Origin of the sequence: Aureimonas populi (genome assembly GCF_017815515.1) — a bacterium.
Lineage (GTDB): Bacteria > Pseudomonadota > Alphaproteobacteria > Rhizobiales > Rhizobiaceae > Aureimonas > Aureimonas populi.
Genome location: NZ_CP072611.1, coordinates 1,016,374 through 1,071,521, shown reverse-complemented (window position 1 = coordinate 1,071,521; position 55,148 = coordinate 1,016,374). Strand labels below are relative to the sequence as shown.

The window sequence follows — 55,148 nt, the reverse complement described above, 5'->3', positions numbered from 1 at the left end:
GGCGATGCCGTGAACCGGCATCTGCGCAATGCCGGCCATTCGGTGGAATGGGTGCGCACGGGGGAGCTGGCGCTGGAAAGCGCGGCCTGCGAACGCTTCGACGCCATGATCCTCGACCTCACCCTGCCGGGGCGCGACGGGCTCTCCGTCATCTCGCAGCTTCGGCGCGAGAAATCGGCCATCCCCATCCTCGTCGTCACCGCGCGCTCGGAGATCGACGACAAGATCAGCCTTCTCGACCAGGGCGCCGACGACTACCTCGTCAAGCCCTTCGACCTGCGCGAGCTGGATGCGCGCCTGCGTGCGCTGCTGCGCCGCCCCGCCGGCCAGACCACCAGCGTCACGGTGGCGGGCGGTCTCACGCTCGACCTTGCCGGCCACACGGTGAGCGTGGAGGGCAGCCCGGTGGAGCTCGGCCGGCGCGAGTTCCGCCTCCTGGAGATCTTCCTCGCCCGCAAGGGCACGGTTGTGCCCAAGGAACGGCTGATGGCGCAGCTCTTCTCCTTCGACGAGGCGGTTTCCACCAACGCGCTGGAGCTCTACGTCTCGCGCCTGCGCCGCAAGCTGGAGGGCTCGGGCGTGGAGATCGTCACGGTGCGCGGCATCGGCTATGTCGCGCGGGTGCGCGATGCGACGTGACGCCTTCTCGCTGCGCCGGCGCATCCTCATCTTCGCGACGGCCCTCCTCCTCCTCGCCGCCCTCGTGCTGGTGGCCTTCATCCGGGACTATGCCGACCGCGCGGCGGACCGCGCCTTCGACCGGCTGCTCGGCGCCTCCGCGCTGACCATCGCGGGGGCGGTGCAGGCGGAAGGGAGCACCGTCACGGTGGAGTTGCCGCTCGCCTCCTTCGCCATGTTCTCGGGCCAGGACCGCATCTTCTATTCCGTGCAGGGGCCGGACGGGGCCTTCGTCACCGGCTATCCCGACCTTTCGACCGAGTTGGCCCCGGCCGAGACGGGCGACCCCGCCTTCGCCGACATCGCCTATCGCGGCGAGACGGTGCGGGTGGCCAGCGCCGGGCGCCTCGTCTCCACCGCCAGCGGCACCGGCTGGGTGACGATCCGCGTCGCCGAGACGAGGGCCGAGCGCGAGGCGCTGGCGGCCGAGACCCTGGGCAACGCCATCGTGCCCGTGGTGGCGCTGACGCTCCTGTCCTTGGGCCTCGTCTGGTTCGGCGTGGGGCGCGTCTTCGCCCCGCTGCTCGTCCTGGAGCGGCACCTGCGCTCGCGCTCGCCGGAGAACCTCTCGCCGGTGGACGTGCCCGTGCCGCTGGAGGTCAGCCATCTCGTCGGGGCGCTGAACGACTTCATGGGCCGGCTGCGCACGGCGCGTGAGCGGCTGGAGGCGCTGGTGGCCGAGGCCGCGCACGAGGTGCGCACGCCGCTGGCCTCGCTGCGCGCGCAGGCCGAGGTGGCGCGGGGCGAGCGGGACGCGCAGGCCCTGCGCCGGCAGGTCGCGCGCATCCATGCCGGCGCCGTCCACGCCAGCCAGCTCGTCTCGCAGCTCCTGATGGACGCGACGATCTCGCACCGGCTGGAAGCGCGCGCCGCCGCGCCCACGCCCCTGACGGCGGTGGTGGAGGAGGTGCGCGGGCGCCTCGACCCCGATCTCGCCGACCGCCTCGTCATCCATATCGACGCGCCCGCCGCCGATGCGCATCTGGCGGGCGACCGCGTCGTCCTGCGCGAGATGCTGCGCAACCTCGTCGACAACGCGCTCACCTATTCGGACGGGATGGTGGAGATCGCCCTCGCCGCGCGCCCGGACGATGTCGTCGCCATCGAGATCAGCGACCGGGGGCCGGGCATCGCGGACGCCGAAAAGCCCCTCGTCCTCGGCCGCTTCAAGCGCGGCGCGGCGGGCGAGGGCAAGGCGGGGTCGGGGCTCGGCCTCTCCATCGTGGCGCGCGTCGTCAAGGCGCTGGACGGGCGCCTCAGCCTTCAGGACCGGCCGGGCGGGGGACTGACGGTGCGCCTCGAACTGCCCGTGGCGCCCGCCTGGGAGGAGGAGGAGGCGCCGGGCCGGGACGGTGGCCGGCGGGCGGGCGCCGTGCTCGTGCTCCTGGCCGCCGCGCTGGCCTTCGCCGGCTCGGCGGCGGAGGCCGCCTCGAGCTTCTATCCGCCGCCGGACGGGGGCGAGGGGCGGCGCCTCACCATCGTCGGCACCACCGACACGCCCCTCTTCGCGCCGCTGGTGGAAGCCTTCCAGGCCGTCCATCGCGACGTCGCGGTGGAGTATGTGGAGGGCGAGACCCTGCCGATCTACGAGCGCTACCGGGCCGGCGGGCGCCGGCCCGCGCCCGACATCCTCATGAGCTCGGCCTCCGACCTTCAGGTCAAGCTCGCCAATGACGGACACGCGCAGAGCCACGAGGCCCCGGCGCTGGACGCCCTGCCGCGCTGGGCGCAGTGGCGCTCGGAGGTGTTCGGTTTCTCCTTCGAGCCGGCGGTGATCGTCTTCAACCGCGATCTCGTGCGCGAGGACGAGGCGCCGCGCACGCATCTGGAGCTGGCCGAGCTTCTGGAACGGGAACCGGAGCGCTTTTCCGGGCGCATCGCCACCTACGACATCGCCCGCAGCGGCGTCGGCTATCTCCTCGCCGCGCAGGACGGGGCGATCTCCTCCTATTTCTGGCGGCTCGCCAGCGCCTTCGGCCGCGCGGGCGTGCAACTCAGCGGCTCCAGCCCGGACATGCTGACGCGCCTCGAGGCTGGCGAGTTGGCGCTCGGCTACAATGTCCTCGGTTCCTACGCCTTCGCGCGGCAGGCGGCGGGCGCGCCCATCGGCATCGTGGTGCCGGACGACTACGTGCTGGTGCTGACCCGCACCATGCTCATTCCCGTGGACGCGCCGAGGCCGGAGCTGGCGCGCGCCTTCGTGGACTTCACCCTCTCCCCCGCCGGACAGGCGATCCTGGCGGGCCCCTCCGCCCTCGGCGCGGTGATGCCCGGCTCGCCCGGCCTGTGGACCGCCGAGCGGATCGCCGCGCTCGGGCGCGGCGCGGTGCAGCCCATCGCGCTCGGCCCCTCCCTCCTCGTGGCGCTCGACCGGCAGCGCCGCGACCGCTTCCTCGACACCTGGCTGGAGATCGTCGCACCCGGACGATGAGGGATGGGGGCCGAATCTTCGCCACTGGCCGGCCGATGACAGGTTTTCGACAGACTTGCCGGCCTAGCCTTCCGATGGCTGGCCGCTGATCGGCGCCGGCACGCTCGGATGGGTAGGACGCAGCGGCGCTTCAGCGCCGCCGCGCGGGCGAAAAAAGCGGGTCTGGAGGGACTCGCGGCCAGACGAATCGTCCATCCCCCGCGTGCCCGTTCCGCTTGGCGAGCCTGCCTGCTTCGAAAAAGCTTGTCGGCGCGCATCGCGCCGCGTGGGAGGAATGAAGATGAAGACCCTGTTGCTCGCCGCCCTGCTGGCGGCCGGCCTTTCGCCGGCCGGCGCCCTTGCCCAGACCGCGTCCTACGAGATCCTCGCCCCCGCCTCGCCCGGCGGCGGCTGGGACCAGACGGCCCGCGCCATGCAGATCGCCATGCAGGAAGCGGGCGTGGCCAGCGACGTGCAGGTGGTCAACGTGCCGGGCGCCGGCGGCACGATCGGACTGGCCCAGTTCGCGCAGGGCAAGGCGGGCGATCCGTCCGCGCTGATCGTGGGCGGCTACGTCATGGTCGGGGCGATCCTGACCAACAATTCGCCCGTGACGCTGGACGACGTGACGCCCATCGCGCGCCTGACCGGCGAGGCCGAGGCCATCGTCGTTCCGGCCGCCTCGCCCTACCAGACCATCGACGACCTGGCCGCCGCCATGCGCGAGAATCCCGGCTCCGTCGCCATCGCGGGCGGCTCGGCGGGCGGCACGGACCATATCGCCGCCGGCCTCTTCGCGCAGGCCGCCGACGTCGATCCCACGCAGATCAACTACATCGCCTTCTCCGGCGGCGGCGAGGCGCTGGCGGCCATCCTCGGCAACCAGGTGGCGGCCGGCATCTCCGGCTATGGCGAGTTCGAGAGCCAGATCGAGGCGGGCACGATGCGGCTCTTGGCCGTGACCTCCGACGAGCGCATCGAGGGCGTGGACGCCCCGACGCTGCAGGAGGCGGGCTACGACGTGAGCCTGGAGAACTGGCGCATGGTCGCGGCCGCGCCGGGCCTGAGCGAGGAGCAGGTGGCGCAGATCACCGCCGATGTGGAGGCGATGGCGCAGTCGCCCCAGTGGCAGGAGACGCTGGCGCGCAACAACTGGGCCGACACCTTCCTGGCCGGCGAGGCGTTCCGCGCCGAGCTCGCCCAGGACATCGAGGATACGCGCGGCATCCTCACCACGATCGGCCTCGTCTCGCAGTGAGCGGACTCCCCGATCGCACGCCGCTGAAGCGCCGCCCCGACAGGGCGGCGCTGGTCATCGGCATCGCCCTTCTCGCGCTGGGGCTTCTCGTCGCCTACGACGCCAGCCGGCTGGCCGGGGGCGCCTATGCCCGGATCGGGCCGACGGCCTTTCCCTACGCGGTGGCGGCGGGCCTGCTGGCGCTCGCCGTCTGGACGCTGGTGGAGGCATGGCGGGGCCGCTTCCCCGAGCGGGAGGCGGACGAGATCGGCCCCATCGTGTGGATCGTGGGCGGGCTCGCGGCGCAGCTCCTGCTGCTGAACGTGGCGGGCTTCTCCATCGCCACCGGCCTCCTCTTCGCCGCCACCGCCAGGGCCTTCGGCCAGCGCCAGTTCTGGAAGACGATCCCCATCGGCATCCTCCTGTCGCTCGTCATCTGGTTCGTCTTCTCGCAAGCCCTGCGCCTTCGCCTTCCGGCCGGGCCGCTGGAACTGCTTCTGGTCTGACGCCCAAGGGAGGGCCATCCATTGGATACGCTCGCACTTCTCGGCCAGGGCCTGGTTCACGCCGCCCAGCCGATCTACCTCTTCTACGCGCTGATCGGGGTCACGCTCGGCACCGCCGTCGGCGTGCTTCCGGGCATCGGCCCGGCGCTGACGGTGGCGCTGCTCCTGCCCGTCACCTACCAGCTCGATGCCACCGGCTCGCTCATCATGTTCGCCGGCATCTATTACGGCGGCATGTATGGCGGCTCGACGACCTCCATCCTGCTCAACACGCCCGGCGAGAGCGCCTCCATCATCACCGCGCTGGAGGGCAACGCCATGGCGCGGCGCGGGCGCGGCGGCCCGGCGCTGGCCACGGCCGCCATCGGCTCCTTCGTGGCCGGGCTCATCGCCACGCTCGCGCTCGCCTTCCTCGCCCCCGTCATCGTCTCCTTCGCGCTCTCCTTCGGGCCGGCGGAGTATTTCGCGCTGATGGTGCTGGCCTTCGTCACCGTCTCGGCGGCCTTCGGCGATTCGGCCCTGCGCGGGCTCACCGCGCTCGCCATCGGCCTGACGCTCGGCCTCATCGGCATCGACCTGCAGACGGGCCAGGCGCGGCTGGCCTTCGGCGTGCCGAACCTTTTGGACGGCATCGAGGTGACGACGCTGGCCGTCGCGCTCTTCGCCATCGGCGAGGCGATGGTGGTGGCCGCCGGGGGGGCACGCGCGCCGGCCATGGTGCAGGCGGTGAAGGGCTCGGTCTGGATGAACCGGCAGGACTGGAGCCGCTCCTGGAAGCCGTGGCTGCGCGGCACCGCCATCGGCTTTCCCATCGGCGCCATGCCGGCGGGCGGGGCCGAGATCGGCACCTTCCTCTCCTACACCACCGAGAAGAGCCTGACGAAGCACCCCGAGGAGTTCGGCAAGGGCGCCATCGAGGGCGTGGCCGGGCCGGAGGCGGCCAACAACGCGTCCGCCGCCGGCACGCTGGTGCCGCTGCTGACGCTGGGCCTGCCGACCTCGGCGACGGCGGCGATCATGCTGGCGGCGTTCCAGCAGTTCGGCCTCCAGCCGGGGCCGCTGCTCTTCGTCACCTCGCCGCAGCTCGTCTGGGGCCTCATCGCCTCGCTGCTCATCGCCAACCTGATGCTGGTCGTGCTCAACCTGCCGCTGATCGGCCTGTGGGTGAAGCTCCTGACGATCCCGCGCCACTGGCTCTATGCGGGCATCCTCGTCTTCGCCACGCTCGGCTGCATCGGGGCGAACCCCTCCTCGGTCGAGCTCGGCTTCCTGCTCGCCTTCGGTCTTCTCGGCTATTTCATGCGCCGCTTCGGCTACCCCATCGCGCCAGTGGTGGTGGGGCTCATCCTCGGCCCCATGGCCGAGCAGCAGCTCCGGCGGGCGCTCGCCATCAGCCAGGGCGACGCCTCGGTGCTCGTCGGCTCGCCGCTCGCCGTCGCGCTGCTGTCGCTGGCGGTGCTGGCGCTGGTGGTGCCGATGATCCTGCGCGCGCGCGGCCGTGGCAAGATGCTGGCCCAGCTCGCCGCCGACGAGGACTGAGGCCGGCCCGCCGCAACGAAAAGGGCCCGGCGCTCGGCGCCGGGCCCTTTCCTCGTTCACGCGAAGGCGCTCACACAGCGTCGAGCGTTTCCACCACCACATTGTCGTTTGTGTAGATGCAGATCTCGCCGGCGATCTTCATCGCGCGGCGGGCGATCTCCTCGGCATCGAAATCGGTGTCGGCCAGCGCGCGCGCCGCCGCCAGCGCGTAATTGCCGCCCGAGCCGATGGCGATCACGCCGTTCTCCGGCTCCAGCACGTCGCCATTGCCGGTCAGCGTCAGCGTCACCTGCTTGTCGGCGACGATCATCATCGCCTCCAGCCGGCGCAGATAGCGGTCGGTGCGCCAGTCCTTGGCCAGTTCCACGCAGGCGCGCATAAGCTGGTCGGGATATTGCTCGAGCTTGGCCTCCAGCCGCTCCAGAAGCGTGAAGGCGTCGGCCGTGGCGCCGGCAAAGCCCGCGATGACATGGCCGCCCTTGCCGATGCGGCGCACCTTGCGCGCATTGCCCTTCATCACCGTGTTGCCGAGCGAGACCTGCCCGTCGCCGGCGATCACGACCTTGCCGCCCTTGCGCACGGTCACGATCGTGGTCGCATACATCTTCGCCGGGTCGTGCTGTTCCATGGTCGTCTTTTTTCCGTGTCTCGAACCTCAGCCCGCCATATGGGAGCGCCGGGGCCCGCTTGCAAAGAAGCAGCCGAGATTGGCGAAAGGCGCGCGAGCCTGTATGAACGCGCGACGGCTTCAAGCAGCGGACCATCCATCATGGCCATCACCGCCGGACGGCGCGACGCGCAGGTTCATCGCGCGACGAAGGAAACCTCGATTCGGGTCCGTGTCGATCTCGACGGCACGGGGCGTTCGACCATCTCCACGGGCGTGGGTTTCTTCGACCACATGCTCGACCAGCTCGCCCGCCATTCGCTGATCGACATGGAGGTGGAGACCAAGGGCGACCTGCATATCGACGACCACCACACGGTGGAGGATACGGGGATCGCGCTGGGGCAGGCGGTGCGGCAGGCGCTGGGCGAGCGACGCGGCATCCGCCGCTACGCCTCGCTCGACCTTGCCATGGACGAATGCCTGACGCGCGCGGCGGTGGACGTGTCGGGCCGGCCCTTCCTCGTCTTCAAGGCCGAGTTCCGCACGCAGAAGATCGGCACGTTCGACACCGAGCTGGTGCGCGAATTCTTCCAGGCCTTCGCGCAGAATGCCGGGCTGACCCTGCATATCCAGACCCTCTACGGCGAGAACTCGCATCATATCGCGGAGACCTGCTTCAAGGCGGTGGCGCGCGTTCTGGGCGAGGCCGTGTCGCTCGATCCGCGCCAGGCCGACCTCGTTCCCTCCACCAAGGGTATGCTGGCGTGAGGCGCTTCGTCGTCCTTGGCGGGGGCCGGCATGGCGGCGAGCGCGCGCTCCTCGTGCGCGATCATTTCTCGTGGGTCGCCTTCCTCGTCCCCGCCATCTGGCTTCTCGCCCATCGTCTCATCCTCTCGGGCCTCCTGGTGCTGGCGGCACAGGTCGCGGTTCTCGCCGCCGCCGCCCGTCTCGGCGCGGAGGGGGCGGGTCTCGCCGTGCTCGTCCTCCTGTCGCTCGCCGTCGCGCTGGAGGGGCCGCGCCTTCGGGTGTGGCGCGCGCGCCGGCACGGTGCCAGAGAGGTCGCGATCGTCCACGCCGCCTCGCATGAGGAGGCCGAACTGATCTATTTCGGCTCCGATCCAATTATAGAGGACGCGGGCGATCCGCCGTCCAAGCCCCCCGCCGCCCCTCCCCGCCGGCCTTTGCCGGTCCTGGCAGGCTGGCGCAGCGGCCATACCCTCCTCGCAACGGCAAGGGGGCGCTGATGCAGCGGCTGGCCCTGATCGACTACGGCTCCGGCAATCTGCGCTCGGCGCACAAGGCGCTGGAGCGGGCCGCGCGCGAAAGCGGCGTTTCCATCGCCGTCGATCTCACCGACGACGCCGAGGCGGTCCGCACCGCCGACCGCATCGTCCTGCCGGGGGTGGGCGCCTATGCGGACTGCCGCGCCGGGCTGGACGCGGTTCCCGGCATGGTGGAGGCGCTGCGCGAGGCGGTGGAGGAGAAGGCGCGGCCCTTCCTCGGCATCTGCGTGGGGATGCAGCTCATGTCCACGCGGGGGCTGGAGAAGACCGTGACGCCCGGGCTGGACTGGATCGCCGGCGACGTCGTGCCCATCGAGCCGTCCGACCCGTCGCTGAAGATTCCCCAGATCGGCTGGAACACGATTCACGTGAAACGCGACCACGCGCTCCTGTCCGGGATCGAGACGGGCGAGGCGGGGCTTCATGCCTATTTCGTCCATTCCTATCACTTGCGCGCGGCGCGCGAGGAGGATCTGGTCGCGGTCACGGAGTATGGGGGGCCCGTCACCGCGCTCGTGGCGCACGGCAACAAGGCCGGCACGCAGTTCCACCCCGAGAAGAGCCAGCGCCTCGGCCTTGCGCTGCTGGCCAATTTCCTTGCCTGGAAGCCCTGATGCCGATCCTCTTTCCCGCCATCGACCTCAAGGACGGGGCGTGCGTGCGCCTGAAGCTCGGCCTGATGGACGAGGCCACGGTCTATAACGAAGACCCCGCCGCGCAGGCGCTGAGCTTTGCCGAGACCGGCTTCTCCCATCTGCATGTCGTGGACCTGAACGGGGCCTTCGAGGGACGCGCCGTCAATGGCGCGGCGGTGGATGCGATCGTGGCTTCCGTGGGCGGGCGCATGGAGATCCAGCTCGGCGGCGGCATCCGCAGCCTCGAGGCCATCGAAGGCTGGCTGTCCAGGGGCCTTTCGCGCGTCATCCTCGGCACCGTCGCCGTGCGCGACCCCGCGCTGGTCCGGCAGGCGGCCCGGCGCTTTCCCGGCCGGATCGCCGTCGGCGTGGACGCCAAGGGCGGCAAGGTGGCGGTGGAGGGCTGGGCCGAGGCTTCCGAGCTGACGGTTCTCGACCTCGCCCGCCGCTTCGAGGACGCCGGCGTCTCGGCGATCATCTATACCGACATCGACCGCGACGGCATTCTCGCCGGGATCAACTGGGAGTCCACCATCGCCCTGGCGGAGGCCGTCTCCATTCCCGTCATCGCCTCCGGCGGCCTTGCCTCCATGGAGGACATCGAGCGGCTGGCCCGCAGCGACGCGGCCCGCCTCGAAGGCGCCATCACCGGCCGCGCGCTCTATGACGGGCGGATCGACCCGGCACAGGCGCTGCGGCGCCTGGCGGCCTGAGATGTTTCACGTGAGTCAAACCGGATCGCGCCCATGCTGAAAGCCCGCGTCATTCCCTGTCTCGACGTGAAGGACGGCCGCGTCGTCAAGGGCGTCAACTTCATCGACCTCGTGGATGCGGGCGATCCCGTCGAGGCCGCCAGGGCCTATGATGCGGCGGGGGCGGACGAGCTTTGCTTCCTCGACATCACCGCCTCCTCCGACGATCGCGAGACGATCTTCGACGTGGTGGCCCGCACCGCCGAGCAGTGCTTCATGCCGGTGACGGTGGGCGGGGGCGTGCGCGAGGTCGGCGATATCCGCAAGCTCCTGCTGGCGGGCGCGGACAAGGTGTCGATCAACACGGCGGCGGTGAAGCGGCCGGACTTCGTGGCGCAGGCTGCCGACAAGTTCGGCAACCAGTGCATCGTCGTGGCCATCGACGCACGTCGCATCCCCGGCGAGACGCCGCGCTGGGAGATCTTCACCCATGGCGGGCGCGAGGCGACGGGCATCGACGCGGTGGAGTTCGCCGTTCGCGTGGCCGAGCTCGGCGCGGGCGAAATCCTGCTCACCTCCATGGACCGCGACGGCACCAAGTCCGGCTTCGACATCGAGCTGACGCGCACGGTGGCGGACGCCGTGCCCGTGCCGGTCATCGCCTCCGGGGGCGTGGGCACGCTCGACCATCTCGTCGCCGGCATCCGGGAGGGCGGCGCCACGGCGGTGCTGGCGGCCTCCATCTTCCATTTCGGCACCTACAGCGTGGCCGAGGCCAAGGCGCACATGGCGGCCGCCGGCCTGCCCATGCGCCAGGACGCCATCTGAAACACTCCCCGGGAGGGCCCTTGCCGATGAGCGACTTCACCCTTGCCGCGCTCGATGCCATCGTCGCCGCGCGCGCCGGCTCCGCCGATCCCGCCTCCTACACGGCCAGGCTCGCGGCCGGCGGCGTCTCTCGCGCTTCCAAGAAGCTCGGCGAAGAGGCGGTGGAAACGGTGATCGCCGCCCTTTCGGAGGACGACAAGGCGCTGGCCGGCGAGGCGGCCGACCTTCTCTATCATCTCCTCGTGGTGCTGAGGATTCGCGGCGTCCCCCTTGCCTCCGTGATGGCCGAGCTGGAGGGGCGCACGGCCCAGACGGGGCTGGAGGAGAAGGCGGGCCGGCCCGCGAGCGGCGGCGCTTGAGCGGGATGGACCAGATCACGCCCTCGGGCCTTTCGCCCTACCGCTTCTTCTCGGCCGAGGAATGGGCGGCGCTGGGCGCCGACATGGAGCTGACGCTCAGCGAGGACGAGCTGCGGCGCCTGCGCTCGCTGGACGACCCGGTCGACCTGGAGGAGGTCTCGCGCATCTATGTCGCGATCTCGCGCCTGCTGTCGGCGCATGTGGAATCCTCGCAGCTCCTCTTCGCCAAGCGCCAGCGCTTCCTCAAGCGCTCGGAAACCGCCAAGACGCCCTTCATCATCGGCATCGCCGGCTCGGTCTCGGTCGGCAAGTCCACCACGGCGCGCATCCTGAAGGAGCTTCTGGCCCGCTGGCCGTCCAGCCCCAAGGTCGATCTCGTCACCACCGACGGCTTCCTCTATCCCAACGCCGTGCTGGAGGCCGCCGGCCTGATGCGGCGCAAGGGCTTTCCCGAAAGCTACGACGTGGCGTCCATCCTGCGCTTCCTCTCGCAGATCAAGGCGGGCGCGCGGGACGTTCGCGCGCCCGTCTACTCGCACTTCTCCTACGACGTGCAGGCCGGCGAGACGATCCTGGTGGACCGGCCCGACATCCTCATCTTCGAGGGGCTGAACGTCCTGCAGGTGCGCGAGATGCCGCGCGACGGAAAGGCGGTGCCCTTCGTCTCGGACTTCTTCGACCATTCCATCTATATCGACGCGCAGGAGCAGGATTTGCGCCGCTGGTACGTGTCCCGCTTCCTGCGGCTGCGCCAGACCGCCTTTCGCCAGGAAGGCTCCTATTTCCATCGCTATTCCAAGGTCTCGGAGGAGGAGGCCGTGCGCATCGCGGAAGGATTGTGGAGCGATATCAACGCCCGTAACCTTCGCGAGAACATCCTGCCCACGCGCCCGCGCGCCGACCTGATCCTGCGCAAGGGGCCCGACCATTTCATCGAGCAGGTTGCACTGCGAAAACTTTAGCCGGCTTGCCATCGGCCTGCCGCGTTTCATCCTTTAGCTGGTCATCACGCGTGAGTGATTGCGCGCACCAGTTCGGATAAGGGACGATCCGCCATGACCGATTTGAACCGCCGGCAGGTGCTGGCGAGCCTCGCCGCATTGGGACTCCTGCCTTCGACGGGCGCCGCCTTCGCGCAGCAGGATGGCGTCACGCTGGGCGATGCCCGCCCCTTCTCCTTCGAGGCGCTGGTGGAGGACGCCCGCCGCCGCGCCACTCTTGCCTATACGCCCGCCCCGCCCCGCGCATCCGAGACGCTGACGGCGATCGACTACGACAATCACTGGCGGATCGAGTACCGGCGGGAGAACACGCTGGACCTGCCGGGCGGCGAGGCGCCCATCCGCTTCTTCCATCTGGGCCGCTACTTCCAGGACCCGGTGGGCGTCCATGTGGTGGAGAACGGGGAGGCGCGGCCCGTTCTCTACGATCCCGCCCTGTTCCGCATGCCCGCCGACAGCCCGGCCCGCGCGCTGCCCGAGGATATCGGCTTTGCCGGCTTTCGCGTGCTGGAGCCGGGGCGCGACACGGACTGGCTCTCCTTCCTGGGCGCCTCCTATTTCCGCACCTCGGGCGAGGAGGGGCAGTTCGGCATGTCGGCCCGTGCGCTGGCCATCGACGTCGCCCTCCAGACGCCGGAGGAGTTCCCCCGTTTCACCGACTTCTATCTCTCCCCCTCGCCCACGGGCGGGCGCATCCTCGTCCATGCGAGCCTGGAAAGCGCGCGCATCACCGGCGCGCTGCGCATGGACATGGCCAAGGACGGGCCGGTGGTGATGGATATCGAGACGCGCTTCTTCGCGCGGGAGGACATCGAGCGGGTCGGCATCGCGCCGCTCGTCTCCATGTTCTGGTATTCGGAGACCGACCGGCGCCGGCGCGAGGACTGGCGGCCCGAGGTGCACGATTCGGACGGGCTCGCCATGTGGACCGGCACGGGCGAGCGCATCTGGCGGCCGCTGAACAACCCCGACGCGGTGATGACCTCCACCTTTGCCGACGAGAGCCCGAAGGGCTTCGGCCTGTTGCAGCGCGACCGCGACTTCGACAACTACCAGGATGACGGCGTGTTCTACGAGAAGCGGGCGGGTGTCTGGGTGGAGCCGAAGGGCGACTGGGGGCCCGGCGCGGTGCAGCTCGTGGAGATCCCGACCGACGACGAGATCCACGACAATATCGCCGCCTACTGGCTGTCCGACCGGCCGGTGCGGCGCGGCGACGAGATCGCGCTGGACTACCGGCTGACATGGTCCAGCCTGGAGCCCTACCCCGCCGAGGTCGGCCATGTGGTGGCCACGCGCCTCGGCCGGGGCGGCGTCACCGGCCAGACGCGGCCCGAGGGCGTCACCAAGATCGTGGTGGACTTCGACGGGGGCCTCGTCGCCGCGCTGGCGCGCGAGGTGGACGACGTGGAGACGATGGTCGAGGTCTCCTCGGGCGAGACGAGCCTGGTGGACAATTATTCGGTCAAGGTTGGCACCGCCTGGCGCGCCAGCTTCGACTTCCGCCCCGAAAACGACGGGCCGGTGGACATGCGCCTCTATCTGCGCCGCGGCGACACCATCCTCACCGAGACCTGGCTCTACCAGTTCCACCCCACGCGCGAGGACCAGGCGTCCTGACAGGACCGAAGCCATCGCGGCGCCCGCGCGCCGGCGCCCCTTCCATGATCCTCCGACCTGCATCATCCCGGCCTCGAGCCGGGATCCACGCCTCTCCTCGCCACGCCCCCCGCGCAGGAGAAGCGGCTTGTCTCTCCACCCAGATTCCGGCTCAGGACGAATGCGGGCGTGCGAGGGCCGCGGCAGGAATAGGGTGGTGAAGGCGCGCAGGGATGCCGCGCGGGGAGGGGCAGTGCGGGCCGGAGGGTCAGTCCGGGCGCGTTACGCGGCGCAGGGTCAGGTTGATGCGCCCGCCCTTCTTCAGAAGCGCCGAGGTGGCCGGGTAGATGCGGTCGACGCCGTGGAAGGCGAGCCGCCCCTCGCCGCCCAGCACCACCACGTCGCCGGACTCGAGCCGGATCGAGGTGGTGCGCCCGCCCCGCGCGGTCTCGCCGACGCGGAACAGGCAGGCGTCGCCCAGCGACACCGAGACGACCGGGGCGGAAAAATCCTCCTCGTCCCGGTCCTGGTGCAGGCCCATCTTCGCCTTGTCCTCGTAGAAGTTGACGAGGCAGGCCTGCGGCGGCGCGGCATGGCCCGCGACCTCGGCCCACAGGTCGAGAAGCGCCTGCGGGATGGGCGGCCAGGGCTCGCCCGTGACGGGATGCAGCTCCTGATAGCGGTAGCCCTGCCGGTCGGAGACCCAGCCCAGCGGGCCGCAATTGGTCATGCGCACGGAGAAGGGCTTGCCCGTTCGCGGCATTTCCGGGCGATAGAAGGGCGCGCGCGCCGCCACGGCGCGGATCTCCTCCACCAGCGCGCGCTGCGCGTCCGGCGCGAAGAAGCCGGGCAAATGCCGGATGCCGCGGGGAAGGACGTTCACGTCGTGGTCGACCGACACGGAGGGATCAGAAACGCTGGTTCGGCCCCGTGAAGAGGTAGACGCCGATCAGCGCCAGCGCGACTGCGCCCAAGGGCATGATCATGAAAGACAGGAAGAGTTCGGTGGTCATCGTCTAAACTCCCTGCGCGGAACATAGCGCGCCACGAGATGCGCAACAAGGCTGAGCGCGAAGGCAGCAAGGCTCAGGACGGCGATCCAGGGCGCTTCAAGGTCGATCGGCGACTGCGAGAAACCCGCGACGAGCGGCGCCAGGCCGCCCACCGCGAAAACGGAGACGGCAAGGCCGTTATAGTAAGTCGCCGTCAGCTTGGCGAGTTCGCGGCGTGTTTCGCCATCTCGTGGCTCAGGCGGCGGAAGGAGCGCGCGGCGCCGGGCCTCGTTGGTGGGAAGCATCACGACAGATAGCCGAGCTGCGCGGCCAGCGCCACCGCATGGGTGCGGTTGGAGGCGTTCACCTTGCGCGTGGCGGAGGCCAGGTGCTGCGAGATGGTGTATTCCGACAGCTTCAGGATGGTGCCGATCTCGGAGGAGGTCTTGCCGAGCATGGCCAGCTTCAGGCAGTCGCGCTCGCGCTGCGACAGGGGGTTGTTGCGCTTGTTCTCCTCGAAGCGCGCGGCGGCCAGGATGCCGAAGATGGCGAAGGCGGCCAGATGCAGCTCGTGCGCCTGCGCCTCGCAGAGCGGCGGGCGGGCGCCCGCCAGGAACAGCGCGCCGTTGAAATTGGTCAGCCCGTGCACGGGGAAGTAGGCGCCGGCCACGCAGCCGGCCGCGATGAGAAGGCGCGCCTGCGCGCTCGCCTCGCCCGGTTCGGCCGGATCGTAGCCGTGAAGCGTCTCGACGTCCCAGATGAACGGCGCGGGATCGGCCTTCAGGGCGCGCAGCACCGGCGAGAAGCGGCCCAGCCCCAGCCGCTCGAAGCCCTGGCGGAACTCCTCCGGCCAGTTCGTCATCAGGAGCTTCAGCTCCGACCCGGCCTCGTCGGAGGAGGGAATGGTGACGATGGCCACGTGGCTGAAGCCGTAGGCGCTCGCCAGCTCCTCCAGGCACGAGGCCAACGCCAGTTCGCTCCAGGGGCGTTCGATCTGGCCGAGAATATCGAAGGCGGCAGACATCGGCGGGGAAGCGATCCTTCTCCTGAACGGCGGCAGGGAGCGATTCGTGAGGGACGCGCCGACCATAACGCGGAAGTCGCCGTTCGGGGAACCGGTCTTTGCCGGCCGTTTCGTAGACGACTGGCGCATTCGGCTCGCGCCCCCCATCTAGGGGCGGAACTCTCCCGCCCCCTGCTTCGAAGACAGTGTTGATGACCGACTTCTCCCCCCGCGAAATCGTTTCCGAGCTCGACCGGCACATCATCGGCCAGAACGACGCCAAGCGCGCCGTGGCCGTGGCGCTGCGCAACCGCTGGCGCCGGCAGCAGCTCGAAGGCTCGCTGCGCGAAGAGGTGAGCCCGAAGAACATCCTGATGATCGGCCCCACGGGCGTGGGCAAGACGGAAATCTCCCGGCGCCTGGCCAAGCTCGCCGGCGCGCCCTTCATCAAGGTGGAGGCCACCAAGTTCACCGAGGTCGGCTATGTGGGCCGCGACGTGGAGCAGATCGTGCGCGACCTCGTGGAGGTGGGCATCGGCCTGACGCGCGAGAAGAAGCGCGCCGAGGTGCGCGCCAAGGCCCATCACGGCGCGGAGGAGCGCGTGCTGGACGCGCTGGTGGGCAAGAGCGCCTCGCCCGCCACGCGCGACAGCTTCCGCAAGCGCCTGCGCGCCGGGGAGCTGGACGACAAGGAGATCGAGGTGGAGGTCGCCGACACCGCCTCGCCCTTCGGCGGCATGGACATTCCGGGCATGCCCGGGGCCAATATCGGCGTCCTCAACCTGTCCGAGATGTTCGGCAAGGCCATGGGCGGGCGCACCAAGCAGCGCCGCACCAGCGTGAAGGAGAGCTACGACCTCCTGATCGGCGAGGAATCCGACAAGCTGCTCGACAACGAGGCGCTGGTGGCCGACGCCATCGCCTCGGTGGAGAACAACGGCATCGTCTTCATCGACGAGATCGACAAGGTGGCCAACCGCGAGGGCGGCACGGGCGCCGGCGTCTCGCGCGAGGGCGTGCAGCGCGACCTCCTGCCGCTGGTGGAGGGCACGACGGTGGCCACCAAGCACGGGCCGGTGAAGACCGACCACATCCTCTTCATCGCCTCGGGCGCCTTCCACGTCGCCAAGCCCTCCGACCTGTTGCCGGAGCTTCAGGGCCGCCTGCCGATCCGTGTCGAGCTTTCGGCGCTGACCAAGGAGGATTTCCGCCGCATCCTGACGGAGACGGAAGCCTCGCTCATCAAGCAGTACATCGCACTGATGAAGACCGAGAACGTGGACCTGGAGATCACCGAGGACGCCATCGACGCGCTCGCCGACATGGCCGTCTCGCTCAACGGCTCGGTGGAGAATATCGGCGCGCGCCGCCTCCAGACCGTGATGGAGCGCGTGCTCGACGAAATCTCCTTCGAGGCCCCGGACCGGGGCGGGCAGACCTTCCGCGTCGATGCCGCCTATGTCCACAACGCGCTGGACGGCATCGCCGGCAATACGGACCTGTCGCGCTTCATCCTGTGACGCGATAGAGTTTTGTTGAACGCCGGGTTCCGCCCCCGGCGGTTTCCTCCCGCGCCTCGTACTCCATGTCTGGACCGATCGAAGATCAGCGCCCGACATGGAGCTTCGCGTGACTAGATTCTCTCTCCTCCTGGCCGGCACCGTCCTGTCCGCCGGTGCCTGGCTCATGCCCGCCCACGCCCAGTCCACGGGCGACGACTCCCCGCTCGACCATGTCGACGGCCAGCCGCCCGCCGAGGGCACGGAGGGCGTGCCCGCCGGCGAGCCGGTGGAAACGGAGGCGCCCAACGCCCCGGACCAGCAGGCCGCCTTCCCCGACCAGAGCCGCGCGCCGCAGCCGGCCGAGCTGGCGGACGTCACCGTGGAGACGGTGGCCGACGCGCTGCCGCGCCTGTGGTCCATGGAGTTCCTGCCGGACGGCACGATGCTGGTGGCCGCCAAGGAAGGCGCGCTGCACATCGTTTCGGCGGAAGGCGAGGCCGGGCCGGCCATCTCCGGCGTGCCGGAGGTCGATTCGCGCGAGCAGGGCGGCCTGCTCGACCTGGCGCTCGCGCCCGATTTCGAGACATCGGGCCGCATCTACTACACCTTCTCCGAGCCGGGCGAGGAGGGCAATCACACCGCGCTCGGCACGGCCGTCCTCACTGCCGACGAGGCGGGCGGCGGCGCGCTGGAAGAGGCCCGCGTGATCTGGCGCCAGACGCCGAGCTACGAGGGCAACAAGCATTTCGGCTCGCGCATCGTCTTCTCGCCGGAGGGCAACATCTTCGTCGCGCTGGGCGAGCGCTCGGACGACCCGATCCGCGAGATGTCGCAGGATCTGGCCTCCACCCTCGGCAAGGTGGTCCACATCACGCCCGAAGGCGAGCCGGTGGAGGGCAACCCCTTCATCGACCAGGAGGGGGCCCTGCCCGAGATCTGGTCCTACGGGCACCGCAACATCCAGTCGGCCGCGCTGGACGGCGAGGGCCGCCTGTGGACCGTGGAGCACGGGCCGCGCGGCGGCGACGAGCTGAACCGCCCGGAAGCAGGCCTGAACTATGGCTGGCCGGTCATCACCTACGGGCTGGAATACAATGGCGGCGAGGTGGGAGAGGGCATCACCGAGCAGGACGGCATGGAGCAGCCCGTCTATTTCTGGGACCCGGTGATCGCACCCTCCGGCATGGCGCTCTACGAGGGCGAGGAGTTCCCGAGCTGGGACGGCGCCTTCCTGATCGGCGGCCTCGTGACCACCGGCCTCGTCGTGGTGCACATGGACGAGGCGGGCGAGCGCGTGGCCTTCGAGGAGCGTATTCCGCTGGACGCGCGCATCCGCGACGTGCGCGTGGGGCCGGACGGCGCGGTCTATGCCTTAACGGAGGACGCCGGCAGCGATTCCTCCACGATCCTGCGCCTCACCAGCGCCGACTGAGCCGACAAAGAAGGGGCGGGCGCCGTGCGGTGCCCGCCCCTTCGCTTGCCTCTCGGCCCGTCAGATGAAGAGGCCGACGAGTTCGTAGAGGCACAGCACCACGAAGAGCGCGGCGGCAATCCCCAGAAGGCCGTTGGACAGCCAGCCCGAGCGCCACTCGGCCGGAACGCGCGAGGAGTTCAGGAGCCAGATCAGCGTCAGCGCCAGGAAGGGCATGAAGAACGCGCCGAACGCCCCATAGGCGATGATCAGGCCGAAGGGCCGGCCCATGGTCAGGAGGATCATCGGCGGGAAGGTCAGCCACAGGACGTAGAAGCGGAAGGCCGGCGTGGTCTCCAGATCGCGCCGGTCCGCGTGGTCCTTGTCCGTGAGCTGGCGCACGAAATCGGCAAAGAGCAGCGAGACACCGTTCCACACGCCCAGGATCGAGGAGAAGGTGGTGGCCACGAAGCCGATCAGGAAGATCGTGGCCACGGTGGAGCCGAAGCGCTCGGCCAGCACGGCCTCCAGGTCGAGAAGGCCGCGATCGCCGCCCGCCAGCGTGATCTGCGCGGTATAGAGCAGTTCCGCGCCCACGATCAGCATGGCGATGACGAAGATGCCGGTGACGATGTAGGCGACGCGGTTGTCGAGCCGCATCATCCCCATCCAGGCCGGCGTGCGCCAGCCCTTGGCGTTCACCCAATAGCCGTAGGAGGCCATGGTGATCGTGCCGCCGACGCCGCCGATCAGGCCGAGCGTGTAGATCACCGACCCTTCCGGGACGGTGGGGACGAGGCCGGCCAGCGCCTGGCCCAGATTGGGCACGACGAGGATGGCAAGGCCCACCACCACGATGAACATGAGGCCGATGAAGAACTTCATCGCCGCCTCGAAGATCTCGTAGCGGTTCATCAGCACGAAGGCCGCGCCCAGGATGCCCGAGAGCGCGCCCCAGGCCCAGAAGGGAAGGACGCCGGGAAAGAGGGCGGAGAGCGGCAGCGCCGTCGCGCTCATCGCCGTGCCGCCGTAGACGAAGCCCCAGATGACGATGTAGATGCCGAAATACCAGCTCGTCCAACGGCCGAGCGAGCGCCAGCCCTCCAGCATGGTGGAGCCCGTCGCCAGATGGTAGCGCGCCGAGCCCTCGGCCAGCGCGATCTTCACGATGCAGCCCAGCACCGCCGCCCAAAGCAGCGCGTAGCCGAAGCGCGAGCCGGCGATGAGCGTGGCCACGAGGTCGCCCGCGCCCACGCCCGTCGCGGCCACGACGATGCCGGGGCCGATCAGCTTCCAGCGCGCCAGCCCGCTTGGCGGGTGCTCCTGCGTCTCGGCTTCCATCGTATGGTAGGAGCCTCCCGTCCTGTCTGCCATGTCGATATCCGTGTTTCGATGCCGCGAGCGACGTTACACCCCCTCGCTACTTCGAAACGATTCCATACGGAAGACTTATCGACGGCCGAAGGCGGTCAGGCGGCCCGCGCGGAGGGGCTGGACGCCAGCAGCTCGAACCGCGTCAGCCGCGCCCCCTGCCGGCCCCGGACCTGCAAGACGCTGCCGGAGGGAATGGAGGTCCATTCGCTCGAGGGAAGGCCGCAGGGCTCGGAGGCGACGAGCAGCCCGTCGCCTTCCTCGCGGCAGTAGAGCGAGGGCGGGTGCCCGTCGCTGGCCCAGCGAAAGGCGTGGACGGTCTCGCCGTCGCTCAGCACGGCGGAAAAGCGCAGCGGCTCCTCCCCCTCGCCCATGGGCGCGCAGATGGCGGCGAGCGTTCGCGACAGGGCGCCCACGGGATCGCGCTCCAGCCCCTCAGAAAAAGCGGCCAGGAAGATCGCCTCCGAATCGCTGGTGCCGGCGCGGGCCGGGTAGAGCGCGTCGGGGATCATCGCCTCCACGCGCCGGCGGTGGCGCGCGTAGTCGCCGATCTGGCCGTTGTGCATGAACAGGTAGCGCCCTTGCGCGAAGGGGTGGCAGTTCTGCGCCGAGATGCCGCCCGCCGTAGCCGCGCGCACATGGGCCAGGAACAGGCCGGAGCGGATCTGCCGGCAGAGCGAGAGGAGATTGCCGTCCGACCAGACCGGCAGGATGGCGCGGTAGAGACCCGGCTCCTCGCGCTCGCCGTACCAGCCCAGGCCGCAGCCGTCGCCGTTGACGACGGTCCGCGCCTCGCGCGCGGCGCGCGACTGGGAGATCAGCGAGCCTTCCGGCTCCACCAGCAGCCGGTCGAGAAAGATCGGCGCACCGCAATAGGCGAGCAGTCGGCACATGATCGGGGCTTCACCGAAGGGGATACCGGGAGCAGCCTACGCGCCGTGCCGTTCGCGAGGCTGGCGCCGCCCTTCTCGAACGGTCTCTTACGCCTGCCGCCGCTGGCGGGCCCGGGCGAGGGCCGCCGCGCGCGCCGCCTCGGCCCGGGCGGCGGCCGCCTCCACCTCGGCGAGGATGGCCTTCACGTCGGCGGGGGAGAGGGTGGCGATGGTCTCGGCAAGGCGGTTGGCCAGGCGCGTGGCGTCCGGCCCCAGCCCCCCGGTCTCCACGCTGACGCGCGGATGGGAGAGCGCGGCCAGCCGCTCCAATTCGTCCGCCTCGTCCCAGATGATGCCGAGATAGCCGATGATGCGCTGGAGCATGTCCCAGGTGGGACGCCCGCGCTTGCCGTGCTCCAGCGCCGAGAGATAGGCGCCCGACACGCCGAGCGCCTCGGCCATCTGCCCCTGGGTGACGCCCTTTTCCTTGCGCAGCTCGCGCACCCTGGCGCCGAAGGGCGTCATCGCCGCCGCATACGCAGGTAGAACGCGCCCGCGCCTCCATGATTGCGCTCGGCCGTCTCGAAGCCGGCGACGAGGGCGCGGAAATCCGGTGTCTCCAGCCAGTGCGGCAGGGCGCGTTTCAGCGCCCCCAGCGAGCCGGAGGACGCGCCGCGCCCGGTGATGACGAGGACGTGACGCAAGCCCGAGACCTGGGCCCTGCGCAGGAAGCCCAGGAGCGCCCCGTGCGCCACCGCCTCGGTGAGCCCGTGCAGGTCGATCCGCGCCTCGATGGGGATGCGCCCCTTGCCGATGCGCCGGCGCACCGGGCGCTCGATGGGATGAAGCCTGGGCGCGGCCGGCGCGGCCGGGGCGCGAGGGGGCGCGGGGGCGGCAAGGGCGGCGGGCGAGGCAAAGGCTTTCGCCGGTTCCGGGGCGGCGGGCGCGGGCGCCGGTTCGGGCGGCGCCTGCTTGCCCGGCAGGGGCCGGGCGGTGCGCGCGATCTCGCCCCAGAGCCGCCGCTCCTCGGCGCTGAGATGACGCACGCGCCTCATCGAAGGAGGGACCGCGGCAGGAGCGCGGTGAATTGCGCCGGATGGCGGATGGCCCCCGCCACGCGGCCCGCCTCCAGCCCGGAGCCGACGAAGAGGTCGCCCCGCGCGGGGCCGAGAATGGCCGAGCCGGTGTCCTGCGCGATCGTCAGCCGGGCGAGCGGGCGTCTCTCCAGCGCCAGCGTCGGCGCATGGAGAAAGACCGGCGTGCCATAGGTGTGCAGGCGCCCGTCCACCGCCAGCGAGGCGAGCGGGGAGACCGGCACGCCCGACGCCCCCACCGGCCCCTCGCCCTCGTTCGCGACCGGCCGGGCCTCGAAGAAGATGTAGGAGCGGTTGCGGTCGAGAAGGTCGCGCACCCGCGCCGGGTTCCGCGCCAGCCAGCGGCGGATGCCGGACATGTCCGCCTGCTCCAGCGTCAGCTCGCCCGCCTGCACGAGGAGGCGGCCGATGGCGGTGAAGGGGTGGCCGGACTTGCCCGCATAGCCGACGCGAAGAGCCTCGCCCCCTTCCATCTCCAGCCGCGCCGAGCCCTGGATATGGACGAAGAAGGCGTCCACCTCGCTCTCCAGCCAGACGAGTTCCAGCCCGCGCCCGTCCAGGGCGCCGCGTGCGATGGCGGCCCTGTCCGGATGCTCGGCAAGGCGCCCGTCCGCGCCCCGGCGCGCGAAGCTCAGCACGGGGTCGAGGCCGGACACGCCCCCGCGCACCGGCACGAGGTCGGGCGGGCGGCGATGCAGCGGAACGGCAAAACGGGCGGTTCGCCTCGTGGAGGCGGGCAGCACGGGCTCGTAATAGCCAGTGAGAAAGCCGCTTTCGCCGCGTGGGCGGATCAGGGCCGGGGCGAAATGGGCCTCGAAGAAGGCGCGGGGCGATGGATCGGGGGCGGCCATCGCGGCCTCGGCGGCCGGACGGAAGGCGCTGGCGGACACGCCGAGCGTGCCGGTGCGCGCCGCCCCGTTCAGGAAGGCGGGCGCGCTGAGGCGGAAGGCGGCCAGCGCCGGGGCGGGATCGCACTCCCGCCAGCCCGGCAGATCGGCGAAGGAGAGAGGCTGGAAGGCGGCGTCGGTCTGCATGGCGGCACCTCGGGCGGCACCGCTCAGTCGTCTTCGGATTCGGTTTCGACGAGCTTCCAGTTCGGATCGCGCGAGCGCGTGTCGCGCGCGAAGGTCCAGATGTCGCGGACCTCGACGACGGTCTCGGGATCGCCGTCCACCACCGTGCCGTCCGGTTTCAGCACCGCCGAGATGAGCTGCGAGACGACGCGAACGGTGACGAAGGCCTCGCGGTCCTTCAGCTCGGCGCCCACGAGGCGGGCGTCGTCTATGCCCACGAAGGAGGACTGCATCCGCTCGCCCCTCTCCTCCCGGGCCGTGATGGCCGCCTCGAAGCCCTGGTAGACCTCGGGGGAGAGAAGATTCTTCAGAACCGCGCGATCGCCGTCCGCGAAGGCGGTGACGACCATCTCGTAGGCCACCTTGGCGCCCTCCACGAAGTCCTGCGCGTCGAAGGTCTGGTCGGCGTCGCGGATGGCGCGCAGGCCGGCGTTGAGCGGCGTGCCCGGCTCGGCCAGCTTGTCGATGCCCTCATAGCGCGGACGCTCCCCCTCCTCCCCGGAATTGACGCGACGATTCGGCAACGTAACGACATTGCCGCCCGCCGGGGGCGCTTCCTCGCGGCGCGAATAGGGGTCGAAGGGCTGGCGCTCGTTTCCGGTGCGCCGGCCAAGCACATTATAGAGCTGGAACAGGACGACCGCCGCCACCACAATGAAGAAGATCGTGCCGAAGCTCATCGCGTCGTCTTTCGCCCGGTCTCGTAAACAAGTCTCGCTCGGTGCATATAGACATGGAGCGCCGCGCATTCAAATTGCGCTGACCCGATCCTATCTCGTAGATCGATGGCGACGACAAGGCCGACACGAGGATGTGTCGGAAAGTCTGCCGAGGATTTTGACGAAAGGCGACCTTCCCCGATGCCCCAGCTTGCGATCCTCCTGGGTCTTCTCGCCTTGCCGCTGGTCGAGATCGGCGTCTTCATCGCCGTCGGCTCCGAGATCGGCGTGGCGTGGACGCTGGCGCTCGTCGTCCTCTCGGGCGTGGCGGGCGTCCTTTTGGTGCGCCGCCAGAGCTTCTCCACCCTGCAGGCCGCGCAGGCGGAGGCGCGCTCGGGCCGCGTGCCCGCTCGCGAGATCGTGCACGGGGCGATGATCGTGTCGGCCGGCCTCCTGCTCATCCTGCCCGGCTTCGTCACCGACGCTTTCGGCCTGCTGCTGCTGATCCCGCCCGTGCGCGATGTGCTGTGGCGGCGGCTGCGCTCGCGCGTCGTGGTGCGCAGCAGCTATGGCCGGGCGCACCAGCCCTACGGACGAAGCGGGCCGACCGTCGTGGACCTCTCGCAGGGCGAATTCGAGCGCCGCGAGGGCGACCCGGACAGCCCGTGGCACGAGATCGAGGACGAGAGGGACGGGCGGGACGACAGGCGCCGCCCCTGACGGGCGAAACTTGTTTCCATGAGGCGCGCGTGTTAGCTCGCCGCAGCCTTGAACGGCGGCCACGGGCCGCGACACCGACGAGAGGAGGACGCCATGTCCGACACCGAGACGCCCGCGAACGGCGCGACGAACGGCAGCGCGGCTCCGGCCGGCGCCGGCCCGGCGCCCCAGATCAACATCCTGACGCAGTACATCAAGGACCTCTCCTTCGAGAGCCCGAGGGCGCCTGCCGCCCTGCGCACCGCCGCCAAGATGCCCCCCATCAATATCGGCGTGAATGTGGGCGCCAACCAGATCCAGGGCAGCGAGGACGAGTACGACGTCAAGCTGACGCTGAACGCGCGGGCCGGCGAGGGCGCCGAGACGCTCTTCCACGCCGAGCTTCAGTATGGCGGCGTCTTCCGCCTCCAGAACCTGCCCAAGGAGCACGTGCTCCCGGTGCTCTTCGTGGAATGCCCGCGCCTGATCTTCCCCTTCGCCCGCCAGGTGATCGCGGACGTCACGCGCAATGCCGGTTTCCCGCCGCTGATGATCGACCCGATCGACTTCACCAAGCTGTTCCAGCAGCGCCTGGCCGAGGAGCGCGCCAAGGCGCAGGTCCAGCCGGCCGCCAACGCCTGAAGCCGCGTTTCACGTGAAACGAAAAGGCGCCTTCGGGCGCCTTTTTTCATGGCCGGCGATCACGAGGCCTGCCGGGCGGCGGGCCTCGATCATGACCCGCGGGGCGCACGTCGAGAACATGCGCGAGTTTCGGGCCCTCAGCCCGGCGCTTCCTCGCGCTTTTCCAGATAGGCGTTCCACAAGGGGTCCGGCCCGAGCGTGGCGATGAAGGCGGCGTGGCGCTCGATCTCCGCCGGGGTCAGCCGCGAGGGCAGCGGCACCGGGCGGGGGCCGACGCCGGAGCGCCAGATTTCGCCCGAGCTTTCGCGGCGCGCGCTGGCGCGCTCCTCGTCGGTCGAGAACAAGGCGGCCTGCCGGCCGCCGATCAGCTCGATATAGACCTGCGCCAGAAGGTGGGAGTCCACCAGCGCGCCGTGCTTGTCGCGCACGCTGGTGTCGATGGAGAAGCGCGAGCAGAGCGCATCCAGCGTGGCGGGCGCCATGGGGAACTTGCGCCGCGCCATGGGCAGCGTGTCGATCACCCGCACATCGGCGATGGGCGCACGGCCCTCGCGCGCCAGCTCCGCATTGAGGAAGCGGATGTCGAAGGCCGCGTTGTGCGCGATGAGGACGGCATCGTCGAAAAAGGCGCAGAACTCCTCGGCCACCTCGCCGAACAGCGGCTTGTCCTTGAGGAAGTCGTCCGAAATGCCGTGCACGTCGAAGGCGGCGGGATCGACGCGCCGCCCGGCCGGCCGGATGAAGCAGTGGAACTCGCGGCCGGTCGGGATGTGGTTCCACAATTCCACGCCGCCGATCTCGATCACCCGGTCGACCTCAAAGTCGAGCCCGGTGGTTTCCGTGTCGAAGACGATCTCGCGCATTCCGGCTCCCTGTCCCTGCCTTGAGCGTTAATCGCCGGGCAGGATGGTCCGCAAGGTCGCGGAACCAGCTTACACCGGTTTCTTCGCCGCGATAAGCCTATGTTCTTGCTTTGTTTTCCTTACCATCCAGAAGCGCCCGGTGGATCGCCTCGATCTGGCGGCGCGTCGCCTCGAAGGGGCCGGACGTGTCCACGACGAAATCGGCGCGCGCGCGCTTCTCCTCGTCCGGCATCTGCTTTTGCAGGATGGCGTCGAACTTCTCCTCGCTCATCCCCGCGCGCGACAACACGCGCCGGCGCTGCACGGCGGACGGGGCGGAGACGACCACGACCGCGTCGAGCCGCCCCTCATGGCCGGTCTCGAACAGGAGGGGAATGTCGAGCAGCGCCATCGGCGCGCCGTCTTCCCGCGCCGCATCGAGAAAGGTCGCTTCCTCCTCGCGCACCAGGGGATGCACCAGCGCCTCCAGCGCCTTCAGCGCGGCGGCATCGTTCAGGACGCGCGCCGACAGCGCCTGCCGGTCCACCACGCCGCCCTTCACCGTGCCTGGAAACAGGGCCTCCACCAGCGGCGCGGCGCGGCCGGCATAGAGACGGTGGACGGCCTCGTCCGCCGAATGCACCGGCACGCCGAGCTCGGCGAACATGGAGGCGGCGGTGGACTTGCCCATGCCGATGGAGCCGGTGAGGCCGAGGCGGATCATCAGTCGTTCACCGCAAGGGCGATGCGCCAGGCGGGGTCGGCCTCGCTGCGCACCAGGGCGTAGCGGCAGGTGAATTCCAGCGCCGCCTCCCCGTCCTCGCGCTCCTGACGCCACTCGAGGACGACGAAGGCGCCGGCGCCCTCCTGCGCCACATCCAGGATTTCGAAGCTGGAATGCACGATCTCCTCCCGCTCGAACACCGCCAGCAACGCCTCGACATTCTCCAGGATCTCGTCCCGATCCTGAAAGACGTGCCCCTTGCCGGACTGCCAGATGGTGGACGGAAAGGCAAAGCAGTCCGCGATCGATTCGGCGTCGAAATCATCGAACCCTTCCGCATAGGCGGTGAAGAGGGCCGTCAGTTCCGCGTCGTCCGGGAGATGGTCGTCCATGGCGGGAGCCTCTCTCAAAGGTTGCGCAGGATATGGGCGCGAAGCGCTTCGTCCACGACCGGCCGCCGGCCGAACCAGCGTTCGAAGCCGGGCGCGGCCTGGTGCAGGAGCATGCCGAGCCCGTCCGCCGCGCGAAGGCCGCGCGCGCGCGCCGAGGCCAGGATGGGCGTTTCCAGCGGTACATAGACAATATCGGTCACGAGCGCGTGATCGGGAAGGGCGTCGAGATCGACCACCCCCTTCCCGCTGCCGCCGGCCTCGGCGGAAGGGCGGGTGTTGACGAGAAGGTCGCAGGCGGACAGGAGCGCGGCCTCCTCCTCCACGCCATGGGCGGTGACGGCCGGGCCGAAGGCGCCGGCCACCTCCCGCGCGCGCGACAGGGTGCGGTTGACGATACGCACCCGCCCCACGCCCGCCGCCGCCAGCGCGTGGACCACGGCGCGGGCCGCGCCGCCCGCGCCCAGCACAACGGCCTCGCCCGCGTTCCGCCAGCCGGGCAGGCGCTCGTCGAGATTGGCGGAAAAACCGTAGGAATCCGTGTTGCCGCCGACGAGCCGCCCTGCCTCGAACCAGAGCGTGTTCACCGCGCCGATCGCCCGCGCATCCGCATCGCGCTTCTCGACGCTTGCGAAGGCCGCCTCCTTGTGCGGGATGGTGACGTTGCCGCCGGCCAGCCCCGCCGCCGAAAGCCCCGCCAGGAAAGCCGGGAAGTCCTGCGGGGAGACGGCGAGAGCCTCATAGCTGCCCGCCAGCCCCATCGTGTCCAGCCAGAAGCGGTGGATCGCGGGCGAGCGGGAATGGCGGACCGGCCAACCGGTGACGAAGGCGCGCGGGGCGATGTCAGTCATCGAGCGCCCCCTGCGCGCGCAGTTCCCGGATCAGCGGCAGCATGGGCAGGCCGACGATGGTGAAGAAATCGCCTTCGACCCTCTCCATCAATTGCAGGCCCGGCCCCTCGATCTGGTAGCAGCCGACGCTGGTCAGCGCGTCCGCGCCGGCGCGGGCGAGATAACGGCCGATCTGCGGCGGCGTCAGCGCGCGAAAGGTGATGTCGGCCGTCTCGACATGCCGCCAGAGCGGCGCGCCGTTGTGGGCCAGCACCACGGCGCTGGCGAGGCGATGGGTGCGGCCCGACAGGGCCAGAAGCTGGCGGCGTGCCTCCTCCATGCCCGCTGGCTTGTGCAGGCGCTCGGACCCCAGGGTCAGCGTCTGGTCCGCGCCGATCACCAGCGCGTCCGCATGGCGCTGCGACACATCGCTCGCCTTCGCCTCGGCCAGCACCTGCGCGATGTCCTCGCCATTCGCGCCGGAGCGGGCGAGAGGCGCTTCCAGCGCGCGCTCGTCGAAATCGGACGCAATGGCCTCGAAGGCGATGCCGGCATTTCGCAGAAGCGCCTGCCGGTGGGCGCTTCCCGACGCCAGGATGATCCGCGTCATTCTTTCTCTCCTCCCGCCCGGCTTAACGGGTGGATTAAAGTTTTATTCAACTTTGGCCGCTTTAGTAGCGACGCGGCTCCCCGATGGGAATCGCGCGCCGGATTCGATTCTCAAGTTTGGCGCAAGCCTTCATCGCGGCAAGCCCCATGATTCTCGGGGGGCTGTGGGCGACGGTCTAAGAACCGGGGGCGGATCGGCGGCGGTCCCGCACGCCCCGGGCAAACCCCGTGCTTGTCCACAAAACGGTGCAGCGCGCGCCTGTTCGCAGGGGTTTGTGGAGAGCGGGGAAAGGCGGCGCGTGGAGCGCCCCGGTGTCCCCGTGCCTTCCCCATGCGATCCCCGGCCTTCTCCCGACCTATCGCCTTGCCTTGCTTATGCAAACGGGGGTTTTTCCGCTTCGGGCTCTGGATGAGGCCTGGAGGGATCGGGGCGCGGGGCGGAATGGACGGCGGGCGGGCGCGGGGTGTGAATTCCCATGATCCACCGACTCATAGAATCAGAAATCTATTCTTCAAGAATTTCTTTTCTATGGGAGCCTGTGCGAAGAGGTCGGCGCCCGCCATCCTTCCTCGAAAAGGGCGACAGGATCTCTCATGACCACCCGCAAGCTTCTTCGTGTCCTGGAAGGCGAGAGCCTTTCCACGCCCCCGGTCTGGCTGATGCGCCAGGCGGGGCGCTATCTGCCCGAGTACCGGGCGACGCGCGAGAAGGCCGGCGGGTTCCTGGACCTGTGCTACAATCCCGATCTGGCGACCGAGGTGACGCTCCAGCCGATCCGCCGCTTCGGCTTCGATGCCGCCATCCTCTTTTCCGACATCCTCGTCATCCCCGACGCGCTGAGGCGCAATGTGCGCTTCGTCACCGGCGAGGGGCCGCGCATGGACCCGATCGCGCCCGCCGGCATAGCCGCGCTCGACCCGAGCCATGCGCAGGCGCATCTTTCCCCCGTCATCGAGACGGTGGAGCGGCTGCGCGCGGAACTGCCGGAGGAGACGGCGCTGATCGGCTTCTGCGGCGCGCCGTGGACGGTCGCGACCTACATGATCGCCGGGCGGGGCACGCCGGACCAGGCGCCCGCCCGCCTCTTCGCCTATCGCCACCCGCAGGAGATGGCGGCGCTTCTCGCCCTGTTGGCGGAGATGAGCGCCGATTATCTCATCCGCCAGCTCAGGGCCGGGGCGGACTGCGTCCAGATCTTCGATTCCTGGGCGGGGGTGCTCGACGAGATTTCCTTCCAGCGCTTCTCCATCGCTCCCACGAGGCGGATCGTGGAGCGGGTGCGCGCGGCGGTGCCGGGAGCGCGGATCATCGGCTTCGCCAAGGGGGCGGGGCCGCTGCTGTCGGCCTATCGCGAGGGAACGGGGGTGGATGCCATCGGCCTCGACTGGTCGGTGCCCTTCTCCCATGCCGCCGCGCTGCAGGGCCAGGGCCCGGTGCAGGGCAATCTCGACCCGCTGCGGCTGATCGCCGGGGGGCGGGCGCTGGAGGAGGGGGTGGACGCCATTCTCGAGCATCTGGGCCGGGGCCCGCTGATCTTCAATCTCGGCCACGGCATCACGCCGGACGCGCCCATCGCCCATGTCGAGGCCCTGCTGCGGCGCGTTCGCGGGCAGTGAGGGCCGCTTGCGGGCCGGCTGCGACCATATGCGGCGTTTGGGCGCTTCCGTTTGGAGGCGTTCTGAACTAGGCGGTAGGGAGCCGATCTCCTGACGGGAACCGACCATGTCCACCGCCCCCTCGCCCGCCCGCGACCGCTCCGGCATGATCGCCGTTCTCGGCGGCCTCGTGCTCGCGGTCCTTCTCTTCGCCTTCGCGCCGCTGGCCGCCTCGCTGTGGATCACGGCGCTGCATGTCGTGGCGGTGATCTCGTGGATGGCGGGGATGCTCTACCTGCCGCGCCTTTTCGTCTATCACGCCGAGACCGGGCCCGGCACGCCGCAGTCCGAGACCTTCAAGGTGATGGAACGGCGGCTGATGAAGGCGATCATCAACCCGGCGATGATCGTGACCTGGGTTTCGGGCCTGTGGCTCGCCTGGAACCTCTTCGCCTTCCAGGGCGGCTGGCTGCACGGCAAGATCACGCTCGTCGTGCTCCTGTCGGGGCTGCACGGCTACCTCTCCGCCTCGCGCAAGCGCTTCGAGCGCGACGAGAACGCCCGGACGGCGAAGCACTGGCGCGTCGTCAACGAGATTCCCACCGTGCTGATGGTGCTCATCGTCATCCTCGTCATCGTCAAGCCGTTCTGACGGGGGCGCTTGGCGCGGAGGCGCGCCGGGCCTATGGGAAGCGCCTCGTCACGAGGTGCTTTCAGCGATGTCCCGGCCTGCCGTCGCCCCCGTCCTCCTGGCGTCCAACGTCTTCATGACGCTCGCCTGGTATGGGTCCTGCAATTCGGGGGCAAGCCGCTGACGCCGGTGATCCTCGTGAGCCGGGGCATCGCCTTCTTCGGCTATTGCCTGGCCGTTCCAGCCAACCGCATCGGCCACCAGGTCTATTCCGCCGCCGAGCTGAAGGCGACGCAGGAGGTCATCACCCTTGCCGTCTTCGCCGCATTTTCGGTGTGGTTCCTCCGCAGAACGCTTGACGATCGACCATCTTGTCGGCTTCTCCCTGATCTTCGCGGGCGCGGTCTTCATCTTCCGGGGGGCGCTCTAGATCATTTGCGGCAAGAACCGGCTCCCGCCCTTCCGGGAAGCGCTCTCAAAAGGAACGACGATGTCCACTTCCCCGCAGACTGGCGAAAAGCCCGTTTCCATCATCGTCATGGGGCCGTCCAGCATCGGCAAGACGACCACGGCCCGGCTGATCGCGGACAAGCTCGACTGGATCTTCGCGGAAGGCGACGAGTTCCACCCGCCCGAGAACATCGACAAGATGTCGAACGGCATTCCCCTGAACGACGAGGACCGCGCGCCGTGGCTGGAGAAGATCCGCGACTGGATCTCCGAGAAGGCCGGCGAGGGGCAGGATACGGTGCTGACCTGTTCGGCTCTCAAGCGCCGCTATCGCGACGTCCTGCGCGGGGCCGGCGCGCGCGTGCGCTTCGTGGAACTGGTGGCCGAGGAGACGCTGGTGGCCGAGCGGATGTCGCGGCGCAAGGGCCACTACATGCCGGCCTCCCTGCTCTCCTCCCAGTTCGCCGCGCTGGAAATGCTGGACGAGGACGAGGACGGGGTTAAGGTCACGGTCGATGCCTCCCCCGAGGAGGTCGTGGACAGGGCGCTTACCGAACTCGGCATCAAGGCCGGCTGACCCTTTCGAAACGAACGACACGGCCGGCCCCGCCTTCCGCGCGGCGTCCATGAAGGAGAACAGCCTTGGAAGGCTTCGAACAGACCCTGGGGGCCGGCGCGCTCCTGTCCATCGCGGCGGGCGCCATCGTGCTCCTGCTCGTCCTGATCATCCATTTCCGCGTCCATGCCTTCCTGGCGCTCATCCTCGTCAGCCTGCTGACGGCGGTGGTCGCGGGCATTCCGGCCACGGCGCTGGTCTCCACCCTCACCACGGCCTTCGGCTCCACGCTCGGCGGCGTGGCGCTTCTCGTGGGCCTGGGGGCCATGCTGGGCCGGCTGATGGAGGTGTCGGGCGGCGCGCAGGCGCTCGCCAACGACCTGGTGGCGCGCTTCGGCGAGAAGCGGGCGCCGCTGGCGCTGGGGCTCGCCTCGCTCATCTTCGGCTTCCCGATCTTCTTCGACGCCGGCCTCATCGTCATGCTGCCGGTGGTCTTCACCGTGGCGCGGCGGCTGGGCGGGGGCCTGCTGCGCTACGGCATCCCCGTGGCGACCGCCTTCTCGGTCATGCACGTCTTCGTGCCGCCGCATCCCGGGCCCGTGGCGGCGGCCGAGCTGCTCGGCGCCGATGTCGGGCTCCTGATCCTTCTCGGCCTTTTCGTGGCGATCCCGACCTGGGTGGTGGCGGGCCAGCTCTTCGGCCTGTGGGTCGGCAAGCGCATCGTTCTGCCGGTGCCCGACATCCTTTCCGGCGGCCCGCAGGTGGAAGACCGGGCCGATCCGCCCAAGCCCTCCACCGTCATCGGCCTGCTTCTCCTGCCGCTGCTGCTCATCTTCCTCAACACCGGGCTGGATTACGCCCGCGTGCAGGGCTGGGTGGACCCGGCGGCCACCTGGTACGGCCTTGCCCGCACGCTCGGCTCCACGCCGATCGCGCTGCTCATCGCGGTGCTGGTGGCGAGCTATGTGGTGGGCGTGCGGCGCGGGCAGAGCGTCAAAAAGGTGGAGAGCATCCTCGATTCGGCCCTCGGCCCGGTCTGCGCGATCATCCTGATCACCGGCGCGGGCGGCATGTTCGGCGGCGTGCTGCGCGCCAGCGGCATCGGCGACGCGCTGGCCGACGCGCTGGCCGATATCGGCCTGCCGATCTTCGTCGCCGGCTTCGTCATCTCCACGGCGCTGCGCGTGGCGCAGGGCTCGGCCACCGTCGCCCTCATCACCTCGGCGGGCCTCGTGCAGCCGGCGGTGGCGGCGGCGGGCTACCAGGGCGCGGACCTGGCGGCCGTCGTGCTGGCCCTTGCGGCCGGCTCGGTCATGCTCTCCCACGTCAACGATTCCGGCTTCTGGCTGGTCGGCCGCTTCTTCGGCATGGACGTGAAGACGACCTTCAGGACCTGGACGGTGATGCAGACGCTGGTCGGCCTCATGGGCTTTGCCATGGCCGGCCTCGTCTTCTGGCTGTTCTGACCCGGAGGGCGCGGGCGGCGTAAGCCCGCCTCGCCCGCCCCGGCCGGCATGACGAACGCCGCCTTGCGCGAGAGCCGGGGCGGCGTTATATCGTGGTCATTCCCGCCTTTCGAACGTTCGGCGCCGCCTTTCATGGCCCGCCCTCGTTCCCTGCATCGCCGAACAGTCTTTCCAGCTTCAGGCCTGCAATCCTCCCTTGCGATCACAAGTCCCCCGACCGCCTCGGTCGCCGGGACGGAGCCACAGAACCCTATGCCTGAGATCAAACTCCAGGACCTCAAGAACAAGACCGCCGCCGAACTCGTCGCCTTCGCGGAGGAGAACGAGGTCGAGAACGCTTCCGTCCTGCGCAAGCAGGAGCTTCTCTTCGCCATCCTCAAGCGCCTCGCGGCGCAGGACACCGAGATCATCGGCGAGGGCGTGGTGGAGATCCTCCAGGACGGCTTCGGCTTCCTGCGCTCGCCGGAAGCGAACTATCTGCCCGGCCCGGACGACATCTACATCTCCCCCTCGCAGCTCCGCCGCTTCCAGTTGAAGACCGGCGACACGGTGGAGGGGCCGATCCGCTCTCCCAAGGAGGGCGAGCGCTATTTCGCGCTTCTCAAGGTCAACACGATCAATTTCGACGACCCGGAGAAGATCCGCCACAAGAGCCATTTCGACAATCTGACGCCGCTCTACCCGAACGAGCGGTTCAAGATGGAGAACCCGGACCCGACGAAGAAGGACATCTCGGCGCGGGTGATCGATCTCGTCGCCCCGCTCGGCAAGGGCCAGCGCGCGCTGATCGTGGCGCCGCCGCGCACCGGCAAGACGGTGCTGTTGCAGAACATCGCCCACTCCATCACCACCAACCATCCCGAATGCTACCTCATCGTGCTGCTCATCGACGAGCGGCCGGAGGAAGTCACCGACATGCAGCGCTCGGTGAAGGGGGAGGTCGTCTCCTCCACCTTCGACGAGCCGGCCACGCGCCACGTGGCGGTGGCCGAGATGGTGATCGAGAAGGCCAAGCGCCTGGTGGAGCACGGGCGCGACGTCGTCATCCTGCTCGATTCGATCACGCGTCTCGGACGCGCCTACAACACCGTGGTGCCCTCCTCCGGCAAGGTGCTGACGGGCGGCGTGGACGCCAACGCCCTCCAGCGGCCCAAGCGCTTCTTCGGCGCGGCGCGCAATATCGAGGAAGGCGGCTCGCTGACCATCATCGCCACCGCCCTCATCGACACCGGCAGCCGCATGGACGAGGTGATCTTCGAGGAGTTCAAGGGCACGGGCAATTCGGAGATCGTGCTGGACCGCAAGGTCGCCGACAAGCGCACCTTCCCGGCCATGGACATCCTCAAGTCCGGCACGCGCAAGGAGGACCTCCTCGTGCCGCGCCAGGATCTGCAGAAGATCTTCGTCCTGCGCCGCATCCTGTCCTCCATGGGCACGACGGACGCGATGGAATTCCTGCTCGACAAGCTCAAGCAGACCAAGACCAATTCGGACTTCTTCGATTCCATGAACACGTAAGGGCGCCCGGCGCCCCTGCCTGCGGCGAGCCGTCCGGTCTTGGCAGACCGGGCGGCTTTTTCGTATCGAGGGACGAGAAGGAGACCGACCTCATGGACGAGCCGATCCTGCCCGATGCCGTGCGCCGCGTGGAAATGGACGCCATGTCCCGTGGCCTTGCGATCCACGTGGTGAAGACGCGCACCGTCGCGCGCACGGCGGTGGAGGCGGCCGAGGCCGTGGGCGTGGAGGTGGGGCAGATCGTCAAGAGCCTCGTCTTTCGCGGCAGCGAGACGGGCTCGCCCTTCCTCATCCTCGTCTCCGGCGCCAACCGGGTGAACGAGAAGCGCGCGGCTGGCTTCATCGGCGAGCCCATCGAGCGGCCGGACGCCGATTTCGTGCGGCAGGCCACGGGCTTTGCCATCGGCGGCGTCTCGCCGCTGGGCTCCACCGCCCCGCTGCCCGCCTTCATGGACCGGGCGCTGCTCGCCTTTCCCGTGGTCTGGGCGGCGGCCGGCACGCCCTTCCACGTGTTCGAGACGGCGCCCGGCCATCTGCGAGAGGTGCTGGAGGCGACGGTCGTCGATCTCTAGGAGACACGCTTTCAAGCGCCCGCGAGCAGCGCCTCCAGCACTCGCGCGTCGAAGACCGGCGGGCGACAGGACTGGCCCGCGCACAGATAGGCGGCCGGCCTCCGCCCCGGATCGACGCTGGACAGGACGCCGGGCAATCGGGCCGGATCGTCCGCCGTGAAGTCCAGCCGGCTGAGATCGACCATTCGATTCGCCTGCGTGACGAGATCGCCCCGTGCGTCGCCGAGGATCGCAAGCTCGCCGGCATGGTCCCGCCGGTGCAGCGCGGAGAGGATGCCGGGATAGGCGGCGGGGTTTGCGGCAATGCGCCCGGCCGCCGTTTCCATCGCCCGCCCGGCCCTCTCGATCTCCGCCGCCTCGCCGCTGATCTGCGCCAGCAGCGCGAGGCCCTCCAGCAGTTGCGCCGTGGGGCTCGGTACCGCCTCGTCCCCGTCGCCGCGCAGGCGGATGAGCACGTCCCCGGCATCCTCCGCCGTCATCCAGTGCCCGCCCGTGCCGTCCGCATGCCAGCGCTCGGCCGCCTCGGCGAGGCGCTTTGCATCGGCCAGATAGCGCGCGTCCAGCGTGAGCGCGAAAAGCTGAGAGGCGGCGGCGATCATGGCGCCATAGTCGGCGGTGGAGGCAAGGCCCGCGACACGGCCCTCCCGCGCCGCGTGGTGCAGCCGCCCGTCCCGCCACAGCGCCCGCATCACGAAACGATAGGCGTTCACGGCCAGTACGCGGGCGGCGTCGTGCTCCAGAACATGCGCGATTTCGGCGAGCGCGCGGATGGCCATGCCGTTCCAGTCCGCCAGCACCTTGTCGTCCCGGCCGGGGCGGACGCGCGCCTGCCGCAGGGCCAGAAGAATGCCGCGCTCCTCATCGTGGAACGCCTCGGCCGGGCCGGTTCCGCCCAGCCGGTTGAGGACGATCCTGCCCTCCCAGTTGCCTCGCGGGCCGGCATCGTAGCGCCGGCGGAAATCCGCGGCGCGCTCGCCCAGCGCCGCGTCGATCGCGGTCGGGGCCCAGACATAGAAGGCCCCCTCTTCCGGGTGCCCATCCTCGTCCGGGCTGTCGGCGTCCAGCGAGGCCGCGAGGCCGCCGCCTTCCACCACCATCTCGCGCGCCAGCCAGCCGACCGTTTCCTCGATTCGGCGGCGATACAAATCCTGCCCTGTCGCGCGCCAGCCCCAGAGCAGATGGCGCAGGAACTGGGCGTTGTCGTAGAGCATCTTCTCGAAATGCGGCACGAGCCAGCGCGCGTCCACGCTGTAGCGATGCAGCCCGCCGCCGAGATGGTCGTAGATGCCGCCCTCGCACAGCGAGCTCAGCGTCGTCAGGAACGCCTCGCGATGGGCGGCCGGTCCGGTCGGGAAGGCCGAGCGGGCCAGGATCTCGAAATAGGGCGCGTTCGGGAATTTCGGCGCGCCGCCCATGCCCCCGAGCACCGGGTCCACCATGCGCGCGATCCGCCCGGCCGTTTCCTCGAACGCGGCGGGCGGCAGCGCGCCATGCGCCTTCGCCCCGGCGAGGAAGCCGGCGAGATGGGCGGAAATCCTGTCCGCGCCGTCCTGCAACTGGCCCCGCCGCTCCTCCCAGGCGCGGCCGACCGCTTCGAGAAGCTCCACGAAGCCCGGCCGGCCGTGGCTGGCCCGTTTGGGGAAATAGGTGCCGCCGTGGAAAGGCTCGCCCCTGGGGGTGAGGAACATCGTCATCGGCCAGCCGCCCTGCTCGCCGATGGCATGAAGCGCGCTCATGTAAAGATGGTCGAGGTCCGGCCGCTCCTCCCGGTCCACCTTCACATTCACGAACAGCCGGTTCATCACCGCCGCCGTGGCCTCGTCCTCGAAGCTCTCATGGGCCATCACATGGCACCAGTGGCAGGCCGCATAGCCGACGGAAAGGAGGATGGGCCGATCCAGCGCCTGCGCCTCGGCCAGCGTCTCGGCCGACCATTCGCGCCAGTGGACGGGGTTGTCCCTGTGCTGGAGAAGATAGGGGCTGACCGCGTTTCCCAGCCGGTTGCCGTTGTCGCCCGTCATCGCGCGCTCCCTTCATCGTAGACGAGCTAGATGGGGCATCGGGGCGCTCCTGCCATGGTTTGACGAAGCGCCGGCCCCGTGGCACCGCTCATCGCCATGATGGCCGCCCCGCTCCACGATACGATCGTCGCCCTCTCCTCCGGCTCGCTGCCCTCCGGCATCGCGGTGATGCGCGCCAGCGGCCCGGCGGTGCGCACACTTCTGGCAAGCCTTGCCGGCGGCGTGCCCGCGCCGCGCCGCGCCTCCCTGCGCCTCATCCGCGACGAGGAAGGGAAGGCGCTGGACCGGGGGCTGGTGCTGTTCTTCCCCGGCCCGGAGACGGCGACGGGCGAGGACGTCGCCGAATTCCACCTGCATGGAGGCCGGGCGGTGGTGGCCGGCTTCCTCCAGGCGGCGACGAGCCTTGCCGATGTGCGACTCGCCGGCCCGGGCGAGTTCACCCGGCGCGCCTTCGTGCACGGGCGCATCGACCTGACCGAGGCCGAGGGGCTTGCGGACCTCCTGGCCGCCGAAACGCAGGGCCAGCGAAGGCGGGCGCTGGACCAGGCCGAGGGGGCCCACCGCGCGCTCTATGAGGACTGGGCGGCCCGGCTTCTGCACGCGCGCGCCATGCTGGAGGCCGAGTTCGACTTCTCGGACGAGGACGACGTGTCGGAGGGCGTCTCGGCGGCGGCGCTGGAGGAAGCGGGGCGGCTGGCGCGTGAGATTGCCGCGCATCTCTCCGCCGCCGGCCGGGGCGAAATCCTGCGCGAGGGCTTTCGCGTCGCGCTGGTCGGCTCTCCCAATGCGGGCAAGTCGAGCCTTCTCAACGCCCTGGCGCGAAGGGACGCCGCCATCGTTTCCGATATTCCTGGCACCACGCGCGATCTGGTGGAGGTGTCGCTCGACATGGGGGGCGTTCCCGTGCGGCTGGTGGACACGGCGGGCCTTCGCGAGGCGGGCGACGCCATCGAGGCCGTGGGCGTGGAGCGCGCCCGCGGGGCGATGGAGGAGGCCGATCTGGTGCTCCTGCTCCAGCCGCCGGAGGAGAGTCGTGAAAGCGCGATGACTCACGTGAAACAGGTGCCCGCCCACAAGCTCCTCCTGCTGCGCTCCAAGGGCGACCTTGCGGGAGGGCTCGAAGGCCCGTCCGTCTCGGCCGCGACCGGCGCCGGGCTGGCGGAGCTTGAATCCGCGCTGGCGGATCGCGCGCGGGCCGCCGTGGGCGATCCCTCGCAACTCGTGCCGACGCGCGAGCGCCACCGGCTCATCCTGCGCGCGGCGCTGGACGAGCTGGAGGCGCAACCCCTCCCCGCCCTGCCCCCCGAAATCGCCGCAGAGACCTTGCGCCGGGCGGGCGACCGGCTGGCCGCGCTGACGGGGGCGCGGGGCGTGGAGGACATTCTCGACATCGTATTCTCGCAATTCTGCATCGGGAAGTAGCACGGCAGACCGCCCGCATCGCTTCCCGCCGTTCCGTTCGCCAACCTCCGCCTTCACCCTCATGCTCAGCGTGCCGAAGCACGAAGGTGACGCACGAGCGTGCGGCTGGCGCCTCGCCCTTCGACAGGCTCAGGATGAGGGCTACGGGGACGTCGGGCACCGGGCCGGCCGGTTGCGCCCAAATGAGGGAGGCCCATCCCCCGCGCCCCGCCGCCGAAACCGCCGCCGCGTCCCTGCGGCATTGACGGGGGCGCGGGGCGCGGAGGACATTCAGGCATCGTTCTTGCCATTCCGCATCGGGACAAAGCATGACTGAACCGCTCATCCGCGCCGCGGAGCGCTCGGACGCGCCCGCACTGGCCCGGCTCTTCAACCAGCCCTCCTATCGCCACGGCACGATGCGCCTGCCGTTCGAGACCCAGGAGATGGTGGAAAAACGCCTGTTCGACCGCGCGGGGGATACGACGCTTCTTCTCGTCGCCGAACTCGACGGCGCCGTCCTCGGCTCCGCAGGCCTCACCCGGTGGACCGGACGCCGCTCCCATGTCGGCCTCCTCGGCATCGGGGTGGACGAGGCCCATCGGCGGCGCGGTATCGGCCGCGCGCTGATGGCGGCGTTGATCGATACGGCCGACAACTGGTTCGGGCTTCGCAGGATCGAGCTGGAGGTGAATGTGGACAACGAGGCCGCCATCGCTCTCTACACATCGCTCGGTTTCGAGATCGAGGGGCGGGAGCGGCAGGCGATCCTGCGGGACGGCGTGCTGGTGGACAGTTTCCGCATGGCGCGCCTGAAGGACGCGCCGCCGCCCGCCGGCGACGATTGACAAGGCAGGCGGTTGGCGGCTTAACCCTTTCGCATGACCCCCGATCTCTCCTTCGATGTCGTCGTCATCGGCGGCGGCCATGCCGGATGCGAGGCGGCCGACGCGGCCGCGCGCACGGGCGCGCGCACCGCGCTCCTGACGCATCGCTTCGATACGGTGGGCGCCATGAGCTGCAACCCGGCCATCGGCGGCATCGGCAAGGGCCATCTGGTGCGCGAGATCGACGCGCTGGGCGGGCTGATGGGCGAGGTCGCGGATGCGGCCGGCATCCAGTTCCGAATGCTCAACCGCCGCAAGGGGCCCGCGGTCCACGGCCCGCGCACCCAGGCCGACCGCAAGCTGTATCGCGCTGCCATGCAGGCGCGGATTCGGGCCCGTAACGACCTTACGCTGGTGGAAGGCGACGCAGCGGATCTGGCTTTCGACCAGGAGGGGCGTGCGACGGCGGTGATACTGGCCGACGGGCGCCGGCTTGGCTGCGGCGCTGCGGTGCTGACGAGCGGCACCTTCCTGAACGGTTTGATCCATATCGGCGAGACGCAGATTCCGGCGGGTCGCATGGGCGAGGACCCTTCGCTCGGCCTTTCCGCCACGCTGGCGCGGCTCGGCCTTTCGCTCGGACGGCTGAAGACCGGCACGCCCGCCCGCCTCGACGGGCGCAGCATCGACTGGACCGGGCTCGACGTGCAGCGGCCCGACGACGAGCCGGTGCCCTTCTCCTATCTCACCCGCCGCATCGAGAACCCGCAGATCGACTGCGGCATCACGCGCACGAGCGAGGCGACCCATCGCATCATCCGCGAGAACCTGTCGCGCTCGGCCCTTTACGGCGGCCGGATCGAGGGCGCCGGCCCGCGCTACTGCCCCTCCATCGAGGACAAGATCGTCAAGTTCGGCGACCGCGACGGGCACCAGATTTTCCTGGAGCCGGAAGGGCTGGACGACGACACGGTCTATCCGAACGGCCTGTCCACCTCCCTCCCGGAAGACGTTCAGCACGCCTTCCTGCGCTCCATTCCGGGGCTGGAACGGGTCGCGATCCTGAAGCCCGGCTATGCCATCGAATACGACCATGTCGATCCGCGTGAGTTGACGCGCGGGCTGGAAGTGCGCAAGGCGAAGGGCCTGTTCCTCGCGGGGCAGATCAACGGCACCACGGGTTACGAGGAAGCAGCCGCGCAGGGGCTGGTCGCGGGGCTTAACGCGGCCCGGCGGGCCGGGGGCAGCGAGCCGGCGGTGTTCGGGCGCCAGGATGCCTATATCGGCGTGATGATCGACGATCTGACGCGAACGGGCGTGACCGAGCCCTACCGCATGTTCACCTCGCGCGCGGAGTTCCGGCTGTCCCTGAGGGCCGACAATGCCGACCGCCGGCTGACGCCGCTCGGCCTTTCGCTCGGCCTCGTCGAGGAGCGCCGGCGGCGTGTGTTCGAAGCGAGCGAGGAGGCTCTCGGGCGCGCGCGGGAAACGCTTCAGTCCCTGACGATCACCCCGAACGCGGCCTTGCGCCGGGGCCTGTCCGTCAATCAGGACGGGCGCGCGCGAACGGCTTGGCAGCTTCTGTCGCAGCCCGGCAACAGCCTTGAGAGCCTCTCGGCCCTCTGGCCGGAGCTGTCCGACATCCCTCCTGCGGTGGCGGCGCGCGTCGAGATCGAGGCCGGCTACGACGTTTATCTGGAGCGGCAGAGGCGGGAACAGGCCGCCCTGAAGCGCGACGAGCAGCGCAGCATCCCGCAGGATTTCGATTTCAGCCGTCTCAAGGGCCTGTCCATCGAGCTTGCGCAGAAGCTCGACAGCCGCCGTCCGGGCAGCATCGCGGAGGCCGAGCGCATCGACGGCATGACCCCCGCTGCGCTGGCCATCCTCCTGGTGGCGCTGCGCAAGAGCGAACTCGCCCGTGCCGCATAGCTCTCGTCTCCAGAATGCGCCTGCGACCCTTGCCGGCGATCGCGCGACGGTGCTTTCGCGCAACGCTGTTTCACGTGAAACAGTGGCGCGTCTGGATGCCTATGCGGCCCTGCTCCTGAAGTGGCAGAACAGCATCAACCTCGTGGCGCCCTCGACGCTTCCCAGCCTCTGGACACGGCATCTCGAGGAGGGCCTGTTCCTTGGCTCCCTCATGCCGAAATACGGGCGCGTCGTCGATATCGGCTCCGGCGGGGGGCTGCCGGGACTGGTGCTGGCGATCCTTCGAACGGAACGAGGGCTGGGCGTCGATCTCGTGGAAAGCAACGGCAAGAAGGCGGCCTTTCTGCGAACCGTGGTGCGCGAACTCGGCCTGAATGCGGCGGTGCACGCGAGCCGCGTCGAGGATTGCGGCGCGATTCTGGAAGAGGCCGACCTGGTGACGGCCCGTGCTCTGGCTTCGCTGGACAGGCTGATGGCGATGGTCGGACCGCATGTGAAACCAACCTCCGTCTGCTGGTTTCCCAAGGGCCGCGACGTCGAGGCGGAAATCGCGGAGGCCTCTGCCCATTGGCGCTTTACCATGGTAAAGCACTCTTCGAAGGTCACACCGGACTCCGTCGTCCTGGAGATCGCCCGTCTGGAGGGCCTGGGCGCGTGATTCAAGGGATCGAGTCGGTGCCGAACCGAAATGCGGGCGAGCGTGCCCTGTTGATTCGTCCGGACGGCAGGATCTGGAAGTCTGGCTTGGAGCGCAGTCTTGGATAATCTGTCCCAGCGCACGATGCGGGTGATCACCATCGCCAACCAGAAGGGCGGCGTCGGCAAGACCACGACGGCGATCAATCTGGCCACCGCGCTCGCCGCCGTGGGCAAGCGCACGCTTCTCATCGACCTCGACCCGCAGGGGAACGCCTCCACGGGGCTCGGCATCGACCGGGCCGATCGTGACGTTTCCTCCTACGACGTCATTCTCGAGCAGGCCTCCATCACGCGGGCCTCCGTCGAGACGGCGGTGCCCAATCTCTTCATCATTCCCTCCACGCTCGACCTCCTCGGCGTGGAGATGGAGATCGCCGGCTCCAGCGGGCGCGCCTACCGCCTGCGGGACGCGCTGCATTTCCATTCGGTGGAGGATGCGCATTACGATTTCGTGCTGATCGACTGCCCTCCCTCCCTGAACCTCCTCACGATCAACGCCATGGCGGCGGCCGATTCGATCCTCGTGCCGCTGCAATGCGAGTTCTTCGCGCTGGAGGGCCTGAGCCAGCTTCTGGAAACCGTGGAGCAGGTGCGCGACACGCTGAACCCCTCGCTGCACCTGCACGGCATCGTCCTCACCATGTATGACGGGCGCAACAACCTGGCCGCGCAGGTGGTGAAGGATGTGCGCGCCTATATGGGCGAGCATGTCTACGAGACGATCATTCCGCGCAATGTGCGGGTTTCCGAGGCGCCCTCCTTCGGCAAGCCGGCCATTCTCTACGACATGAAGTGTTCGGGCAGCCAGGCCTATATCCGCCTCGCCTCCGAGATCATCCAGCGCGAGCGGCAGGGACGGGCCGCCGCATGAGCACGCGCGCCCTGCCCGCCTTCCCGCGCCCCATCCCGCCGCGCCCGGCCCGGTTCCGCCCCGTTCAGGAGATCGCCCGATGACCGAAGACAAGTCCCGCGCCCGCCTCGGCCGTGGCCTCGCCTCGCTGATCGGCGCCGGCGGCACGGCGGGCTCTGGCGCCCGCCCCGCCTTGCCCTTCGCGCCGCGCGAGGGGCAGGAGGCGGGCGGCGAGCGCAAGGTGGCCATCGGCCGGCTTTCGCCCAATCCGCGCAATCCGCGCCGCAGCTTCGTGGCCGAGGATCTCGGCGAGCTGACCGCCTCCATCCGCGTGCACGGCGTGGTGCAGCCCATCCTGGTGCGCCGCAAGGCGGGCGAGGGCAGCGGTTTCGAGATCGTGGCCGGCGAGCGGCGCTGGCGCGCGGCGCGGGAGGCGGGGCTGGCGGACGTGCCCGTGGTGGTGCGCGAGATTTCCGACCGGGAATCGCTCGAGATCGCCATCATCGAGAACGTCCAGCGCGCCGATCTGAACCCGATCGAGGAAGCGCTCGGCTATCAGATGCTGATCGACGAGCACGACTATACGCAGAACGACCTCGCCGACGTGCTGGGCAAGAGCCGCAGCCACGTGGCCAACACGCTGCGGCTCCTGAAGCTGCCGGAGGCGGTGCGGGATCTGGTCTCGGGCGGGCGCCTGAGCGCGGGGGCGGCGCGCACGGCCGTGTCGATGGACGATCCTGAGGCCTTCGCGCGCCGCATCGTCGAGGAGGGCATGAGCGTGCGTGAGGCGGAGGGCGCGGCACGGCAGACGCGCGCCCCGAACGCGGCGCCCGCGCCGAAGCGCAAACCGGCCGCGCCCGCCAAGGATGCCGACACGCGCGCCCTGGAGGCGCTGCTCTCCGACACGCTGTCCATGACGGTGGCGATCGACCTCAAGGGCGAGGGCGGGCGGCTCTCGCTGGACTTCGCCAGCCTCGACCAGCTCGACGAGCTGTGCCGCCTGCTTCAGGCCCGCAAGGGCCTTGCCGAGCCGCGCGTGCGCAGCCTGTAGGGCGCAGCGGGCCCGGAAGTTTCCTGAGGAAGAGAAGGGCCGTCAGAGACCGTTCGAGACTTCGGGCGGGCCCGGCCCTGCGGGTCCTTTTTTCGCCGCCGCCGCGTCGCTGATCCTCGCCCATGCCGCCGGCCATCGCCTGGCTCCTCGCGGACGACGAAAAATTCCTCGTAGGCCCTCCGCCGCCGAAGTCTCGAACGGCCTCTCAGCGCCGACGCGTGCGGGCGCGTGCGGCCTGCACGCCGATCTCCATCAGGCTGCGATGCATGATGGTGACGGAGAGCGCGGCATGCCGGCGGCTGTCGAGAATGTCGCGCTCCAGCCGCGTCAGGACGGCGGCGATGGCCTCTTCCTCCCACGCCACCAGGGCCGCCTCCATCGCGGCGCGGCGGCGAAAATGCGGGCGGCGGCGCTCGACCACGGCTGTCGGCACCGCGCCGCCGCGCTCCACCTCCTGTCGCATGGCCAGAAGCTGCTGGAAGTAGCGCAGGAGCGCCTGGTGCAACTGGAAGGTGGCGGTGCCGGAGGAGGTGAGCCGCTCGATCAGCTCCGGCAGGCGCTTCACCTCGCCGCTGGCGGCCGCGTCCACCGCCTCGTCCACCGTCTCGGCCGAGACGTCGCCGACGATGGCCGAGACGTCCTCCTCCGTGATCCCGGCCTTGCCGCTCGCATAGAGGCACAGCTTCTGCACCTCGCCGCGCGAGGCGAGCCGGTCTGCGCCCAGCCGGCTTCGCAGGAGATCGCGCGCGGCGCGCTCGATTCCGAGGCCGGCCTTTTCCAGCTCCTCGTCGATCATCCGGTCGAGCGCGCGCCCCTCGTCCTGGTAGCAGGGCAGCGCCATGGTGGCGCGGCCGCGCTCGGCCTGCTGGCGCAGGGCGGCGTTCTTCTTCAGGTCGCCCGCCTCGATGACGATGGTCGCCCCCTGCGGGGGCTTCTGGGCGAGGTCCGCCACCGCGTCGGCCAGCGCCTTGCCGTTGCCCGCGCCCCGCACGCGCACGAGGCGCCGGCCGCCGAACATGGAGACGGTGCCGGCCTCGTCGAACAGGCGGCCGATGTCCTTCTCCAGCTCGTCGGCGGAGAGCGTGACGCTGGCGAAGGGATCGGACGGATCGACGCCCGAGAGCGCGGCGAGCTTCTGCGCCCGCTCCGAGACGAGGCCCGGATCCGGCCCGTAGAGAAGCACCACGGGAAACGAGGTGTCGGGGCGCGAGAGAAAGGCCTCGACCTCGCCGGCTTTCTTCTGCGCCATCAGTTGGTCGCGAGTGCGGGCTGGCCCTCGATCTCGCGCCGCAGGATGGGCAGCACCGCGACGGCGAGGCGGTCGGCCAGCTCGGCCGCGCTCTTGTCGCGCGCGTCGATCAGCGCCCGGTCGGCGGCGAAGAGCTGCTCGCTGCGGTCGTAGGGCGCGGTGGAGAAGCGCGTGCCGCTGCCCAGCACCGCGCCGTCGGAGACGCGGCGCACCGTGTAGCTGGCCTGGATGCGGTAGAGGCTGGCGGTGGGAACGCCCGAGCCGCCCTGGACGGACACGTCCTGCTCGAAGCCGCTGACGTCGAGCACCACCTCGTAGAGCGGCTCGCGCACGGGGGTGGCGCCGTTGAGGCGGAACAGGAGCGGGTTGCGCACCACCTGCGCCGTGCGCGAGCCGGCCTCCGACACGGCGATGCGCCCGGAAAGCGTCTCCACCCCGGCGAGCGGCTGCCCGGTGACGGGCGAGACAGGCCCTTGCCCGTGCAGCGGCGCGGCCGTGCAGCCGGCCAGCGCCAGCACGGCCAGGAGAGGCAGGAAGAGCTTAGAGGACGACATTGACGATCCTTCCGGGCACGACCACGACGCGCTTGGGCGCCTGACCGTTCAGCATCTCGCGCACGAAGTCGAGGGCCAGAGCGGCGCGCTCCACCTCTTCCTTGCCCGCCTGTGCGGCGACACGAAGGTCGCCGCGCTTCTTGCCGTTCACCTGAACCGGCAACACGATCTCGTCGTCCTTCAGAAGGGCGGGGTCCGGCACGGGCCAGCTCGCGGCGGCCACGAGCCCCTCCTGCCCCAGCGCCGCCCAGCATTCCTCGGCAAGATGCGGCATCATGGGGGCAAAGAGGCGGGTGAGGATCGAGAGGGCCTCGCGCGCGGCCGCGCGCAGCGAGGGGTCTGCCTCCAGCGCCGCAGGGGCCAGCGCGGCCGAGAGGGCGTTGACCAGCTCGTAGAGGCGCGCCACGGCCTTGTTGAAGGCCAGGCGCTCGATGTCGTCGCCCACGCCCGCCGCCGTGCGGTGGGCCGCCTTGCGCACGCCCTCGGCGGCCTCGCTGAACGCGCCGCGGAACGATTCGGAGCCGGAAAGAAGCCCGGCGCTTTCGGACACCAGCCGCCAGAGGCGCTGGACGAAGCGATGGGCGCCTTCCGCGCCGGCCTCCGTCCAGATCACGTCGCGCTCGGGCGGCGAATCGGAGAGCATGAACCAGCGCGCCGTGTCCGCGCCGTAGCCGGAGATGATGTCGTCGGGATCGACAACGTTCTTCTTCGACTTCGACATCTTCTCGATGGAGCCGATCTCGATCGCGCCGCCCGTGGACAGGCGCGTGGCGGTGCGCCGGCCGTCCGCCTCCACGATGGCCACGTCGGTGGGCGCCACCCATTCGCGTCCGTCGCGATAGGTCTCGTGCACCACCATGCCCTGCGTGAACAGGCCCTTGAAGGGCTCGTCCAGCGCCAGATGCCCGGTGGCGCTCATGGCGCGGGTGAAGAAGCGCGAATAGAGCAGGTGCAGGATCGCGTGCTCGATGCCGCCGATATACTGGTCCACCGGCAGCCAGGCATCGGCGATGGCCGGCACGGTCGGACCGCTCGCGCGCGGCGCGGTGAAGCGCGCGAAATACCAGGAGGAGTCGACGAACGTGTCCATCGTGTCCGTCTCGCGGGTGGCCGCGCCGCCGCATTGCGGGCAGGTGGCGTTCCGCCATGTGGGGTGGCGGTCCAGCGGGTTGCCCGGCTTGTCGAACTCGATATCGTCGGGCAGCCGGACCGGCAGGTTCTCGCGCGCCTCGGGAACGACGCCGCAGGCCTGGCAGTGCAGCACGGGAATGGGGCAGCCCCAATAGCGCTGGCGCGAGACGCCCCAGTCGCGCAGGCGGAAGTTCACCTTGCGCTGCGCCTGCGGCCGCCCGGCCAGCGTGGCCGATTCGAGCCGGCGCGCCACCTCCTCGAAGGCGGCGTCCGGCGACAGGCCGTCCAGGAAGCGAGAGTGGAACAGGGTGCCCTCGCCCGTATAGGCCTCCTTGCTTATCTCGAAGCTCTCGGGCGCCTCGCCGGCCGGCAGGACCACGGCCCGGACGGGCAGGGCATGGCCGCGCGCGAAGTCCAGGTCGCGCTGGTCGTGCGCGGGGCAGCCGAAGACGGCGCCGGTGCCGTAGTCCATCAGCACGAAATTGGCGACATAGACCGGCACGGTCCAGTCCGGGTCGAAGGGGTGCACGGCGCGCAGGCCCGTGTCGTAGCCCTTCTTCTCGGCGGTCTCGACGGCCTCGGCCGAGGTGCTGGTGCGCCGGCACTCCTGCGCGAAGGCCGCCAGCGCGGGGTCGCTGGAGGCCAGGGCCCTCGCCACGGGGTGGTCGGCGGCGATGGCCAGGAAGGAGGCGCCGAACAGCGTGTCGGGCCGGGTGGTGAACACCTCGATCTCGGGCGCCAAAGCGGGCTCGGCCAGCGCCATGTCCGAGGCGCGTTCGTTGCCGGCCAGCGCCCAGCGCAGCATCAGCCCCTCGGAGCGGCCGATCCAGTTGCGCTGCATCAGCCGCACCTTCTCGGGCCAGCCGGGCAGGCGGTCGAGGGCGGACAGCAGGTCCTCGGCGAAATCGGTGATCTTGAAGAACCACTGGACGAGCTCGCGCTGCTCGACCTCGGCGCCCGAGCGCCAGCCGCGCCCGTCGATCACCTGCTCGTTGGCCAGCACCGTCTGGTCCACCGGGTCCCAGTTGACCTTGGACTTGCGGCGATAGGCCAGGCCCTTGTCCAGCATGTCGAGGAAGAGCATCTGCTGGCGGTGGTAGTATTCCACGTCGCAGGTGGCGAATTCGCGCGACCAGTCCAGCGACAGGCCCATGGACTTGAGCTGCCCGCGCATCGTGGCGATGTTGGCATAGGTCCATTCGCGCGGATGCACCTTGTTCTGCATGGCCGCGTTCTCGGCCGGCATGCCGAAGGCGTCCCAGCCCATGGGGTGCAGGACGTTGAAGCCCCTGGCCCGCTTGTAGCGCGCCACCACGTCGCCCATCGCGTAGTTGCGCACATGGCCCATGTGGATGCGCCCCGAGGGATAGGGGAACATCTCGAGCACGTAGTATTTCTCGCCGGCCGCGTCGGTGTCGGTCTCGAAGAGCCTGGCTTCGTCCCAGGCCTTCTGCCAACGGGGGTCGGAAGCGCGGGCGTTGTAGCGTTCTGTGGCGGCCATGGAAACGGCGGGTCTCGCTGATCGGGGAGTGCGTGATAGGATGCGACTGGGGACGAATGAGGTCAGTAAGCGTTTACTGACCCGGTGTCACCGCATCGAATAACGGCCCCTCCCCCGCTTGCCAATCCCGCCGCAGGACGACCCATGACCCCATCCGCCCCCGCCGCACAGCTTCAGACCGTCCAGGACCGGATCGCGGCCGCGCAAAAGCGCGCCGGCCGGCCCGACGGCTCGGTGACGCTGGTGGCCGTCTCCAAGACCTTCGAGGCCCCGGACATCCGCCCCGTGCTGGAGGCGGGCTGCCGCGTGTTCGGCGAGAACCGGGTGCAGGAGGCCAAGGCCAAGTGGCCCGCTTTGCGCGAGGCGTTCGAGGGCGTGGAGCTGCACCTCATCGGCCCGCTCCAGTCCAACAAGGCCGCCGAGGCGGTGGCCCTGTTCGACGTGATCGAGACCGTGGACCGCGAGAAGATCGCCCGCGAGCTGGCGCGGGAGATGGACCGGCAGGGCCGGCGCCCGCGCCTCTACGTGCAGGTCAATATCGGGCAGGAGGCGCAAAAGGCGGGCATCGCGCCCGGCGAGGCCGTTGCCTTCGTGGAGCGCTGCCGCGCCGCGCACGGGCTCGCCATCGAGGGGCTGATGTGCATCCCGCCGCTGGAGGGCGACCCGGCGCCGCATTTCTCGGCGCTGGCCGGCCTCGCGCGGGAGGCCGGCCTCGAAAAGCTCTCCATGGGCATGTCGGGCGATTTCGAGGAGGCCATCGCGCAGGGCGCCACCTCGGTGCGCGTCGGCTCGGCGATCTTCGGCGGGCGCGGATAGGCCGGGCGGCATGTCGGGCGCGGCGCGGCGCCCTATGTGGCGCTTGCTGCGTTCCTTACCTTCCCGCGAGGCCCCGCTTGTCCCTCTCCTCCTCCCAGGCCGATCTCGCCTACAAGACGGTGACGGTCGCCGGCATCGTCCTTGCAATGGCGGTCGGCGTGCTCGTCCTGTACTTCGCCGCGTCCGCCTTCTTCATCCTCTTCGCCAGCTTCGTGGTGGCGGCGGTGTTCGACGGGGCCGCGCGCGGCCTTGCCATGCTCGGCGTGCCCAGGAAGCTCGGGCTCGTGATCGTCTTCCTCGTCACGCTGGCCGCGGTCGCCGCGCTCGCCTTCTTCGGCGGGGCGACGCTCGTCACACAGGCCGGCCAGCTCTTCGAGGCCCTGCGCGAGCAGTCGCAGGAGCTCATGTCCTGGCTGGCCGGCGTGCTGCCGGCGGGGGTGGAGGCCGAGGTGGAGGCGATGGAGCCCTCGGACCTCCAGACGATGATGCCGGACGCGGGCGGCGTCGTCTCCTCCGCCTCCACGGCCGTGTTCTCGGTGCTGGGCGGCATCACGAACTTCTTCATCATCCTGTTCCTGGCCGCCTTCGTGGTATGGCAGCCCGGCGTCTACCGGCGCGGGCTCGTCAGCCTCTTCCCGAAGGAGAAGCGCGCGCGCATCGCGCAGACGACGGACGCCTCCGCGCATTCCCTGCGCATGTGGCTGCTCGGCGAGGCGATCTCCATGGTCACCGTCTTCGCCGTCTCCTGGCTCGGCCTGTGGCTGATCGACATGCCCTACGCCTTCCTGCTGGCGCTGCAGGCCGGGCTGCTGGCCTTCGTGCCCACGCTCGGCGCGCTGGTGGCCGGGGTGCCCATCGTGCTGACGGGGCTTTCGGTCAGCCCCACCATGGCGCTGCTGGGCCTTGGCGTCTACGTCGTCATCCAGGGGGTGGAAAGCAACATCACCACGCCCATCGCCCAGCGCTGGGCCACCTCGCTGCCGCCGGCTCTCACCTTGAGCGTGCAGCTCATCTTCGGCCTGATCTTCGGCCTGGCCGGCTTCATCCTCGCCGTGCCGCTGATGGCGGTGCTGATGGTGGTGATCCGGATGCTCTATGTGGAGGACGTGCTCGGCGGCGGGCTGGACAAGGACGGGCAGGGCTGAGGGCCGGGCGGCTTCATTTCGCGGCGCGACTTGGCTAGAAACGTTTTCAACGATCGGCGACAGGAGGAGGGTTGCATGAGCGCGACGGTGGTTCCCATCAAGGACGAGTGGAAGGCGAACGCCCTTCTTTCGCAGGACACGTATCGCGAGTGGTACGAGAGGAGCGTGTCGGACCCGGACGGGTTCTGGGGCGAGCACGGACGGCGGATCGACTGGATCAGGCCGTTCCAGCGCGTCAAGAACACCTCCTTCGCGCCCGGCGCGGTCTCCATCCGGTGGTTCGAGGACGGCACGCTCAACGTCTCGGCCAACTGCATCGACCGGCACCTGGCCGAGAGGGGCGATCAGGTCGCGATCCTCTGGGAGGGCGACGACCCGAAGGATTCCCGCGCCATCACCTATCGCGAGCTGCACGGCGAAGTGTGCCGGATGGCCAATGTGCTGAAGGCGCGGGGCGTGAAGCGGGGCGACCGCGTCACGCTCTACATGCCGATGATCCCCGAGGCCGCCTACGCGATGCTCGCCTGCGCGCGCATCGGCGCCATCCATTCGGTGGTCTTCGGCGGCTTCTCGCCCGACGCGCTGGCCGGGCGGCTGGAGGGGGCGAGCTCCTCCGTGCTCGTCACCGCCGACGAGGGCTATCGCGGCGGGCGCACCGTGCCGCTGAAGGCCAATGTGGACCGGGCCGTGGAGATCGCCGCCAGGGCCGGCCACGGCGTGGAGACCGTCCTCGTCGTGCGGCGCTCCGGCGGGGCCGTCGGCTTCCAGGAGGGGCGCGACATCTGGTGGCACGAGGCGCGCGAGGGCGCTTCGCCCGAGTGCGAGCCGGAGGAGATGGGCGCGGAGGATCCGCTCTTCATCCTCTACACCTCCGGCTCCACCGGCAAGCCGAAGGGCGTGCTGCACAGCTCGGGCGGCTATCTCGTCTATGCCTCGATGACGCATCAATACGTCTTCGGCTACCGGCCGGGCGACATCTACTGGTGCACGGCCGATGTGGGCTGGGTCACGGGCCACAGCTACATCGTCTACGGGCCGCTGGCCAACGGCGCGACGACGCTGATGTTCGAGGGCGTGCCGAACTATCCCGACCAGTCGCGCTTCTGGCAGGTGATCGACAAGCACAAGGTCAACATCTTCTACACCGCGCCCACCGCGATCCGCGCCCTGATGGGGGCGGGCGACGAGCCGGTGAAGGCGACCTCGCGCAAGAGCCTGCGCGTCCTCGCCTCGGTGGGTGAGCCGATCAACCCGGAAGCCTGGAACTGGTACTACAAGGTCGTGGGCGAGGAGCGCTGCCCGGTGATGGACACCTGGTGGCAGACGGAGACGGGCGGCATCCTCATCACGCCGCTGCCGGGGGCCACGGATCTCAAGCCCGGCTCGGCGACGCTGCCCTTCTTCGGCGTGAAGCCCCAGATCGTCGACAATGAGGGCCGCGTTCTGGACGGGGCGGTGGACGGCAATCTGTGCATCGTCGATTCCTGGCCGGGCCAGATGCGCACGGTCTACGGCGACCACGAGCGCTTCGAGCAGACCTATTTCTCCACCTACGAGAACAAGTACTTCACCGGCGACGGCGCGCGCCGCGACGAGGACGGCTACTACTGGATCACCGGCCGGGTGGACGACGTCATCAACGTCTCGGGCCACCGCATGGGCACGGCGGAGGTGGAATCCTCGCTCGTGGCGCACGAGAAGGTCTCGGAAGCGGCGGTGGTGGGCTACCCGCACGACATCAAGGGGCAGGGCATCTACTGCTATGTGACGCTGATGGAGGGGGTGGAGCCCACCGACGAGCTGCGCAAGGCGCTGGTGGCGCATGTGCGCCAGGACATCGGCGCCATCGCCTCGCCCGACAAGATCCAGTTCGCGCCCGGCCTGCCCAAGACGCGCTCGGGCAAGATCATGCGCCGCATCCTGCGCAAGATCGCCGAGGACGATTTCGCCGCGCTGGGCGACACCTCGACCCTGGCCGATCCGGGGGTGGTGGACGACCTGGTGGACAACCGCCAGAACAAGCGGGGCTGAAAAGGCAGGCAACGCGGATAAGGGGCCGGCCTTGCGCGAAGCTTGGCCGGCTTCGTTTTGCCCCCTTGCGCAATCGGGCGCGAGGACCCATCCTTTCCTTGTGTTCAACGTAGCGAAAGGGGGTGATCCGATGTCGAGTGATTTCCAAATGCCGGTCGGGTCTTCGTATCTGATGGCGTCGACGGAGCAGCCTTCGCTCGCCGCCTAAGGTAGGTCAGGCCGCCGAGGGGTCGCTTGGGACCGCCGGCATGGCAGACATCACGGGGCCGCTTCCTGGGGACAGGGAGCGGCCTTTTGCTGCTTAGGACGGCGGGCGCCGCCCCGGCCCTTCAGGCATAGAGGTCGCGGCGCGTGGGCGGCAGGCCGGAGGGGCCGCGCTCGCGGCGCGAGGCCAGCGTCTGGTTGACCATGGCGGTCGCGCTTTCGAAGCCCAGCGCGCAGCCGGCCAGATAGACCAGCCACAGCCGCGCGCGCGGCTCGCCCACCTCGGCCACCGCCGCCTCGAAATTGTCCTGCAACCGCTGCGCCCAGAGCCGGCAGGTGCGGGCGTAGTGCTCGCGCCAGTTCTCCACGTCGTGCACCTCGAACTTGTGCTGCTCGAGCTTCTGGAGCGAGTGGCCGATGAAGTCCAGCTCGCCGCCGGGGAAGATGTAGCGCGTGAGCGCCTTGTATTCGCGCGAGCGCTTGGCGCGGAACTCCTTCACGCTGCGCCGCGCCCCGCGCGTGATCGCGTGGTGCAGATAGAGCCCGCGCGGGCGCAGGAGGCGGTGGACGGTGCGGAAATACTCGTCGTGATGCTCGAAGCCGACATGCTCGAACATGCCGATCGAGGCGATCTTGTCGAAGGTGCCGGTCAGCTCCCCGAAGGGGCGCAGCTCGATGGTCACGCGCTCCGCTAGCCCGGCCGCGCGCACCCGCTCGGTGGCCAGCTCGAACTGGGCGCGCGAGAGCGTGACGCCGTGGCCGGTGATGCGCCGGGTGGAGGCCGCGTGGATGAGGAGCGCGCCCCAGCCGCAGCCGATGTCCAGGAAACGCTCGCCGTCGGCCAGGCGCAGCTTGCGGCAGATCATCTCCAGCTTGTCGGCCTGCGCCTTGTCGAGATCCTCGTGCCAGCCGTCGAAATAGGCGCAGGAATAGACCATCCGCTCGTCCAGGAAGGTCTGGTAGAAGCGGTTGGACAGGTCGTAGTGGAACTGGATGGCCTCGGCGCTGGAGCCGCTGGCCCCCGCGCCGCGCCCCGCTTCCAGCGCCCGCGCCTTCTCCCGCCGGTGCAGCGCGTAGAGCGAGGGCAGGGAGCGCGCGACCATCCATTTGTCGAGCGCCTTGAGCGCGTGCCTGGTGCGCACCTGGCGCCGCGCGGCGGCCAGATCGAAGATCGTGCCGCCCTCGATGTCGATGGCCTTGTCCATCCACAGCTCGATCAGCGTGTCGATGCGCGGGCGGAAGGGCAGGTGGGAGAGCGCGACGGGGTCGTTCAGCGTCAGGGCGGGGCCCTCGGCCGGGCCCAGCCGCTCGCCTGTCCAGAGGCGGACGGCGAAGGGCGGCCTGAAGGTCTGCACCGCGTGGCGCACCAGTTCCTCGAGCCGGGCGAGCGGTCTGGAATCCTCGGGGCGGATAGGCGCATGCTGCATCGCCGGACCTTTCGACGAAACGCTATGGACGCCTTAATATGGACCGAGTTCTCGGCGCGGCCAATCCGGCTCGTCCGAAGGGCGATCCTCAGCCCCGTTCCGGGCCCTCCTCGCCGCGCGCGCCGAGGAGGGGGCACCAGTCGCGCCGCCGGCCGCCCTCATAGGGCGCCACCAGCTCCTCGCGCAGGGGGCGCCGTGCCAGATCCGGCTCGCCGGCCACGGAGAGATCGGCGAGCACGCGCCCGAAATACTTGTCGCCCGAAATGTCGTGCAGCCGCACCGGCCCCTCGCCGATCAGCTCGACGAGACGGTTGCGGGCTCGCTCGGCCGCCTCGCTCTCGCCGGGGCACTTGCCCTTCAGCTCCGGCGCGTCGATGCCGCGCAGGCGCACGGCGACATGCACGGCCTGCATCGGCCAGACGAAGGCGAGAACCTCCACCGTGTCGCCGTCGCGCACCTTCACGACGGAGGCCTCCACCGGCCCGGCGATGCGGCGCGGCATCTCCTGCGGGGCGGCCGGGTGGGCGGCGCCGAGGCTCAGGGCGAAAGCGAGGACAGGCGCGCGCAGCATGGATGTCGCCAAGGGTCGTTGACAACATTCCTATACCCCATGCAACCGCGCATGGGCAAGGGGCACGTCCTGCCGGTGTGATAGGTAACTTGCGGTTGCGACCTCGGCGAAGATATGAAGGAAGTCCTAATCAGAAGTCCGAGGCGATGCCGTTCTTTTCCCAGTCGCCGAACCGCACGGGCTCGGGGCCCTTGGGGCCGTGAAGCTCGGCCGGGCGCTCCTGAGGCGCGGCGGCCTCACGTCTCTCCTGCGCCTCGCGCAGCGCGCGCCGGGCGGCGGGCGTCAGGGCGCGGGCGGCGGTTTCATCGCTCATGGGCTTGGCCTTCCCTTCGGTTTCGGCGCATTGAAGGACGGATCGCCGAACACCAGATTTGCACCGGTCGGTTTCACGTGAAACCTTTTCGCTGCTCCAGGGAGATGCACCGCTCGATGAACATGATCAAGACGGCAATGCTGATCGCATTCATGACCGCCCTGTTCATGGGTGTCGGTTACCTCATCGGCGGCAGCCAGGGCATGATGATCGCCCTCGTCGTCGCCGCCGGCATGAACCTTTTCGCCTACTGGAATTCCGACAAGATGGTGCTGCGCATGCACCATGCGCATGAGGTGGATGAGCGCACCGCGCCGGACTACTACCGGATGGTGCGCGGGCTGGCGGCCAATGCGGGCCTGCCCATGCCCAAGGTCTACATCATCGAGAACGAGCAGCCCAACGCCTTCGCCACGGGCCGCAACCCGCAGAACGCGGCCGTGGCGGCCACGACCGGGCTCCTCAAGCGGCTGACGCCGGAGGAGGTGGCCGGCGTGATGGCGCACGAGCTGGCGCATGTGCAGAACCGCGACACGCTGATCATGACCAT

Annotated in this window: 55 protein-coding genes and 1 pseudogene (2 of these 56 only partly in view); 34 read left to right on the top strand and 22 right to left on the bottom strand. The window is 69.8% G+C overall.

The genetic code is table 11. The features are described from left to right. The 5 genes from J7654_RS04965 to J7654_RS04945 form a co-directional block, all read left to right on the top strand. Window positions 1-639 carry the 3' portion of a response regulator transcription factor gene (locus tag J7654_RS04965; RefSeq protein ID WP_209738718.1) on the top strand. It extends 36 nt beyond the left edge of the window, so only the last 639 of its 675 coding nucleotides appear in the window; the start codon falls outside the window, past its left edge; the stop codon is at window positions 637-639. After that, a complete protein-coding gene (locus tag J7654_RS04960; protein WP_245195650.1) occupies window positions 629-3,109 on the top strand; it encodes a sensor histidine kinase in 2,481 nt (826 codons plus the stop codon). The genes J7654_RS04965 and J7654_RS04960 overlap by 11 nt, the downstream gene beginning before the upstream one ends. A gap of 280 nt (window positions 3,110-3,389) precedes the next feature. Beyond that, the gene (locus J7654_RS04955) at window positions 3,390-4,346 is read left to right on the top strand and encodes a Bug family tripartite tricarboxylate transporter substrate binding protein (RefSeq protein WP_209738715.1); all 957 of its coding nucleotides are present in this window, start codon (window positions 3,390-3,392) and stop codon (window positions 4,344-4,346) included. Then, the gene (locus J7654_RS04950) at window positions 4,343-4,831 is read left to right on the top strand and encodes a tripartite tricarboxylate transporter TctB family protein (RefSeq protein WP_209738713.1); all 489 of its coding nucleotides are present in this window, start codon (window positions 4,343-4,345) and stop codon (window positions 4,829-4,831) included. The genes J7654_RS04955 and J7654_RS04950 overlap by 4 nt, the downstream gene beginning before the upstream one ends. 21 nt (window positions 4,832-4,852) lie before the next feature. After that, window positions 4,853-6,370, top strand: coding sequence for a tripartite tricarboxylate transporter permease (locus tag J7654_RS04945; protein WP_209738712.1), 1,518 nt, complete (start codon window positions 4,853-4,855; stop codon window positions 6,368-6,370). A gap of 70 nt (window positions 6,371-6,440) precedes the next feature. Here the strand turns inward: J7654_RS04945 and hslV are convergent, their stop codons facing one another. Continuing rightward, entirely contained in the window at window positions 6,441-6,998 is a 558-nt protein-coding gene (gene hslV / locus J7654_RS04940) for an ATP-dependent protease subunit HslV (RefSeq protein ID WP_280842357.1), read from the bottom strand. A gap of 141 nt (window positions 6,999-7,139) precedes the next feature. Here hslV and hisB point away from each other — a divergent pair, with 141 nt between their 5' ends. The 8 genes from hisB (at window position 7,140) to J7654_RS04900 (ending at window position 13,398) form a co-directional block, all read left to right on the top strand. Next, window positions 7,140-7,748 carry an imidazoleglycerol-phosphate dehydratase HisB gene (gene hisB, locus J7654_RS04935; RefSeq protein ID WP_209738711.1) on the top strand — a complete coding sequence of 203 codons (609 nt, stop codon included), beginning with the start codon at window positions 7,140-7,142 and terminating at the stop codon, window positions 7,746-7,748. Next, window positions 7,745-8,224, top strand: coding sequence for a DUF2628 domain-containing protein (locus tag J7654_RS04930; protein WP_209738710.1), 480 nt, complete (start codon window positions 7,745-7,747; stop codon window positions 8,222-8,224). Before hisB ends, J7654_RS04930 begins: the two co-directional genes overlap by 4 nt. Then, window positions 8,224-8,877: an imidazole glycerol phosphate synthase subunit HisH gene (gene hisH, locus J7654_RS04925; protein WP_209738709.1), complete on the top strand. Its 654-nt coding sequence runs from the start codon at window positions 8,224-8,226 to the stop codon at window positions 8,875-8,877. The genes J7654_RS04930 and hisH overlap by 1 nt, the downstream gene beginning before the upstream one ends. Next, complete coding sequence (hisA, locus tag J7654_RS04920) at window positions 8,877-9,611, top strand: 1-(5-phosphoribosyl)-5-[(5-phosphoribosylamino)methylideneamino]imidazole-4-carboxamide isomerase (protein ID WP_209738708.1); 735 nt, start codon at window positions 8,877-8,879, stop codon at window positions 9,609-9,611. The genes hisH and hisA overlap by 1 nt, the downstream gene beginning before the upstream one ends. Before the next feature lie 33 nt (window positions 9,612-9,644). After that, complete coding sequence (gene hisF, locus J7654_RS04915) at window positions 9,645-10,418, top strand: imidazole glycerol phosphate synthase subunit HisF (protein ID WP_209738706.1); 774 nt, start codon at window positions 9,645-9,647, stop codon at window positions 10,416-10,418. Between the two features lie 26 nt (window positions 10,419-10,444). Next, window positions 10,445-10,777 carry a phosphoribosyl-ATP diphosphatase gene (locus tag J7654_RS04910; protein ID WP_209738704.1) on the top strand — a complete coding sequence of 111 codons (333 nt, stop codon included), beginning with the start codon at window positions 10,445-10,447 and terminating at the stop codon, window positions 10,775-10,777. A gap of 5 nt (window positions 10,778-10,782) precedes the next feature. Beyond that, a complete protein-coding gene (coaA, locus tag J7654_RS04905; RefSeq protein WP_209740230.1) occupies window positions 10,783-11,739 on the top strand; it encodes a type I pantothenate kinase in 957 nt (318 codons plus the stop codon). A gap of 93 nt (window positions 11,740-11,832) precedes the next feature. Continuing rightward, entirely contained in the window at window positions 11,833-13,398 is a 1,566-nt protein-coding gene (locus tag J7654_RS04900) for an OpgD/OpgG family glucan biosynthesis protein (RefSeq protein ID WP_209738703.1), read from the top strand. A 247-nt stretch (window positions 13,399-13,645) separates the two neighbouring features. Here J7654_RS04900 and J7654_RS04895 read toward each other — a convergent pair whose 3' ends face one another. The 3 genes from J7654_RS04895 to J7654_RS04885 form a co-directional block, all read right to left on the bottom strand. Continuing rightward, a complete protein-coding gene (locus J7654_RS04895) occupies window positions 13,646-14,260 on the bottom strand; it encodes an alpha-ketoglutarate-dependent dioxygenase AlkB family protein (RefSeq protein WP_209738701.1) in 615 nt (204 codons plus the stop codon). A 126-nt stretch (window positions 14,261-14,386) separates the two neighbouring features. Continuing rightward, on the bottom strand, window positions 14,387-14,674 hold the full coding sequence (locus tag J7654_RS04890; RefSeq protein WP_209738699.1) for a hypothetical protein: 288 nt from the start codon (window positions 14,672-14,674) through the stop codon (window positions 14,387-14,389). Next, a complete protein-coding gene (locus J7654_RS04885; RefSeq protein ID WP_245195649.1) occupies window positions 14,674-15,393 on the bottom strand; it encodes a LuxR family transcriptional regulator in 720 nt (239 codons plus the stop codon). The genes J7654_RS04890 and J7654_RS04885 overlap by 1 nt, the downstream gene beginning before the upstream one ends. Window positions 15,394-15,584: 191 nt before the next feature. Here J7654_RS04885 and hslU point away from each other — a divergent pair, with 191 nt between their 5' ends. Further along, window positions 15,585-16,892 carry an ATP-dependent protease ATPase subunit HslU gene (hslU, locus tag J7654_RS04880; protein WP_209738696.1) on the top strand — a complete coding sequence of 436 codons (1,308 nt, stop codon included), beginning with the start codon at window positions 15,585-15,587 and terminating at the stop codon, window positions 16,890-16,892. A 109-nt stretch (window positions 16,893-17,001) separates the two neighbouring features. After that, window positions 17,002-18,306 (top strand): PQQ-dependent sugar dehydrogenase, encoded by a 1,305-nt coding sequence (locus J7654_RS04875; protein ID WP_245195648.1) that lies wholly within the window; start codon window positions 17,002-17,004, stop codon window positions 18,304-18,306. 60 nt (window positions 18,307-18,366) lie between these two features. Here J7654_RS04875 and J7654_RS04870 read toward each other — a convergent pair whose 3' ends face one another. The 6 genes from J7654_RS04870 to J7654_RS04845 form a co-directional block, all read right to left on the bottom strand. Then, window positions 18,367-19,659, bottom strand: a complete 1,293-nt coding sequence (locus J7654_RS04870; RefSeq protein ID WP_209738694.1) for an Nramp family divalent metal transporter — start codon at window positions 19,657-19,659, stop codon at window positions 18,367-18,369. Window positions 19,660-19,754: 95 nt separating this feature from the next. Continuing rightward, window positions 19,755-20,549 carry a class II glutamine amidotransferase gene (locus J7654_RS04865; protein WP_209738692.1) on the bottom strand — a complete coding sequence of 265 codons (795 nt, stop codon included), beginning with the start codon at window positions 20,547-20,549 and terminating at the stop codon, window positions 19,755-19,757. A gap of 87 nt (window positions 20,550-20,636) precedes the next feature. Further along, window positions 20,637-21,053, bottom strand: a complete 417-nt coding sequence (locus J7654_RS04860) for a helix-turn-helix domain-containing protein (protein WP_209738690.1) — start codon at window positions 21,051-21,053, stop codon at window positions 20,637-20,639. Next, window positions 21,050-21,583: a Smr/MutS family protein gene (locus J7654_RS04855; RefSeq protein ID WP_209738689.1), complete on the bottom strand. Its 534-nt coding sequence runs from the start codon at window positions 21,581-21,583 to the stop codon at window positions 21,050-21,052. Before J7654_RS04855 ends, J7654_RS04860 begins: the two co-directional genes overlap by 4 nt. Further along, on the bottom strand, window positions 21,580-22,656 hold the full coding sequence (mltA, locus tag J7654_RS04850) for a murein transglycosylase A (protein ID WP_209738688.1): 1,077 nt from the start codon (window positions 22,654-22,656) through the stop codon (window positions 21,580-21,582). The genes J7654_RS04855 and mltA overlap by 4 nt, the downstream gene beginning before the upstream one ends. A gap of 23 nt (window positions 22,657-22,679) precedes the next feature. Further along, window positions 22,680-23,375: a Tim44/TimA family putative adaptor protein gene (locus J7654_RS04845; RefSeq protein WP_209738687.1), complete on the bottom strand. Its 696-nt coding sequence runs from the start codon at window positions 23,373-23,375 to the stop codon at window positions 22,680-22,682. Between the two features lie 180 nt (window positions 23,376-23,555). Here J7654_RS04845 and J7654_RS04840 point away from each other — a divergent pair, with 180 nt between their 5' ends. Beyond that, window positions 23,556-24,074: an FxsA family protein gene (locus J7654_RS04840; protein WP_209738686.1), complete on the top strand. Its 519-nt coding sequence runs from the start codon at window positions 23,556-23,558 to the stop codon at window positions 24,072-24,074. A gap of 93 nt (window positions 24,075-24,167) precedes the next feature. Then, on the top strand, window positions 24,168-24,695 hold the full coding sequence (gene secB, locus J7654_RS04835) for a protein-export chaperone SecB (RefSeq protein ID WP_209738685.1): 528 nt from the start codon (window positions 24,168-24,170) through the stop codon (window positions 24,693-24,695). 137 nt (window positions 24,696-24,832) lie between these two features. On the opposite strand, the gene dnaQ is transcribed toward secB, so the two are convergent. The 5 genes from dnaQ to J7654_RS04810 all read right to left on the bottom strand — a co-directional run bounded on the left by dnaQ (window position 24,833) and on the right by J7654_RS04810 (window position 28,090). Further along, the gene (dnaQ, locus tag J7654_RS04830) at window positions 24,833-25,558 is read right to left on the bottom strand and encodes a DNA polymerase III subunit epsilon (protein ID WP_209738684.1); all 726 of its coding nucleotides are present in this window, start codon (window positions 25,556-25,558) and stop codon (window positions 24,833-24,835) included. A gap of 97 nt (window positions 25,559-25,655) precedes the next feature. After that, the gene (gene coaE, locus J7654_RS04825) at window positions 25,656-26,261 is read right to left on the bottom strand and encodes a dephospho-CoA kinase (protein ID WP_209738682.1); all 606 of its coding nucleotides are present in this window, start codon (window positions 26,259-26,261) and stop codon (window positions 25,656-25,658) included. Then, complete coding sequence (locus tag J7654_RS04820; RefSeq protein WP_209738680.1) at window positions 26,261-26,653, bottom strand: DUF4440 domain-containing protein; 393 nt, start codon at window positions 26,651-26,653, stop codon at window positions 26,261-26,263. The genes coaE and J7654_RS04820 overlap by 1 nt, the downstream gene beginning before the upstream one ends. 14 nt (window positions 26,654-26,667) lie before the next feature. After that, entirely contained in the window at window positions 26,668-27,501 is an 834-nt protein-coding gene (locus J7654_RS04815) for a shikimate dehydrogenase (protein WP_209738678.1), read from the bottom strand. Further along, window positions 27,494-28,090 carry a Maf-like protein gene (locus J7654_RS04810; RefSeq protein ID WP_209738676.1) on the bottom strand — a complete coding sequence of 199 codons (597 nt, stop codon included), beginning with the start codon at window positions 28,088-28,090 and terminating at the stop codon, window positions 27,494-27,496. Before J7654_RS04810 ends, J7654_RS04815 begins: the two co-directional genes overlap by 8 nt. 593 nt (window positions 28,091-28,683) lie before the next feature. Between J7654_RS04810 and hemE the strand changes: the two genes are divergently transcribed. The 7 genes and pseudogenes from hemE (at window position 28,684) to J7654_RS04775 (ending at window position 34,878) form a co-directional block, all read left to right on the top strand. Beyond that, window positions 28,684-29,706 (top strand): uroporphyrinogen decarboxylase, encoded by a 1,023-nt coding sequence (hemE, locus tag J7654_RS04805; protein ID WP_209738674.1) that lies wholly within the window; start codon window positions 28,684-28,686, stop codon window positions 29,704-29,706. Window positions 29,707-29,812: 106 nt separating this feature from the next. Continuing rightward, window positions 29,813-30,337, top strand: a complete 525-nt coding sequence (gene hemJ, locus J7654_RS04800; protein ID WP_209738672.1) for a protoporphyrinogen oxidase HemJ — start codon at window positions 29,813-29,815, stop codon at window positions 30,335-30,337. A gap of 67 nt (window positions 30,338-30,404) precedes the next feature. Beyond that, window positions 30,405-30,746, top strand: a pseudogene (locus J7654_RS04795) (DMT family protein). Window positions 30,747-30,806: 60 nt separating this feature from the next. After that, entirely contained in the window at window positions 30,807-31,343 is a 537-nt protein-coding gene (locus J7654_RS04790) for a gluconokinase (protein WP_245195647.1), read from the top strand. Window positions 31,344-31,408: 65 nt separating this feature from the next. Next, entirely contained in the window at window positions 31,409-32,788 is a 1,380-nt protein-coding gene (locus J7654_RS04785) for a GntP family permease (RefSeq protein WP_209738671.1), read from the top strand. A 252-nt stretch (window positions 32,789-33,040) separates the two neighbouring features. After that, window positions 33,041-34,306, top strand: a complete 1,266-nt coding sequence (rho, locus tag J7654_RS04780) for a transcription termination factor Rho (RefSeq protein ID WP_209738669.1) — start codon at window positions 33,041-33,043, stop codon at window positions 34,304-34,306. Between the two features lie 92 nt (window positions 34,307-34,398). After that, entirely contained in the window at window positions 34,399-34,878 is a 480-nt protein-coding gene (locus J7654_RS04775) for a YbaK/EbsC family protein (protein WP_209738667.1), read from the top strand. An 11-nt stretch (window positions 34,879-34,889) separates the two neighbouring features. Here J7654_RS04775 and J7654_RS04770 read toward each other — a convergent pair whose 3' ends face one another. Beyond that, window positions 34,890-36,899, bottom strand: a complete 2,010-nt coding sequence (locus tag J7654_RS04770; RefSeq protein ID WP_209738665.1) for a thioredoxin domain-containing protein — start codon at window positions 36,897-36,899, stop codon at window positions 34,890-34,892. Window positions 36,900-36,995: 96 nt separating this feature from the next. On the opposite strand from J7654_RS04770, the gene mnmE reads away from it, so the two are divergent. The 6 genes from mnmE to J7654_RS04740 all read left to right on the top strand — a co-directional run bounded on the left by mnmE (window position 36,996) and on the right by J7654_RS04740 (window position 43,656). Continuing rightward, the gene (gene mnmE, locus J7654_RS04765) at window positions 36,996-38,321 is read left to right on the top strand and encodes a tRNA uridine-5-carboxymethylaminomethyl(34) synthesis GTPase MnmE (protein ID WP_209740224.1); all 1,326 of its coding nucleotides are present in this window, start codon (window positions 36,996-36,998) and stop codon (window positions 38,319-38,321) included. 308 nt (window positions 38,322-38,629) lie between these two features. Further along, window positions 38,630-39,148: a GNAT family N-acetyltransferase gene (locus tag J7654_RS04760; RefSeq protein ID WP_209738663.1), complete on the top strand. Its 519-nt coding sequence runs from the start codon at window positions 38,630-38,632 to the stop codon at window positions 39,146-39,148. A gap of 33 nt (window positions 39,149-39,181) precedes the next feature. Beyond that, window positions 39,182-41,056 (top strand): tRNA uridine-5-carboxymethylaminomethyl(34) synthesis enzyme MnmG, encoded by a 1,875-nt coding sequence (mnmG, locus tag J7654_RS04755; RefSeq protein ID WP_209738661.1) that lies wholly within the window; start codon window positions 39,182-39,184, stop codon window positions 41,054-41,056. Window positions 41,057-41,138: 82 nt separating this feature from the next. Continuing rightward, window positions 41,139-41,714, top strand: coding sequence for a 16S rRNA (guanine(527)-N(7))-methyltransferase RsmG (rsmG, locus tag J7654_RS04750; RefSeq protein ID WP_245195646.1), 576 nt, complete (start codon window positions 41,139-41,141; stop codon window positions 41,712-41,714). 123 nt (window positions 41,715-41,837) lie between these two features. Then, complete coding sequence (locus tag J7654_RS04745) at window positions 41,838-42,626, top strand: ParA family protein (protein ID WP_209740222.1); 789 nt, start codon at window positions 41,838-41,840, stop codon at window positions 42,624-42,626. Window positions 42,627-42,705: 79 nt separating this feature from the next. After that, window positions 42,706-43,656 carry a ParB/RepB/Spo0J family partition protein gene (locus J7654_RS04740; RefSeq protein WP_209738659.1) on the top strand — a complete coding sequence of 317 codons (951 nt, stop codon included), beginning with the start codon at window positions 42,706-42,708 and terminating at the stop codon, window positions 43,654-43,656. A 205-nt stretch (window positions 43,657-43,861) separates the two neighbouring features. Here J7654_RS04740 and holA read toward each other — a convergent pair whose 3' ends face one another. From holA to leuS, 3 genes are read right to left on the bottom strand one after another with little or no spacing between them, the layout of a single operon-like run. Next, window positions 43,862-44,905: a DNA polymerase III subunit delta gene (gene holA / locus J7654_RS04735; RefSeq protein ID WP_209738657.1), complete on the bottom strand. Its 1,044-nt coding sequence runs from the start codon at window positions 44,903-44,905 to the stop codon at window positions 43,862-43,864. Next, window positions 44,905-45,459, bottom strand: coding sequence for a hypothetical protein (locus J7654_RS04730; protein ID WP_209738655.1), 555 nt, complete (start codon window positions 45,457-45,459; stop codon window positions 44,905-44,907). The genes holA and J7654_RS04730 overlap by 1 nt, the downstream gene beginning before the upstream one ends. Further along, window positions 45,446-48,091, bottom strand: a complete 2,646-nt coding sequence (leuS, locus tag J7654_RS04725) for a leucine--tRNA ligase (protein ID WP_209738652.1) — start codon at window positions 48,089-48,091, stop codon at window positions 45,446-45,448. Before leuS ends, J7654_RS04730 begins: the two co-directional genes overlap by 14 nt. Window positions 48,092-48,235: 144 nt before the next feature. On the opposite strand from leuS, the gene J7654_RS04720 reads away from it, so the two are divergent. The 3 genes from J7654_RS04720 (at window position 48,236) to acs (ending at window position 52,083) form a co-directional block, all read left to right on the top strand. After that, window positions 48,236-48,907 carry a YggS family pyridoxal phosphate-dependent enzyme gene (locus J7654_RS04720; RefSeq protein ID WP_209738650.1) on the top strand — a complete coding sequence of 224 codons (672 nt, stop codon included), beginning with the start codon at window positions 48,236-48,238 and terminating at the stop codon, window positions 48,905-48,907. Between the two features lie 77 nt (window positions 48,908-48,984). After that, window positions 48,985-50,052 carry an AI-2E family transporter gene (locus J7654_RS04715; protein WP_209738649.1) on the top strand — a complete coding sequence of 356 codons (1,068 nt, stop codon included), beginning with the start codon at window positions 48,985-48,987 and terminating at the stop codon, window positions 50,050-50,052. Between the two features lie 75 nt (window positions 50,053-50,127). After that, a complete protein-coding gene (gene acs / locus J7654_RS04710; RefSeq protein WP_209738647.1) occupies window positions 50,128-52,083 on the top strand; it encodes an acetate--CoA ligase in 1,956 nt (651 codons plus the stop codon). 329 nt (window positions 52,084-52,412) lie between these two features. Here acs and J7654_RS04705 read toward each other — a convergent pair whose 3' ends face one another. From J7654_RS04705 to J7654_RS04695, 3 genes are all read right to left on the bottom strand, one after another. Continuing rightward, on the bottom strand, window positions 52,413-53,714 hold the full coding sequence (locus tag J7654_RS04705; RefSeq protein ID WP_209738645.1) for an SAM-dependent methyltransferase: 1,302 nt from the start codon (window positions 53,712-53,714) through the stop codon (window positions 52,413-52,415). A gap of 88 nt (window positions 53,715-53,802) precedes the next feature. Continuing rightward, entirely contained in the window at window positions 53,803-54,297 is a 495-nt protein-coding gene (locus tag J7654_RS04700) for a thermonuclease family protein (protein ID WP_245195645.1), read from the bottom strand. A gap of 118 nt (window positions 54,298-54,415) precedes the next feature. After that, entirely contained in the window at window positions 54,416-54,598 is a 183-nt protein-coding gene (locus J7654_RS04695; protein WP_209738643.1) for a DUF1674 domain-containing protein, read from the bottom strand. Between the two features lie 116 nt (window positions 54,599-54,714). Between J7654_RS04695 and htpX the strand changes: the two genes are divergently transcribed. Continuing rightward, a protein-coding gene (gene htpX, locus J7654_RS04690; protein WP_209738640.1) for a zinc metalloprotease HtpX crosses the window boundary here: on the top strand, window positions 54,715-55,148 show its 5' portion. 535 nt of this gene lie beyond the right edge of the window; 434 of the gene's 969 nt are visible here — the first part of the coding sequence; the start codon lies at window positions 54,715-54,717; its stop codon lies off the right edge, out of view.

Bases quoted from the DNA above. Each gene is read 5' to 3' on its own strand.
- hisA (WP_209738708.1), top strand. From the start codon at position 8,877: ATGCCGATCCTCTTTCCCGCCATCGACCTCAAGGACGGGGCGTGCGTG.
- J7654_RS04775 (WP_209738667.1), top strand. From the start codon at position 34,399: ATGGACGAGCCGATCCTGCCCGATGCCGTGCGCCGCGTGGAAATGGAC.
- acs (WP_209738647.1), top strand. From the start codon at position 50,128: ATGAGCGCGACGGTGGTTCCCATCAAGGACGAGTGGAAGGCGAACGCC.
- J7654_RS04695 (WP_209738643.1), bottom strand. From the start codon at position 54,598: ATGAGCGATGAAACCGCCGCCCGCGCCCTGACGCCCGCCGCCCGGCGC.
- J7654_RS04705 (WP_209738645.1), bottom strand. From the start codon at position 53,714: ATGCAGCATGCGCCTATCCGCCCCGAGGATTCCAGACCGCTCGCCCGG.
- J7654_RS04745 (WP_209740222.1), top strand. From the start codon at position 41,838: ATGCGGGTGATCACCATCGCCAACCAGAAGGGCGGCGTCGGCAAGACC.
- J7654_RS04720 (WP_209738650.1), top strand. From the start codon at position 48,236: ATGACCCCATCCGCCCCCGCCGCACAGCTTCAGACCGTCCAGGACCGG.
- coaA (WP_209740230.1), top strand. From the start codon at position 10,783: ATGGACCAGATCACGCCCTCGGGCCTTTCGCCCTACCGCTTCTTCTCG.
- hisB (WP_209738711.1), top strand. From the start codon at position 7,140: ATGGCCATCACCGCCGGACGGCGCGACGCGCAGGTTCATCGCGCGACG.
- J7654_RS04840 (WP_209738686.1), top strand. From the start codon at position 23,556: ATGCCCCAGCTTGCGATCCTCCTGGGTCTTCTCGCCTTGCCGCTGGTC.
- J7654_RS04820 (WP_209738680.1), bottom strand. From the start codon at position 26,653: ATGGACGACCATCTCCCGGACGACGCGGAACTGACGGCCCTCTTCACC.
- mnmE (WP_209740224.1), top strand. From the start codon at position 36,996: ATGATGGCCGCCCCGCTCCACGATACGATCGTCGCCCTCTCCTCCGGC.
- rho (WP_209738669.1), top strand. From the start codon at position 33,041: ATGCCTGAGATCAAACTCCAGGACCTCAAGAACAAGACCGCCGCCGAA.
- mnmG (WP_209738661.1), top strand. From the start codon at position 39,182: ATGACCCCCGATCTCTCCTTCGATGTCGTCGTCATCGGCGGCGGCCAT.
- mltA (WP_209738688.1), bottom strand. From the start codon at position 22,656: ATGCAGACCGACGCCGCCTTCCAGCCTCTCTCCTTCGCCGATCTGCCG.
- dnaQ (WP_209738684.1), bottom strand. From the start codon at position 25,558: ATGCGCGAGATCGTCTTCGACACGGAAACCACCGGGCTCGACTTTGAG.
- J7654_RS04730 (WP_209738655.1), bottom strand. From the start codon at position 45,459: ATGTCGTCCTCTAAGCTCTTCCTGCCTCTCCTGGCCGTGCTGGCGCTG.
- J7654_RS04790 (WP_245195647.1), top strand. From the start codon at position 30,807: ATGTCCACTTCCCCGCAGACTGGCGAAAAGCCCGTTTCCATCATCGTC.
- J7654_RS04770 (WP_209738665.1), bottom strand. From the start codon at position 36,899: ATGACGGGCGACAACGGCAACCGGCTGGGAAACGCGGTCAGCCCCTAT.
- hemE (WP_209738674.1), top strand. From the start codon at position 28,684: ATGACCACCCGCAAGCTTCTTCGTGTCCTGGAAGGCGAGAGCCTTTCC.
- J7654_RS04870 (WP_209738694.1), bottom strand. From the start codon at position 19,659: ATGGCAGACAGGACGGGAGGCTCCTACCATACGATGGAAGCCGAGACG.
- J7654_RS04815 (WP_209738678.1), bottom strand. From the start codon at position 27,501: ATGACTGACATCGCCCCGCGCGCCTTCGTCACCGGTTGGCCGGTCCGC.
- J7654_RS04900 (WP_209738703.1), top strand. From the start codon at position 11,833: ATGACCGATTTGAACCGCCGGCAGGTGCTGGCGAGCCTCGCCGCATTG.
- hslU (WP_209738696.1), top strand. From the start codon at position 15,585: ATGACCGACTTCTCCCCCCGCGAAATCGTTTCCGAGCTCGACCGGCAC.
- holA (WP_209738657.1), bottom strand. From the start codon at position 44,905: ATGGCGCAGAAGAAAGCCGGCGAGGTCGAGGCCTTTCTCTCGCGCCCC.
- J7654_RS04845 (WP_209738687.1), bottom strand. From the start codon at position 23,375: ATGAGCTTCGGCACGATCTTCTTCATTGTGGTGGCGGCGGTCGTCCTG.
- J7654_RS04855 (WP_209738689.1), bottom strand. From the start codon at position 21,583: ATGAGGCGCGTGCGTCATCTCAGCGCCGAGGAGCGGCGGCTCTGGGGC.
- J7654_RS04910 (WP_209738704.1), top strand. From the start codon at position 10,445: ATGAGCGACTTCACCCTTGCCGCGCTCGATGCCATCGTCGCCGCGCGC.
- J7654_RS04865 (WP_209738692.1), bottom strand. From the start codon at position 20,549: ATGTGCCGACTGCTCGCCTATTGCGGTGCGCCGATCTTTCTCGACCGG.
- J7654_RS04760 (WP_209738663.1), top strand. From the start codon at position 38,630: ATGACTGAACCGCTCATCCGCGCCGCGGAGCGCTCGGACGCGCCCGCA.
- J7654_RS04955 (WP_209738715.1), top strand. From the start codon at position 3,390: ATGAAGACCCTGTTGCTCGCCGCCCTGCTGGCGGCCGGCCTTTCGCCG.
- hemJ (WP_209738672.1), top strand. From the start codon at position 29,813: ATGTCCACCGCCCCCTCGCCCGCCCGCGACCGCTCCGGCATGATCGCC.
- J7654_RS04810 (WP_209738676.1), bottom strand. From the start codon at position 28,090: ATGACGCGGATCATCCTGGCGTCGGGAAGCGCCCACCGGCAGGCGCTT.
- hslV (WP_280842357.1), bottom strand. From the start codon at position 6,998: ATGGAACAGCACGACCCGGCGAAGATGTATGCGACCACGATCGTGACC.
- secB (WP_209738685.1), top strand. From the start codon at position 24,168: ATGTCCGACACCGAGACGCCCGCGAACGGCGCGACGAACGGCAGCGCG.
- J7654_RS04885 (WP_245195649.1), bottom strand. From the start codon at position 15,393: ATGTCTGCCGCCTTCGATATTCTCGGCCAGATCGAACGCCCCTGGAGC.
- J7654_RS04960 (WP_245195650.1), top strand. From the start codon at position 629: ATGCGACGTGACGCCTTCTCGCTGCGCCGGCGCATCCTCATCTTCGCG.
- leuS (WP_209738652.1), bottom strand. From the start codon at position 48,091: ATGGCCGCCACAGAACGCTACAACGCCCGCGCTTCCGACCCCCGTTGG.
- J7654_RS04860 (WP_209738690.1), bottom strand. From the start codon at position 21,053: ATGACGCCCTTCGGCGCCAGGGTGCGCGAGCTGCGCAAGGAAAAGGGC.
- J7654_RS04740 (WP_209738659.1), top strand. From the start codon at position 42,706: ATGACCGAAGACAAGTCCCGCGCCCGCCTCGGCCGTGGCCTCGCCTCG.
- coaE (WP_209738682.1), bottom strand. From the start codon at position 26,261: ATGATCCGCCTCGGCCTCACCGGCTCCATCGGCATGGGCAAGTCCACC.
- hisF (WP_209738706.1), top strand. From the start codon at position 9,645: ATGCTGAAAGCCCGCGTCATTCCCTGTCTCGACGTGAAGGACGGCCGC.
- J7654_RS04890 (WP_209738699.1), bottom strand. From the start codon at position 14,674: ATGCTTCCCACCAACGAGGCCCGGCGCCGCGCGCTCCTTCCGCCGCCT.
- hisH (WP_209738709.1), top strand. From the start codon at position 8,224: ATGCAGCGGCTGGCCCTGATCGACTACGGCTCCGGCAATCTGCGCTCG.